A 54965-nucleotide genomic window follows, 5' to 3' on the forward strand; every position below is an offset into this window, starting at 1 on the left:
CGCGCGGTCTTCGAGGTCGACGATTTCGAAGTCTATGTGCGCATCCAAGCCGAAGCGGCCATCCGCCATCTGGCGGCGCAATTCGCCTACGACGAGGGCGACGACATCCACTCCGGCGAGATCACCTTGCGCGCCGGCCAGGACGAGGTGGCTGCCGCCCTGGTCAAGCAATTGCAGGAACGCTTCGGTGATGCCGGCGTCGAAGTGCAGGACGCCAAGATCACCCACCTGGCCTACGCACCCGAGATCGCCCAGGTGATGCTGCGCCGCCAGCAGGCCGAGGCCATCATCAGCGCCCGCAAGAAGATCGTCATCGGCGCGGTCAGCATGGTGGAAGAGGCGCTCAAGGGTTTGAGCGAGCGTGCCATCGTCGAGCTCGACGACGAGCGCAAGGCCGCCATGGTCTCCAACCTGCTGGTCGTGCTGTGCTCGGACAAGGAGACGCAGCCCATCATCAACACCGGCACCTTGTACAACTGACAGGCCGCGCCGAGGGAGGAACGCCATGAACCCGAGCCTGAACGAGCGGCACGCCTCGAAGCATGAGGAATGGATCTGGCGCGAAAGCCAGCCCATGTGGCTTTTGTTCGCCCTGCTGCTGCCCATCGCATTGGGCGGCCTGACCCTGAGCTGGAGTGGTACGGGCGACCGGCCCCTGCCGGTCGCCGCCGCCGCTTGGATCTGCGCCGCCCATCTGTTGGCCCTGTTGCTGCTGGGCCGCCTGGTGACCGAGGTGCGCAGCGACCGCCTGGTCTGGCATTTCGGCTGGCTGGGCTGGCCGCGCTGGCAGTTGCGTTTCGAGGAGATCGAGCGCGTCGAGCTGACGCGCAACCGCGCGCTCGAGGGCCTGGGCATTCGCTTCACCAGCAGTGGCCGGCTTTACAACGCCCACGGGCTCTCGGCGCTGCGCTTGAAGCTGCGCGATGGCCGCCAACTGCGCCTGGGAACCCAGCAAGGCCAGCGCCTGCTGCAAGCCCTGGAGCCACGGCTGCAACGGCCGCCGCAACGGCGCTGAGCCCATGGCCAGCCCCGACAAAAAGAGCTTCGCCCTGCGCCTGGACCCGGCGCTCTGGGCGGAGATCGAGCGCCTGGCAGCGCAGGAGCTGCGCTCGGCCAATGCGCAGATCGAGTATTTGCTGCGCGAGGCCCTGGCGCGGCGCGGCATCAAGCCGGCGGTGAACCGCAGCCCGCGCGGCCGGCCGCCCAAAGAAGGCGGCAGCGGCGGCGAGGACACAGACGCCGGCGAGCCTTGATCGATCAGCCGCCCGGTTTCTCGACCTGTGCCGCCTGCGCAGCATTGGACGCGGCGCCCTTGGCAGCGAAGGTCTCGCGCAGTCGCTTGAGCTTCTCGCGCGGGTCTTCCTTGCCCGAGCCTTCGTTCAAGCGCATCTCGGTGATGAAGCGGCTGGGCACGCCCATCACCAGCTCACGGTTCTTCTTGCGCCGCCGCAAAGTGCTGACGGCCAAGGTGGTGCGCGCCCGCGTGATGCCCACATACATCAGGCGCCGCTCTTCTTCCAGGCGCTGGGCGGTCATGTCCTCGTCATCGGCCTTGAAGGGCAGCAGGCCTTCGTTGACGCTGGCCAGAAACACATGCGGCCACTCCAGGCCCTTGGACGCATGCAGCGTCGTCAGAGTGACCTGGTCCTGTTCTTCATTGCGCTCGGACAGGGAGATGATGACGCTGATGGTCTGCGCCACCTGCAGCACCGACTCCTTCTGCGCCTCGATGGTTGTGCCGCCGTCATTGGTGACCTGGCCGCCGCAGCGCTTGGCCACCCAATCGACAAAGTCGAGCACATTGTTCCAGCGCGCCATACCGACCTTCTCGTTCTCCTCGCTCTCGATCAGGTGCTGCTCGTAGCCGATGTCCTTGAGCCACTCCAGCAGCAGCGCCTTGGCCGGCTCGGCGCCCTCGGTGTGGCGGGCCCGGTATTCCAGCTCGTTGACATAACGGCCAAATTCGTGGAGCGAGCCGATCGCCTTCTTGCTCAGCACCGCCGCCAGGCTCTCGGCGAACAAGGCCTCGTACATGCTGCATTTCCACTGCCCAGCAAACTGACTCAGCGCGCCCAGGGTCTGGTGGCCGATGCCGCGCTTAGGGGTGGTGATGGCGCGCAGGAATGCCGGGTCATCGTCCTGGTTGACCAGCAGGCGCAGCCAGGCACACAAGTCCTTGATCTCGCTCTTGTCGAAAAAGCTCTGGCCGCCCGAGACCTTGTAGGGGATGTTGGCGCGGCGCAGGGCCTGTTCGAAGATGCGCGCCTGGTGGTTGGCGCGGTAAAGGATGGCGAACTCCTTGAAGTCCTTGGCCTTGCCATCGCCGCGCAAGGCCTGGATGCGCGCCACGGCGCGCTCGGCCTCATGTTCCTCGCCGTCCGACTCGATCAGGCTGACCGGCTCGCCATCGCCGAAATCGCTCCACAGCTTCTTTTCGAACAGCTTGGGGTTGGTGGCGATGACATTGTTGGCCGCGCGCAAGATGGCGCCGGTGGAGCGGTAGTTCTGCTCCAGCGGAATCACCTTCAGGTGCGGATAGTCGACCGGCAGGCGTTTGAGGTTTTCAATGGTGGCGCCGCGCCAGCCGTAGATGCTCTGGTCGTCATCGCCCACGGCGGTGAACATGGCGCGCGGACCGACCAGCACCTTGAGCAGGTCGTACTGCACGGCATTGGTGTCCTGGTACTCGTCCACCAGCACATAGCGCAGCTGGTCCTGCCAACGGCCGCGCGCCTCGGCGTCCTCGCTGAGCAGACGCAGCGGCAGGCTGATCAGGTCATCGAAGTCCACCGCCTGGTAAGCAGCCAGGCGCTCCTGGTAGCGCTCCATGACGACGGCCGCGGCGCGTTCGTTGTCGTCGCGGGCCATGGCCATGGCCTGCTTGGGCGTCAGGCCCTGGTTCTTCCACATCGAGATGGTCCACTGCCAGGATTTCGCCTGGTTGGCGTCGACCGTGCCGCCGGCGTCGCGCAAAAGACCCAGCACATCGTCGCTGTCGAGAATGGAGAACTGCTCCTTCAGACCGACACGCGTGCCCTCCTGGCGCAAGATGCGCACGCCCAGCGAGTGGAAGGTGGAAATCACAAGATCCTTGGCCGCGCGCGGGCCGATCAGGCTCTTGGCACGCTCACGCATCTCCTGCGATGCCTTGTTCGTGAAGGTGATGGCGCCGATGTGCTTGGCCGCATAGCCGGCTTGCAGCAGGCGCGCAATCTTTTGCGTGATGACGCTGGTCTTGCCCGAGCCGGCGCCCGCAATCACCAGGCAAGGACCATCCAAATGGTGGACGGCCTGGAGCTGGGCGGGGTTGAGCTTGGAGGCGGGCTTGGCGGACATGGCGAGCGGAGGGGAGAACGGGCGATGATAGCCATTCGTGGCCGCTGCCCGGCCCGCCGCCCATAAACTGCCCCGCATGCCGATGACCGCGCGCCTCCGCTCCACCGTCCTGCTGCTCTGCGGCCTGCTTTGCGGGGCGCTCGGCAGTGCAGTCCAAGCCCGGGACCTGCTGGCCGTGGGCACACAGTTCCCACGTGTCCTGGAGCTGGACTCCAAAGGGCAGGCGCGCGGCATGGCCGTGGACCTGTTGAACAGGGCCGCGGCGCAGCAAGGTCACAGCCTGCGTTTCGAGATCCTGCCCTGGGCGCGGGCCCAGCTGATGGTGGAGCAAGGCCAGGCCGACGTCTTGATCGGCCCCTACCGCAGCCCGGAACGCCTGGGCCGTTTCCTGTTCTCGCAGCTGGCTTTCTATGAGGATGCCCTGGTCTTCTACGCCAGCCCGGCCAAGGCCGAGCTGTGGCGCGGTGACTGGAACAGCTTGTCCGGGCGCTCGGTCGGCCTGGTCCTGGGCTGGGCCTATGGCGAAGCCGTCGAGCATGCCCGCAGCAAGCTGCAGATCAGCAACCCCGGCGACGTCGCCACTGGTCTGCGCATGCTGCAACGCGGTCGCATCGAACTGCTGGCCAGCAACGAGCGCAACACCACGCCAGTGCTGGAGGCCCTGGGCCTGACGCAGCAGTTTGTGCCCTTGCAGCCGCCGATCGCCGTGCAGGCCGGCCACTTCGCCTACCCTCGCAACGCCCAAGGCGAAGCGCTGCGACTGGACCTGGACCACAGCCTGGAGACACTGCGCAGCTCGGGCGTGCTGCGTGAGTTGGGGCGGCAATGGGGGGTAAGAGTTCCAGACTGAGCTCGAGCCACAAGGCATGAGCCGGGTGGAAGGCTGGCTGAAGCTGCGAACGTACGCCAATCGAAAAGCTGCAGGCATAGGCGTCACGGAAACTGAGCCTATCCAGCTTTATGCTGCGTTCATGAACACCCCAACGCCCTCCCCTCAGCGCCGTCGATTGCTGCTGAGTGCTCTGGCCGGCTCGACCGGCCCCCTCTTCATCCGCCACGCGCGGGCCGACTCGGTGGAGCGCTTCGCGCTCGGCATCGCCTCGGGCTGCCCGCGCCCGAGCACTTTGGTGCTGTGGACACGGTTGAGCGGGAGCGAGCTGCCGGCCCAGGTGAAGGTCGACTGGGAGTTGGCCGAGGACGAGGGCTTCACCAAGCCCGTGGCCAAGGGACAGGAGCTGGCTTTCGCGGCAGACGGCCACAGCGTCCATGCCGAGCCAGCTGGCCTCAAGCCAGACCGCTGGTACTGGTACCGCTTCACGGCCCTGGGCGCCCGCAGCATGACTGGGCGCACCCGCACGGCGCCGGCCCCAGATGCCAAGGTCAGCGAGCTGCGCTTCGCGATTGCCTCCTGCCAGCGCTGGGACCATGGCCGTTATGCCGCCTGGGCCGATATGGCGCGCCAGGACCTGGATCTGGTGCTGTTCCTGGGCGACTACATCTACGAGTACGCCGCGGTCTCCAATGCCTCGGCCAGCGGCCCGGCGCCGCGCGTGCATCTGGGCGGTTTGTGCCGCAGCCTGGACGACTACCGACAGCGCTACGCCCAGTACAAGAGCGACCCGGCGCTGCAGGCCATGCATGCCCGCGCCCCCTGGATCGTCACCTGGGACGACCACGAGGTCGACAACGACTGGGCCGGCGACAGCTCACAAGGCCTGGAGGCCGATTTTCCGCAGCGCCGCGTGGCGGCCGCGCAGGCGTATTGGGAACACATGCCTTTTCCCAAAGCCTTGCGACCGCGCGGCCACGAAATCCGCATCCATGAGCGCTACGACTGGGGCCAATTGGCCCGCATCATCAGCGTCGACGGCCGGCAATGGCGCGACCCCCAGGTCTGCCCCAAGCCCGGGCGCGGCGGCTCCAACACCTTGTCCATCAAGGACTGCCCCGACTTTCTCGACCCGCGCCGCAGCCTGTTGGGCGCCGCGCAGGAGCAATGGCTGGCGCAGAGCTGGGACGCTTCCCGTCCCTGGAATCTGCTCGCTCAGCAAACCTTGATGGCACGCATGAACTGGCAGGAGAACCCCGAGCGCCCGGGCGTCTACTGGACCGATGGCTGGGACGGCTACCCGCTGGCCCGGCGGCGCCTGCTCAGCGAGATGGCGGCGCGCAAGCCACGCAATGCCGTGGTGCTGGGCGGTGATGTGCATGCCAACTATGTGGCCGATCTGCGCGCTGATTTCGATCTGCCCGTCGGCGCCGGCAACCCGGTGCTGGCGACGGAGTTCTGCGGCACCTCGATCAGCAGCCAGGGTCTGGATCAGAGCCGCATCGACCGGGCGCTGCCACACAACCCACATCTGCGCTATGGGCGAGGCGACCAGCACGGCTATATGCGCTTCCAGCTCAGCCAAGCCAAGCTGGAGGTTGAATTGCGCAGCGTCAAGGAACTCTGGGATGCGGGCAGCGCGCTTGAAGTGTCGGCGCGCTTCGCGGTCGAATCAGGCCGGGCAGGCGCTCACTCGTTGAGCGACACCTGACGCAGCTCGGCGCTGTCGGCCATCGGCGTAGCGAGCAAGGCACTGGCGCCTGTGGCCAGCTGTTGGCGCCCGCGAGCCTCCAGCGGCGCTATGGGCGTCTGCCGGGGTGCTGACAAGGCCGCTTGGGTTTTGGCCAAGGAGGTGGTGGCCGGGATGCTTTGTGCGGTCGCAGGCCCCTGCAGATACTGGCGCCCCAGCCAACCGCCGACCAAGAGGCTGACCGCAATCACGCTGACCAGGGCCAATCGCTTGCTGCGCCGTGGCGCCTCATGCAGACCTTCAGCTCCTGCTTCCACAGTTTCTGTCACGACGTCAGCCGCGGCGGCGTTCATGCCTGGCATCGGTGTCAGACTCAGAGCGGAGTGATTTTCGCCCGCCAGCCAGGCCCGCAAATCGTCGGCCAGGGCCTCGGCGCTGACATAGCGGCGATCGGCACGGGGCGCCACCGCTTTGTGCAGCAAAGCGTCCAGACTGAACTGCTCCGCGCCACTGAGATTGGACCAGCTGGCTGAAGGCGAGGCCTCATCGACATCACCACCAAAAGCCGAAGGCAGACGGCCATCGACCAGCATATAGAGCAAAGCGCCGAGGCCGTAGACCTCGCTGCCCAGGCTGGGCGGCTCGCCGGCCAAAGCTTCGGGGCTGGCATAGCCAGGAACCGAACCCAGGCCCATGCCGCGCTCGAATGGATCTTCCGGGTCGGGCATGCGCATCAAGCCCATGCCCATCAGGGTCAGTCGCTGGTCGGGCGTGACCCAGATCATGCCGGGGTCCACCTCAGCCAGCAGCCAGCTTTGCTGGTGGGCATAGCGCAGCACCTCGCAGAGCTGCACCACCAGGCTCAAGCGAGCTCGCAAAGGCATGTGTGAACAGGCCCGGATGATGGGCTGCCCTTCGGCCCAGCCAAGGATCATGTATGGCTGGCCCAGCGGCGTCACGCCGCTGTCGCTGGGCACGGAAATCTTGGCATGCGAGAGCTTGCCCAGGTCATGCGCCTGGTCGGCAAAACGCAGCATCACACCCGCGGCGCGTTCGCTGCGCGGCAGCACTAGCACAGCACTGGACTGTCCCGTGGCCAGCGCATGCTGGGCGCGGTACCACTGGCCGCCGGGTCCGCCGTCGACGCCATGCACGGCAGCCGCGAGACGCCAGACGCCCAGGGCTGTGCCTTCGCGCAGCGTGGTCGGTGCGGCCGGGGGGGGGAGGGCAAGTTCAGGCATTCGCATAGGGTTTGTGCTGACATGCTAGGGGATTGCGACCGGCTTGGGGAAGAGGTGTGGCCCTCGAACCGGGGGTCCCTGAGCATTTGCTCACGCGATTTAGGGCTTATTCACTCCCTCGGCGAGGCATGACAAGCCCTGCGACTCTGACCTGGGTCGGAAGGCTGGTCGAATGCGCCCCGCCGGAGCGGCCTGGCCCTTGCGATACTGAAGCTTCATATGAGTGCCATTCTCGCCGTCACGCTGCCCTTTTTCGCCCTGGTTCTTTGCGGTTATGCGTCGGCTCGCCAAGGCCTGCTGGCGGAGAGCGCAATTCCGGGGCTCAACAGCTTTGTACTGTTCTTCGCCCTGCCCTGCCTGCTGTTCCGTTTCGGCATGAACACGCCGGTGCTGCAACTGCTGAACCCGACGGTACTGGGCGTCTACCTGAGTGCCGCCCTGCTGGTCGTGGGTTTGTGCATTGCCCTGACCCTCTCGGCCCGGGTGCAGCTCAAGGATGCAGCCTTCGGCGCCCTCGTGGCCGCCTTTCCCAACACCGGCTTCATGGGCGTGCCCCTGCTGGTGGCCCTGCTCGGGCCGGCGGCGGCGGGGCCGGTGATCTGCACCATCCTGGCCGATCTGTTCTTCACCAGCTCGCTCTGCATCGCCCTGGCGCGCGCCCATGACGCGGTGGTCGGCGCTGATGGGCGCAGCGCCGCCGGCGCGGCAGCACGGCAAGCGCTGCGCGGCGCGCTGTCCAACCCCCTGCCTTGGGCCATCGCCCTGGGCGCTCTGGCCAGTGCCAGCGGCCTGCGCCCGCCCGGCCCCGTGGACAGCGTGATCCGCATGCTGGCCGATGCCGCCACACCCGTGGCCTTGTTCACCATCGGCGCTGTGCTCTGGCGTGCAGGCCGGCATGCGCACAGCCGCACGCCGCCGGAACTCTACCTGCCGGTGGCCGCGATCAAGCTGCTGTTGCATCCGGCCCTGGTGCTGGGCCTGGGCCTGGGCGCGCGCCGTCTGGGCCTGCCGCTGGGTGGCTTCGAACTGACCGTGCTGACCTTGGCGGCCGCCTTGCCCAGCGCCAGCAATGTTTCGCTCCTGGCCGAGCGTTTTGGCGCCGACAACGGCCGCATCGCCCGCATCATCCTGGCCAGCACCAGCCTGGCCTTCCTGAGCTTCAGCGGTCTGGCCTGGTGGCTACAAAGTCACCCGCTCTGAGCAAGCTTGTGAAGCCCTGCGCCCTCCGAAACGGCTTCTTGAGCTGCGTCAAGGCAGACCGGCCGCAGGGGTGAGAATGTGACGAATTCATGACAAACCGAATCACGCCATGAGCACAGCCGCACGCAAGACCGCACCCGCCGCCCCCAAGAGCCGCAGCAGCGCCGCCAAGCCGGCGCCCCGCCGCAGTCGTAGCGGCGACACCGCCGGCCGCCAGGACCCGGCCGGCATCGCCCGCCATGTCGTCAAGGAGGCCGTCGCCGCGGCCCAGGCGCGCGAGCTGGAGGCCTTGAAGGACATCGTCGCCCGCCAAGGCCCGGCGGCGCTGGCGTCCTCGGTGCGCGCCATCGTGGCCGGCTGCGCACCCGACGATGCCCAGGCCCTGCGCCAAGCCCTGCTGCAGGAATTGCAGACGCCCGAAGGCAACGAAGCCGGAGTCGACCCCGACCAGGCCCTGTCCAGCCACTGGCGCCACGGCGCCTACCCCTACAAGAACCTGCTCTCGCGCAAGAGCTACGAGAAGCAAAAGTACCAGCTGCAGGTCGAGCTGCTCAAGCTGCAAGCCTGGGTCAAGAACAGTGGCCAGCGTCTGGTCATCCTGTTCGAGGGCCGCGATGCGGCCGGCAAGGGGGGCACGATCAAACGCTTCATGGAACACGTCAACCCGCGCGGCGCTCGCGTCGTGGCGCTAGAGAAGCCCAGCGAGGTTGAACGCGGCCAGTGGTATTTCCAGCGCTATGTGCAGCACCTGCCCACAGCCGGCGAGATCGTGCTGTTCGACCGCAGCTGGTACAACCGCGCCGGAGTCGAACGCGTCATGGGCTTCTGCAGCAACGACGAGTACACCGAGTTCATGCGCCAGGCGCCTGAGTTCGAACGCAATCTGGCCCGCAGCGGCACGCATCTGGTCAAGCTCTGGTTCTCGGTCAGCCGCGAGGAGCAACGCCGTCGCTTCCAGGAGCGCGAGGCCCATCCGCTCAAGCAATGGAAACTCTCGCCGATCGACCTGGCCTCGCTGGACAAATGGGACAGCTACACCAAGGCCAAGGAGGCGATGTTCTTTCACACCGACATCGCCGAGGCGCCCTGGACCGTGGTCAAGTCGGACTGCAAAAAGCGCGCGCGTCTGAACGCCCTGCGCCATGTCCTGCACCAACTGCCCTACACCAACAAGGACATCGACAAGATTGGCCCGCTGGACCCGCTGCTGGTTGGTCGGGCCAATGTGGTCTACGAGCGAGGTGAAGGCCAGGGCGGCTGAGCCGCTTCGCTCACACCCGCTCCAGGGCGCGGTGCGGCAGCGGCGGCAGCTGCACCTGGACGGCATCGCCGGGACGCACCCAACCGCCCTGAAGCACCACGGCCATGATGCCGGCCTTGCGGATCAGCTGCCCCTCGGGGCCGCGGTCCAGTACAGCGGCCAGCAGGCCCGGCATGAAGTTCTCAATCTGGGCGCAGGGATTGCGCAAGCCGGTGATGCGCAGCCGCACCTCGACGCCCATCTGCAGTTCCGTGTCGGTCGGCAGCGCCAGCAGATCCAGGCCTGTGGTGCAAAAGTTCTCGCCCATCTGACCCGACGCCAGCACCAGGCCTCGCCCGGCCAGCTCTTCAAACAGCTCGCGCTGAATCAAGTGCACCTGGCGCAGGTTCGGCTGGCTGGGATCTTGCGCCACGCGCGAACGGTGTTGAACGGTCAGGCCGAAATGGGCATCACCGCACACGCCCAGGCCGGCTTCCAGCTCGATGGCCTCCACGACCTGCTTGGAAAACTCATGCACGGCACTGCAGCTGACGCTGAACACCCGGGGCAGGACCTTGGAACTGGGCTCACTCGTCATGGGAAGGCCGACCTCTGCTTCGCGTGGGGAAGAAAACGCGCCGCAGTATGCCTGCCCAGGACTCAATCGAGGCTGCCCATCAACTGCGAATCGCCCGCCTGACGCAGGGGCAGGTAGATGTGGAAGATGGCGCCGGGCTTGTCGCTGCCGTCGTCGACGCGGTTCTCTGCGTAGATGCGCCCCCCGTGGATTTCGATGATCTTGCGGCAGATCGCCAAGCCCAGCCCGGTGCCGCCGGAGCCGTCCTTGGTCTGGCTCGACTGCACAAAGGCATCGAAGATTTTTTCCAACTCCTTCGGCGGGATACCCGGCCCCTGATCGGCCACGGAGATGTGAACCTCGCCCTGCGGCGTCAGAGCGGCGCGCACATCGAGTGCGCCACCTTCGGGCGAGAACTTGATGGCGTTCGCCATGACGTTACGGATCACTTGCTGAAACCGGAGCGGATCCACCTTGGCCGCCAGCGGCGTGGCCGGCTGGCGCAGGGACAGACGCAAGGTGCGCCTCGCCATCAATGGTTCGAGTTCACGCATCACGCCCTGGATCAAGCCACGCAAATCGCAACGCTCCAAATCAAAGGTGCCGACGGAGCTTTCGATCTTGGAGACATCGAGCAAGTCGTTGACCAGGGCCAGCATGCGCTGCCCGGCCTGCTGAATGTCCTGGAACATGCCACCGAGCTTGGGCTGCTCGCGCGAGCGCGCCAGGCCAAGCTCGGAAAAACCGAGGATGGATTGCAGCGGCGTGCGCAGCTCATGGCTGATGTTGGCGACGAACTCACTCTTGGCGCGTGAGGCTTCCTGAGCGACATCGCGGGCCTCGCGGGTGGCCCGCTCGGCGGCACGGAATTCGCTGACATCTTCCAGCGTGCACAGGATGCCTGCGACCCCGCCGTTCTGATCGGGCACGCGCACCTTGGTGATCAGCATGTCTCGCAGACTCCCGTCGCGGTGCTTGATCTGCGTCTCGTAGCGGATGCGGCCGCCGTCGCGCAGCAGGCGCGCATCCTGCGCATCATGCTCTGCGCGTTCAGCCTTGGGCATGAAGCCGCCGACCTCCTGGCCGATGGTGGCGTAGCGGCTACGGCCGGTGAAGTCTTCCCAGGCCTGGTTGACGGTCACATAGCGCCCGGCCGCATCGAACATGGACACCGGCAAGGGACTCATCTCCTGCAGCAGCGCACTGAAGGCCAGCTGGTGCTGCAGACTTTGCTGCGCTTCGCAGCGCTCGGTCACATCAACCGCGCTGCCGGCGAAGCCGGTCAGGCCCTGACCGCGGACCTCCTGCAAGGGCAGGACGGACATTTCAAAGCGGCGCAAGCGGCCGTCAGGCGCCACCAGGGCGAACTGGGCCGTACGGGCCTCCTCCAGCGGGCCGCGCGGGTCGAACAAGGCCTGCACTCGCGCGCGGTGTTCGGGCACCACCAGGTCGGCCAAATGCAGGCCCTGGGCTTCCCGGCTCGGCAAGGCGCTGAGGCTGGCCCATCGGGCATTGACAAAGCTGATGGCGCCGCTGGCATCGGTGCGGAACACAAACTCCTGCAGGCTGCGCAGCAGCACGCGCAATTCGTGCTCACGCGCCGCTACCCGTTCATGTGCCCGGCTCAGTGCAGCCCGCCCGCGTGCACTGTTGCTCAAGCTGCGCAAGACCACCCAGGTCGCTCCGGCGATCAACAAGGTGCCAGCCGCTGCAATGCCAAGCAAGACGTAGAGCATCTCACGCCAGCTTTGCAGGGCCAGTTCCATGGGCTGCTCGACCAGCAGCACCAGCGGGCGGGTGCGCGAGGCACGGAAGGCCACCACCTGGGTTCCTGCGACCGCACCGGCACCCACATAACTGCCAAATTCACGGGCCGGCAGCCAGTCGCTGAAAACCGGATGGGCACTCAAGCGGCTGCCGGGTGCCTGGGGCACGCTCTCGCTGCTGGCCAGCAGCTGGCCGTCGAAGCTGCTCAGCAAGGCAGCGCCCTGCAGATCGGCCAGGGCCTGGCTCTGGTAATTGGCCAAGGTGTCGGGGTTGATCAAGGCCAGCAGCAACAAGCGCCGGCCGCCACCCAGATTCAGCTGGCGCAGCAAGGGCAGCATGCTGACCGGCGACGCGACCGGGCCGGCACGCAGATCGCGCACGCCGCGACCGGGCAGCATCCGGCCCAAGCGGTCGCCGCCGTCGCTGGGCCAGGTGCCCAGCAAGCTCAGCTCGACCTGCAGACCGGCCTCGCCCGCCTCCGAGCTGGCCAGCACATGGCCCTCGGGGCTCAACAAAGCGACACTGCGCAGCACCGTCTGCCCCTGCAAGGCCTGGCGCAGCCCGGCCTGGGTCGTGGCGGCATCGGCGCTACTGGCTGCAGCATCGGCGGCCAGCCAGGCAGGCAGAGCGGGGCTCTCGGCCAACACTCGCAAACTCAGCGAAGCAGCCTCGACGGCACGGGTGATCTGATCCTCAAGCACCCGGCTCATCAGTTCGGCCCGCGCCCGCGCTGCATTCAGCGCTTCGTTGCGCTCGTACCAAGCGAGCACAGCCAGGGCCAGCAGCAAGGCCAGGCTCAACAGACCGGCAGCCAGATAGACCCGCAAACGCTGAGACAGAGCCGGCGTGTCGGTGGAATGAAGCATGGCCGAAGAGGAGCTGGGGCCCATCGTGCTCAACCTTGGTCCATCAAGGATTCAAAACTGGGCGGATCCTGGTTGATCCGCTCGCGCAGCGCGATCATCTCACTGGCGTTGGCCAACAGCAGATCCACCAACATAGGGTCAAACGCCAGGCCGCGTTGCTCGGCCAGCATCTGCAGTGCGGTGGCATCGTCAAACGCCGGCCGGTAGCAGCGATCCATGGTCAGGGCATCGAAGAAGTCGACCACGGCGACGATACGGCCAGAGAGGGGAATTGCCGCGCCAGCCAGGCCCAGAGGGTAGCCGGCGCCATCCCAGCGCTCATGGTGGTTCAAAGCCACCTCAGCGGCCAGCTGGAACAAGGGGATGCGGGAACGACCGAGGATCTGTGCGCCCATCAGCGGGTGGCTGTTCATCACGCGCCGTTCCTCGGCGCTGTAGGCGCCTGGCTTTTTCAGCACATCATCGGGCACACCGATCTTGCCGATGTCATGCATGGGCGCAGCCCAGCGCAACATTCGCGCGGCCTCCGCCGTTTGGCCGGCCAGCAGAGCCAGGGCTTCGGCCAGGAAGCCGATGCGCAGGATGTGCACGCCAGTGTCGTCGTCACGGAAGTCGGCGGCGCGCGCCAGGCGCAGCAGTGCCTCGTGATGGGCGCGGGCCACCTCGCGCAGCGCCTCGTTGCGCTCGTGGTACATGCGGCCCAAGTCGGAGATGATGCATTCCATCTGGGCCGCAGCTGCAGCGTCGAACTGCAGACTGGGAGCTTGAAGAAACTCGGGGGCCGCCAGCAGATCGGCCGGATGCGCTGAAGTGGTCATGGGCATGATTGCAAAGCCTTCGCCGTGTACGTCAAGGCGGTGTTCAGTCGATCAGCCAGAGGGCGGCCAGGCTGTCGATCAGCCGCAGCGGGCTGAAGGGCTTGACCAGATAGTCATGGGCGCCGGCCTTCAGGCCTGCTTCTTTGTCGCGCGCCTGGCCACGGGCACTGAGCAAAATGACATGGGTGTTGCGCAATGCCGGGTCGGCGCGCATCTGGCGGCAGGCCTCCAAGCCATCGATGCCGCCGGGCATCATCACGTCCATGAGCACGTAGTCCGGCTGCAGCTTGCGGGCCTGATCCATGGCGGCATCGCCATTGGCTGCTTCGTGGATCTCGTAGTCTTCGAATTCCAGCGTCATGCGGATCAGCCGGCGGATGTCCGCATGGTCATCGACGATCAGGATCTTTTTCATGGCGGTGGCTCCTGTCAGATTTCATTTCAGTGCGGCTAATTTATCATTTATATCAATTGAGAGTCGGGAAAAAATGCGTGTGCTTCCGTATAAATTCGGCAAAATCACACAATGACTGAATCAAACAAGCGCAGTGACGAGGACGGTGCCGATTTCAGCACCATGGAAGTGGCGCGCATGCTGGGCTTGGCGGTGCGCTCGGTCCAGCTGATGGTGGACCGCGGAGAACTGACTGCCTGGAAGACGCCTGGCGGGCACCGCCGGATTTCCAGCGAATCGGTACGTGCCTGGCAGCTGCAGCGCCAAGGTCCTGGCGCCCTGGCCCGGAGTGCCGCGCGGGTTGCCCTGCCGGCCGACAGCGGGCTCGCGGACAAAGCCAAGCCCCGACGCATCCTGGTGATCGAAGACTCGGTGCACTACCAGAACCTGATCGGCATGCTGCTCAAGCAACAGTTCCCCGAACTCGAGCTGCACAGTGCGCACGACGGCATCGTCGGCCTGGCCATGGTCGGCCAGCTGCAGCCCGAGGTGCTGATCGTCGACATCCTGCTGCCTGGCATCGACGGCGCCACCTTGATCACCAGCTTGCGCTCCCATGTGCAGTTTGCGCACAGCCGCCTGATCGTCGTCACCTCGCTGGACGAGGACCAGCGCCAGCCCTTTGCCTTTGCCCTGAGTGGCGTGCCGGTGGTGCACAAACCGCGCCTGGTGCTGGACCTGCCCGGCGCCTTGCAAGCGGCACTGGCTGCGGGAGCCGCCGAGTGAACACCCCGACCGACATCACCGGGCCGCGACGCGTGCTGCTGGTCGAGGACGACCCCTCGCTGCAGCGTTTCGTCAGCATGGTGCTGGAGGACCTGGCGGTCGAGCTCACCGTCTGCGGCGATGTCGGCTCGGCCTTGCTGGCCCTGCAGCGCAACGCCTTCGAGCTGCTCATCACCGACTTGATGCTGCCCGACCGCTCGGGCCTGGACCTGCTGGCCGAGCTGCAGGCCCTGCCGGCGCTGCGAGGCAGCGCCCGCCTGGTGGCTTTCAGTGCCGGCCTGCAACCTGAGGTGCGCAGCCGCCTGCAGACCCTGGACGTCGAACGCATGCTGTTCAAGCCCTGCAGCGTCGGCGAGCTGGAAGCCTGCGTGCTCGAGATCCTGGGCCCGGTGCCGGCGGCCAGCGATGCGCCCGCGCCGCCGCCGCCGCCGCCGCCGCAGCAGCCCGCGCTGCAGGCCGACCAGGAGGCCATCTTGCGCAATTTCGGCGGTGACGCGGCGCTCTACCGCGGCTTCCGCGCCGCCAGCCTGGAGCAGTTCGGCCAAGACCTGCAGGAAGGCGAACGCGCCTGCACGACTCGCGACACCCCAGCGCTGCGGCGCCTGGCCCACAGCCTCAAGAGCGTGCTCCTGATCCTCGGCCTGGACAGCAGCAGCGACCTGGCCAACCGCCTGGAACGGCAGCTCGAGCAGTCGCTGAACGCGGGCGCCGCCTGGCCGGCCGAGGCCGACGGCTTGTGGCAAGAGCTCAGCCTGCAGCTGCGCGCCATCCGGGCCGAAACGCCCGAGCCATGAGTCCACGGCGTCCGGCGGCCAATGCCCTCGAGCCCGGCGCGGCCGAGCCTCAATTCGCAGAGCTGTACGAAGAGCTCAAGCAGATCGCCCGCGCGCGGCTGCGCCGCGCCGGCCCGACACGCCTGCACCTGAACACGACCGCGCTGGTGCACGAGAGCTTTCTACGCCTGAACCGCAGCGATGCCGGGCCCGAGCCCGGGCCCAGGTCCGGCCCCCGCTTTGCCAGCTCCGGCCATTTCCTGGCCTACGCTGCCCGGGTCATGCGCTCGGTGATCGTCGACCTGGCGCGCGAACAAGCGGCCGAGCAACGCGGCGGCGGCCAGGCGGATCTGAGCTTGGACACCGAAGGCCTGGCCGCCCTGCCCGGCGCGAGTCCGGAGCCGGCCGTGCTGGCGGTGCATGAGGCCTTGCTGGCTTTGCAAGAGCTGGAGCCGCGCCTGGCCCAGGTGGTGGAGCTGCGCTATTTCGGCGGGCTCAGCGAGGGCGAAATCGCCAGCAACCTGGGCCTGACCGAACGCACCGTCCGGCGCGACTGGCAAAAAGCCCGCGCCTTGCTGCTGAGCATGCTCACGGCTTGAACGGCGGCACGGCCGCAGCGCTCCATGCACAAGCAGCCACCGCGCTGCGCAGCAAGGCGGCACGCCCATCCATGGGCCCGTGCGGCAGGTGCGGCCCCGACGCGACGCCGCTCAGCGCCGGCTCCGGCCAGGCTTCACGCCACAGGCGCTCGGCCTGCGCCCAGGCTTGGGCCTGCAGCGGGCCGGCCGGTGTGGCGCAGCCCAGCTGCAGTCGCTGCGCGAGCACAGCCCAGGCCAGCGGGTTGCGCAGGCCGATGCTGCCGCGCAGCAAGACCACGGCTTGATCCAAGTCCTCTCTAGGCCCGCTGCTGGCCTGAGGCAGGGCCGAGCGGACCTGTGCGCGCAGCGCCAGCAAGCGGGCGTGGTCCAAGGCGATATAGGGCTCGGCTTTGGACAGCAAGGCCAAGGCCTGATCCACGGTGAGCAGCGCCGCATTTGCATCGCCTGCCTGAAGCTGCAAGGCGGCCCAGTGGCTGAGCGCGGCGATGCGGCCACTGTCCTGCGGCGCCGCCTCGGCATACAGGCGCAGCGCTTGTTGCAGCACGGCACTGCGCTCGCTGATGGCGGCACCGCGCTCGACCAGCACATCATGGCGCGCCAGGGTCCACTCGGCGCGCAAGAGGCCGGTGGCGGGCAGCTGCGTGTCCAGCTCGCCCAGCACCCGAGCCGCGGCCTCGCGCTGATCCGCCGACCACAAGGCCCAGAACAAGGAGAGGCCGGCCTCCGTGCTGCGCGCATGACCCGCCCCGAGGCGCTGCTTGAGCAGGCGCCAGCGCAAGCCCGCAAGCTCCAAGCTGCGCACCTCATCGCTGAGATAAACCGCCACCGTGGCGCTGAGCCGCAAGAGCTCCTCGGCCAGCTCGGGGTCGCTGGGCAGGCGTTGCTCGATCTGCGCCATCTGCTGCTGCAGCAGGCGGCGCATGCCGGCGGCGGGATCCTGGGCATCGGCCTGGCGCGGATCCAGGGTCTTGAAAAGTTCCAGCAAATAGGTCTTGATGGCCTCGGCGCGCCGCGCCTGTTCGGCCGCCTCGCGCGCCTGCCACCAGCTGCTCGCCAGCCCAAGACCGAGGCTGAGGCTGACCGCCCCCGCCGCCGTCAGCAGCAGCCAATGCCGGCGCGCCGCCTTGAGCTGGCGCGCCAGCCAGGAGATGCGGCGCGCCTGCAGCGGCAGGCCGGCCAGGTGGCGACCGATGTCATCGCTGAAGGCCTGGACCGAGCCATAGCGCTGGGCCGGTTCGCGCGCCAGGGCCTTGGCCAGCAAGGCATCGATATCGCCGCGCAGCCAGCGCTGCAGGCGCCGCCGGCTCAAGCCGCAGTGCTCGGCATGACCGGGCTGCACCGACTCGGAGGCCAGCAAGGGGCCGGCGCTGTCTGGCACGGGCGGGCGGCCACAAAGCAGTTCCTGCAGCACCGCCCCCAGTGCGTAGACATCGGTGGCCACGCTGATAGGGCCGCCCTGGACCTGTTCGGGCGCGGCATAGGCAGGCGTCGCCAGCAGCAATCGGCTCGGCTCGCCCAGCGCGGGCTCGGGCCGCAGCAGCTTGGCAATGCCGAAGTCCAGCAGCTTGACCTCGCCATGCTCAGTCACCATCAAATTCGACGGTTTCAGGTCCCGATGCACCAGCAAGCAACCATGGGCATGCTGCACCGCCGCCATCACCTGCTGCATCAGGCGCAAGCGCTCCCGTGGCGCCAGCGCCCGGGCTTGGCAGTGGGCGCTGAGGCTCAGGCCCGGCACATATTCCAGCGCCAACCAGGGCTGCAGCTCGCCACCAGGCAGCTCGGCCGTGCCGGCGTCATAGAACTGGGCGATATGGGGGTGCTGCAAGGCCGCGAGGATGTCGCGCTCCTGGGCAAAGCGCCGCCGCCCCTGGCCCAGCAAAGCCAGGGCAAGGGGCAGCTTGAGCGCCACCTGACGCTGGTATGCGCCGTCACAGCGCTCGGCCAGCCAGACCTCGCCCATGCCGCCCTGTCCCAGTCGGCGCACAAGGCGCCAAGGCCCCAGCACCTGCTCCGGGCTGAACTCAGGCTCGCCCCCCGTCTCGCTGCCCAGCAGCGTGGCGGGCAGCTCCAGGCGCGGCTTCGTCGGCCCGTCCTGCGCCAGCACCCGAGCCAGGGCTGGGCGCAAATGCAGCGCAGCGGGCGGCAGCGCCTGCAACCAAGCGGCGCGCTCAGCCTCCGGCAGATCCAGGGCCGCATCCAGCAGGGCCGAGAACTCGGGCCAATCCACAGCGGCGCAGGGCAAGCTCGTCATGGGCAGCCATGATGCCAGTGCGGCCGAACAGAACGTCAGGACTGCGGGCCGCGCCGTTGCTGAAGCCTCAGGCCCAGGCCCAGCAGGCCGAGCGCCAGCAGCGCCGCGCTGGAGGGCTCGGGCACGGCGCTGACCGTGAAGTCATGCCCGCTGGCGCCGACCGTGTTGAGCGCCGCCACAGAAGGGCGCAGATAGAAATTCGCCGTGTGGCTGAAGTCGGACTGAGCCCAGCGCGCCAGAGTGGCACTGGAGTCGACCGAGGCGCTCGCGTACAACATGCCCGAGACCATCAAAGAATGGCCCACCTCGGTGTCCAGAGCCAGGCTGTACCAGCCCGTGCTCTGCGTCTTGGCGTTCCAGCTGAAGATCTTCTGGGTGTTGCTGGTCCGGTCGGTGAGGCGAATTTCGGCCACGCCGTCGACGGCCAAGTGCCCACCCACCTCGAAAGAGGGCTGACTGATCTGCCCCTCGATCCACAGCAGCAATTCATAGCGCACCGGCGCACCCGGCGCCAGGCCCGCGCCCTGAACCTGCACGGTGTCGGCAAAGGTGGCCTGGGCTGTGCCGAAAGAGTAGCCGTAGTAATACGGCGCCGGGATGCCGCTCGGGTAGGCCGATTCGGCAAAAGCCTTGAGCCGGCCCATCGAGGCCTCCAGGGTGGCCCAGCCATAGCCGCCATTGCTGCCATCGACCCGGGCCGCCAGGCTCTGCGGCACTTGCGCCTCGGGCTGGTCCATCCAGTTGAAGTGCTCGGTGCGCTGGAGGTCCTCGCGCGGCCCCGGCGCAAAGGTCGAGGCCAGGGTGTTGACATGGCCGGTGATCTGGTAGTTCTGGGCCTGCGCCCCGGCCGCCGCCAACAGCAAACCCAGCGTCAGGCACAAGCCCGCGCCGCTGCGTGTCATCGAATTCTGGGTCTTCATCTTCCGCTCCTTGAATGTCGAACGCGCACCATGCGCACTCGCTTCAAGCCAACGGAAACCGGGCGCTGAACCCGGACATGAGGAACTAGGGGGGCAGACCTTCAGACGCCGCTGTGCAGCATGCCCAGGGTGCGTGCACGTGTCACCGCATGGCGGCGCGAACCGGCGGCCAGCTTGCCGTACAGGCCCTTGAGGTGCCATTTCACCGTCTCGGTGCTGACCCCCAGGGACTGGGCAATTTCCTTGTTCGAGTAGTTGCGCGCCAGCAGTTGCAGGATCTGGCTTTCCTTGGGCGTCAGCGCCTCGCTCGACGCCGCGGGGCTGAGCAAGCGCGGTGCCAGGCTCGGCTCCGCTGGCGTGGCTTGCGGGCTCAGGCTGCGGTAGCCGAGCAGGTGCAGCATGGTGCGCGGGTTCTTCAGCTTCATGGCGTCGCCCTGCTCATGGGCCAGGCGCGCCATGCGCGAGTAGGAATAGGCTTGCGCCATTTCGTCGGCCTCGGCCCAGGCATCGGCCAGATAGTCCAGCAAGGCCGGCGGAGGCTTCCAACCGGCGATGTTCAAGCCCCGGTTGAGCGCGGTCTGGGCGTAATGGATGGGCGCGCTGGGCGCCGTCATGCCCGGCGGGGGCGGCAGGCGGGCGCCGCTGTGGCGGTGCACCTCGGCCAGGGCCTCGGCGAGATCCACCGCCAGGGCCGAATAACCGAAGCGCTCGATCAGCTCCTGGGCCTCGGCAATGGCGGCCAAGGCCGCCTCGGTGCCGCCCAGCTGCGCCAAGGCGCGGGCCTGACGCACCAGATTGAGGGCCAGATTGACATTGGACTGGGCCGCACGGTAGAGCGCGATGCCCTCTTTCATCACCTCGATGGCTGCCGGCGCCTGGCCCTGAGCCAGCAGGGTCAGGGCCAGCTCGCTGCAGGCGAAGGCCTTGGCTGTGCCGGGCGGCGCCACCCGCAGCAAGGCCAGCGCTTCGTTGAGCACGGACTGACTTTCCTCAAAGCGACCCAGGTGGCGCAAGACGCGGCCGATCTGGGTCTGGCTGGTGCCCATCAGCACCGGCCACCCGGTGCGCGCGGCCAGCTCGGCCGCCTGCTCGAAGCAGCTGCCGGCATTGTTGAGGTCGCCCAACTCGAGCCAGGCATTGCCGGCATTCATGGTGATGATGCAAACGAAACGGCGCATGCCCATGCTGCGGGCCAACTCGGCGGCGCGCAGAAACAGGCCGGCAGCCGTGGCGGGCTCGCGCAGGCAGAGCGGAAAAGCCTGGGCCGCCAGTTGCCAGGCTTCGCTGGCCGGGCCGCCGCTCGCAACGGCGGAACCCAGGCCTAGGTCTTGCTGGCGCGCCAGGTCCTGGTGGGTCTGGCTGAGGCTGAACTCGCTGCAGGCAACTCCGCGCGCGATGCCGGCTCGTTGGGGGTCGCCACTGGCCGCGGACTGGATCTCGGCCTCGCGCAAGGCCTGCAGCTCGCGGCTGCGTTCGCCAGTGGCTTTCGCCAAGGCCGCTTCGACCAGGCAGGCGTCACAGGCGGCGGCCGGGTCCGGCGCCAGCCGCAGCTGGGCACGAGCACGCGCGAGTTGAGCCTCGGCCTCGTCCAAGCGGCAGAAATGCACGGCGATTTCACCGGCCGCCAGCGCCAACCTCAAGGCCAGGCCGGCCGCCTCTTGTGCGCTCAAGGGCCGGCCCGCGGCCTCGAAGATGGCCTGACGACGCTCACATTCAGCAATCAGCTTGAGCGCACGCAGGCTGTCGCGCTGGCGCAAATGCCAAGCCAGGGCGGCCACCAGCTGCAGGCGCTCCACCCCGGTGGCTTCTTCGAGCGCCAGTTCCAGCCGCGCCAGTTCGTCGTCGCACAGCTCGTACTTCATGCCGCGAGTCTAGAGGCTGAGCAAGGCCGTCCGACTCAGGCAAAGCCCATGGCCCCTCGAAACACGGGGGTCCCAATGGCGCGGAAACACCCCATTCACGCACCAGCCTGGTGCCTGCGGCCACAGGTTTTCCCGGGGGGGTGGCCGCGCCACCTCCACCCGCGGCGGGGGGGGTGATGGCGCGAGGGGCTGGCTAAGGTGAAGGCCATGTTCTGAGAGGTGCCCGCCGCCGGCTCAGAACGCCACGAAATTCAGACCCATCAAGGAGTGTTGACCCATGAAACATGAACACCTGGCCGGGAGTGCGCGCATCGGCGCTGGCCTGGCCCTGCTGAGCGCCCTGCTGGCGCCCCAGGCACAAGCCACCCAGCTGCCGCCGCAGAACCTGGCCCAACTGATCGCCCGCGCCGATGTCATCGTCAGCGGCCAGGTCACGGCGCTGAAGGACGGCATCCAAGACGGCCTGCCCTACACCGAGATCACGCTCAAGGTCAGCAGCAGCGCCAAGAAATCGCTGGAGGCCAAGAGCAACTACACGATCCGCCAGTACGGCCTGCTGCGCGCGCGCAAGCTCGACGACGGCCGCTACCTGCTGCCCGCCAAGATCGAGGGCATGCCCAACTGGCAGGTCGGCGAACGGGTGATGGCCTTCATGAACAAGCCGGCGGCCCGCTCGGGCTTCAGCACCCCCGTGGGCCTGGCCCAGGGCAAGCTGACCATCACCGGCAACAAGGTCAGCAACGGCTTCAACAACGTCGGCCTGTTCGAGGGCATGGTGGTGACACCGGGCCTGCTGCGCCGCAATGAAGCCCGCATGCTGGAAAACCGCGCCGGTGGTGTGGACCTGAACACCTTGCAAGGGCTGGTGCAACGCAGCCTCAAGAACAACTGGCTGGCCACGGGAGCAATGCGCTGATGAACACCCACTTCAAGACCACGCTGCTGGCCGGCCTGCTGCTGGCCGCCGCCAGCGCCCAGGCCGCCGGCCCGCTCTACCTGAACGACAAGCCGGGCAACCCTCAGCCCTTGCGCTGGGACACCACCCAAGGTCCGATCAAGGTCTACACCGATGTCGGCGTGTTCACCCGCAAGAACGACGGCAGCGTGTTCCTCAGCGCCGAGCAGGCCAACGCCATCACCGCGTTCGCGCTCAAGCAATGGAGCTCGGTCGCCACCTCGACTTGGCGCGCCCAGACCGACCCGGCGCAGTTCACCCCCTTCACCGCCGTGCCCAGCATCGGTCGCGACGTCAATGACGCCGCCAGCGCCCAGTTGGTCTATGGCCAGTACAACCAGGGCGGCTTCTACGTCATCTACGACGAAGACGGCCGCGTGCTGGAGGAATTCTTCGGTGTGCCGCGTGACCAGGTGCTGGGCATCGCCATGCCCGAGTTCGCCGAGGACCGCGACGGCGACGGCTACCCCGAGACCATCGTCAAGGCCACCGCCCTGATGAATGGCTGGATGGTCGGCCACGAAAGCCCGCCCGTCGGCCAACGCTCGGCACCGCCGGCTGACGTCAACGGGGCGCGTTATGCCGGCGTCTTCACACACGAGTTTGGCCACGCCATCAACCTGTCGCACTCGCAGGTCAACGGTCAGCTGGCTTTCATGAGCCAGCCCGGCTACGGCCGCGACCTCTACCCCGGCGTGCCCGGCTGTGTGGCACCGGTGCACCATTGGCTCTACGGCCCGGCCGCCAGCCATATCGACCCCAAGCAGGTCGAGACCATGTTCCCCTTCATCGACCCGCAAAGCGTGGCCAAGGGCCGCTCGATCGGCCAGGAGATGAGCACGGTGGACCGCGCGGACGACATTGCCGGCATCTCCAACCTCTACCCCACAGCCGACTATCAGGCCCGCACCGGCTCCATCGCCGGCAGCTTGCTGCTCAAGGACGGCAAGACCGGCTTCAGCGGCATCAACGTCGTCGCCCGCAATGTGCGCGACCCGCTCGGTGACGCGGTCTCGGCCATGTCGGGCGACCAGAGCCAGGGCAAGCTGGGCCCGGACGGACGCTTCCGCATCAACAACCTGAAACCGGGCGAGCGCTACCAGCTCTACATTGAGGAAATCAGCGGCGGCGGCTACCCGACCCGCCCGGCCATGCTCTTGTCCCAGGCCGAATACTGGAACAGCGGCGAGAGCCATGACCCGAAGCTGGACTCGCCCTGCCTGGCCGGCGCTATTGAGGTGCAGGCCGGCACGGTCAGCCCGGCCGACATCGTCTTCAACGGCCACCGCGACGGCGTGCAGTACGACTTCATCGGCGGTGTCTTCCTGAGCAGCATGTCGGCCGACGGCCAGCGCGCCGGTGGCGCCTACGGCTTCGGCTACCCGCTGTACTGGGACGCCAAAGAGGGCATTCAGCTGTTCCCGGAGAGCCTGGACCTGCTGTCTTCTTCGAGCAGCAATATGTCCAGCGATGGCCGCAAGATGCTGGTGGAGGCCAATTTCGACGGCATCGTTCACACCGACCCCGATGGCTACAGCTACACCATCAAGCAGATGGCGCTCTGGGACTTCGACACCGGCCAGGCCAGCCCCATGGGCGCACTCAGCGATGAGTGCGGCCTGGGCGGCGCCGCCGGCGTGACCAGCAGCTATGGCTTCGGCATGAACGCCAACGGCACCGCCGCCGTGGGCTACAGCGGCCATAAGAATGCCGATGGCAGCTGCGTCATGCACGACTGGGACACCGACCTGGGTTTGCAGGTCGTGCCCTACCGTTGGACGGCCGCAGGTGGCGGCAAGGCCCTGAAACTGGACGGCCTGGACCTGCGCGGCCTGCCCTGGATGCGCGCCAACGCCGTCTCCGGCGACGGCCTCGTGGTGGTGGGCACGGCCAACTACACCCGCGCCATTGGCTGGGTGGGCGACGCCAATCCGGTGGACCTGAGCGCCCTGACCGGCGCGATCAGCGCCGATGCGGTCAACTTCGACGGCAGCCGCGTGCCCCTGGCCACGGCCCAGGGCATGCTGATGTGGAACGCCCTCAAGGGCACCGGCCCAGATGCCTTCACGCCGCGCAGCAGCCCCAAGTACTGCATCGACATGCCCTTCATCAGCTGGGACGGCATCGACCACTGCGCGGTCGACGGCGCGGCCTGGGTGGAAGCCAATGCCGGCACACCGCAGCTCAACATCAGTGCCATCAGCGCCGACGGCCGCGTGGTGCTGGCCCGGGCCGGTGACTTCTTCACCATGTTCGCCGGCTTCATGTGGGTGGAGGACATCGGCTGGATCGGCCTGAACGACTTCCTGAAGAAGCAGGGCGTGGTCGAAGCAGACAAATACGGCCTGGAAAACCCGATCGCCCTCAGCGGCGGCGGGCAGGTGCTGATGGGCGGACTGACCGGCGCGCAAGCAACCTGGCGCGTCGATCTGAGCACCGTCTATGTTTGCAAGAACGGCCAGTCAAGCGCCGTCGCTTTCCCGGCCGGATTGAGCGACCCCATCAAAGCCGGCGCCAAGCTCGGCCGCTGCGAGAACCTCTGACCCTGTGACGAGGCGCTGCCTCGTCCCTACCGGAAACCCCTATGAAACTGCGCAATTCCTTCCCCCTCCACGCCCTGGCCCTGGCGGCCTTGCTGGGCAGTGCCGCTGCAGCGCACGCCGAGATGACCTTCTACAGCTCGCAAGCCTCATTCCAGGCCGCCATCTCGGCGCCGGTGGTGGACCGCTTCGACGACCTCTTCTGGGCCCAGGGCCCGGGCTCGCTGTACCGCGAGCCGGGCGCCGGCTACGGCTATGTGGTCAATGCGCTGAAGTTCGACGGCAGCGACTACTCGAGCTTCTACAACGCCGGCAGCGATGCCGATGTCTGGCTGTCCACCGACCAGGCCACCGACGTCATCAGCTTTGACTTCAACTACACGGACAAGGTCTACGGCGTCGGCGGCTTTTTCTTCGGCACCGACGCCCTGGGCGTCTTTCAGCCGGGCCAGAGCATCAAGCTGAACGCCCTGGACGCCGACGGCGTCGAACAGGTGGTCTTCATCGAAAACGCCCAACCGGGCACCTTCTACGGCTTTGCCTCGACCAGCCAGATTCGCTACTTCGAGATCAGCGCCGTGCAGCCGGCCGGTGGCCTGACCTGGGTGGCGGCCAATGACCTGGTGCTGGGCACGGTGGCGGCGGTGCCGGAGCCCAGCAGCGGCGCCCTGCTGCTGGGCGGGCTTGGGCTGCTGGGCTGCGGCGCCGCCCGGCGTTCGACAAAGGCGAAACCCAGGGCTGAGAACCCGAGAAATCCGCAAAACTGACAAACCGCTGCCAAGGGGCTGCGCCAGCGCAGCCCCCCTTGGAATGAGCACTTCGAGGCCGCCTGAACCTGCGTGAACAAGCGCACGGCAGGCGGCCTTTTCAATTGATAAAGCTAGTTTTTATCATTTCTATTATTTAAAGTGGAGTCCTGTACCGCAAACCGAGGACGTCGACATGAGCGCGCTCCAAGTGATACCCGATCCCAGCGACCACGCGCTGTCCCCCGTGCGTGAGCGCCTCGACACGGGTCGCAGCCAGGAGTTCTTGAGCTGCCAGTTGGGCGGCGTGTCCTACGGCATCCCGCTGCGCTGCGTGCAGGAAATCCGCTCCTACGAAGCCCCCACGCAGATCGCCAACGCGCCGGCCTGGGTCAAGGGCATCGTCGATCTGCGCGGCGTGATCGTGCCCATCGTCGATCTGCGCATGAGCTTCGGCCTGCCCCAGGTGAACTACGACGCGCTGACCGTGACCGTGGTGCTGCACATGCGCGAGCGGGTGATCGGCGTGGTGGTCGACTCGGTCAGCGATGTGCTGGCCCTGAGCGGCCCACAGATCAAGCCCGCGCCCAGCTTCAGCCACGCACTGGACGCCAGCTACATCGCCGGCATCGGCACGCCAGACGCCGAGGACACACAGCGCATGCTGATCTTGCTGGACATCGAACGCCTGCTCGGTGGCGCCGCCATGGGCCTGCTGCCCGCCGACCTGCTGCCGCTGAACTGAGCCATGCCTCACGCCAAACACCCACTGCATCGCGCCTTCAACCCCATCTGCCACCATCAAGCCTGAATCACACCATGAAGCTGATTGCCTCGCTGGGCATCACCCAGCGCCTCTACCTTGTATCCGCCGTGGTGTGCAGCAGCCTGGCCGCGGTGACGATTTACGCCTGGTCCAACTTGGGCTCGGTCACCGCCACCGCCCTGCAGACCGAGACCGTGCGCGTGCCACAGCTCTCGCGCATGAGCCAGATGGAGCTCAACTTGACGCACGCCTCGCTGGAGCTGCGCCACGCCATCCTGGCGCCCACGCCCGCGGAGCAGGCCAAGGCCTTGACCGAAATCCAAGCCCGTCGCCAGCTGATCCAGGAAGAGCTGGATGGCTTTGAGCAGCACCTGAGCACCGAGAAGGGGCGACAGATGTTTGCCGGCCTGCCCACCAAGCTGCAAAGCTTCTGGCAAACCGCCGAACAAGACATTCGCATGCTTGAAGAGGGCCGCAAGGCCGATGCCTACGTGCATCTGACGGACCAAACCGTGCCCAAACGCAATGAAGTGCTGGCCGTGCTGGAGCCCTTGGTCAACTACCAGACCGAATTGCTGGTGCGCGATCTGCAAAGCGTGGAGACACGCACCGTGCAGATCGAGCGAGGGCTGGAGCTGCTGGTCGTCGGCAGCATTCTGCTGCTGCTGAGCTCCACCTTCCTGATCGGCCGGGCTTTGCGTCACCGACTTGGTCTGGCGCGGGCCGTGGCGGAACGCGTGCGCGACGGCGACCTGACGCCACTCGGCGAAGACCCACGCCGCGATGAGTTCAGCCCCTTGCTGGCTGCGCTGCGGCAGATGCAGTCCGGCCTGTCAGACCTGGTCACTCAGGTGCGGGGCAGCTCGGAGAGCGTGGCCACAGCCAGCAGCGAGATTGCGCAGGGCAGTTTGGAACTGTCCAGCCGCACTGAAGAGCAAGCCAGCGCCCTGCAGCAAACGGCGGCCTCGATGGAGCAGTTGGGCGCCACCGTGCGCCAGAGCAGCGAGAGCGCCCAGCAAGCCAACCAACTGGCTCAAGGCGCCAGTCAGGTGGCCATCCAAGGCGGATATGTGGTGGGCCAGGTGGTCAGCACCATGAAGGACATCAACGAAGCCTCACAGCGCATCGCCGACATCATCGGTGTGATCGATGGCATTGCCTTCCAGACCAACATCCTGGCGCTGAACGCCGCCGTGGAATCGGCACGGGCCGGTGAACAGGGGCGAGGCTTTGCCGTGGTGGCCAGCGAAGTGCGCCATCTGGCACAGCGCAGCGCCGCGGCGGCCAAGGAAATCAAGAGCTTGATCACCGCCAGCGTCGAACGGGTGGAAAAGGGCTCGCAGCTGGTGGACGAAGCCGGTGCCACGATGGACGAAGTGGTGCGCGCCATCCAGCGCGTGACCAACATCATGGGCGAAATCAGCGCCGCCAGCGTCGAGCAAAACGCTGGCATGAGCCAGATCAGCGACGCCGTCACACAAATGGACCTCACCACACAGCAGAACGCGGCCTTGGTGGAAGAAAGCGCAGCCGCAGCGGACAGCCTGCGCTCGCAAGCGGCTGGCCTGGTGCGGGCTGTGGGGGTGTTCCATCTGAGCGAGCAGGACTCGCCGAAGCCGGCGCTGGAGCAGGTGCGCAGGCTCAAGCCGGTGGCACAGCCCCCGGCTTTTGCGCCCAGCCCCGCCTCGAACGCCGCCTGGGCTGGACAAGAGCGTCGCGGCGCCGATCGCGCAAAGAATGTGGTTCGACCCAACTTCAAGGCCGCGCCGACGACGGCGTCGCGTGCCAGCACGCGCGTCGCCACCGCCACTGGCACGGACACCGATCAATGGCAGAGCTTCTGATGCACGCCGCAGGCGCGCCAACAAGCCTGACCGAGCGATAGCGCACAGACCCACGCCGGCTGCCGCGCCAGCATTCGGGCTTCTTGAGGAGCTCGATGATGAATGTGTCCAAACGCTTGGCTCTGGGCTTTGCTGCCGTGTTGATGATTCTGGTGATCGTGGCCGGCATCGCCATGGTGAAGGTGTACGCCATCGAAGGCGCACTCCAGGCCAACAGCCAGGAGCACACACAAATTCAGCGTTACGCCATCAACTTTCGCGGTTCGGCGCATGACCGCGCCATTGCCAGCCGGGACTATGTGCTGGCCAGCACAGCCGAGCAGCGCAGCAAGGAGGCCAGCACCATTGCCAGCTTGGCCAAGTTCTATGCGGATTCGGCGGCACCGCTCGAAGAAAAGATCGGCCGGTCCGCGGACGCGCGCGAGCTGAAGCGCTTGTATGGCGCGATCCAGGCGATCGAAGCCGAATCCGTCGCTTCAAGCCAGGCCGTGATGAGCGCCATGGATCAGGGCGATACCGCGACAGCCGGCGCCGCGCTGTGGACGCGGGTGAAGCCGCAGTACGTGCGCTGGCTGGGCGCGATCAACGCGCTGATCGATTTCGAGGAGGCTCGGGTCCAGGCGCTCAACAAGGTGGCGATGGATGAGGCTGAGGGCTTTCGCGCCGTGATGTTGACGGCGCTCGCCTTGGGTCTGATCTGCGGCAGCGCCCTGGCCTGGTCCATCTCCGGCAAGATCTTGGGGCAGTTGGGGGCCGAACCGGCCCGCCTGAGCGAGGTGGCGCAGCGTGTGGCCGGGGGTGATTTGAGTGAGGTCGAGGGTGCGGCGCAGGCCACGCCGGGCAGCGTGCTGGCCTCCCTGGCCGCCATGCAACAGGCCCTGGCACGCGTGGTCGGCCAGGTGCGGCAGGCCTCGGACTCGATCGCCACCGGCTCGGCAGAAATCGCCAAAGGCAATCTGGACCTGTCGCAGCGCACCGAAATGCAAGCGAGCAGCCTGCAAGTGACCGCGGCCACCATGGACGAACTGGGCAGCACGGTGCGCAACAACAGCGACAGCGCCAAACAGGCCGATCAGCTCGCCAAGCAGGCCTCCGCGGTGGCCGGACAAGGCGGCGAGGTCGTGGGCAAAGTGGTCGCCACCATGCAGGACATCAATGAAAGCAGCCGCAAGATCGGCGACATCATCAGCGTCATCGACGGCATTGCCTTCCAGACCAATATCCTGGCGCTCAATGCGGCAGTGGAAGCGGCGCGCGCGGGCGAACAGGGGCGCGGCTTTGCCGTCGTCGCCTCGGAAGTCCGCAGCCTGGCCCAGCGAAGCGCCGAGGCGGCCAAGGAGATCAAGTCCCTGATCGGCCGCAGCGTTGAGCAGGTGGAGCAAGGCAGTGCCCTGGTCGGACAAGCCGGCCAGACCATGGGCGAGATCGTGCAGTCGATCCAGCGCGTGAGCGACATCGTGGCCGAGATCACCGTGGCCACCCTGGAGCAAGGCAGGGGCATCGCGCAAGTGGGTCAGTCCGTCAGCCAGATGGACCGCTCCACCCAGCAGAACGCCGCCCTGGTGGAAGAAAGCGCCGCGGCGGCGGAGAGCCTGCGGGTTCAGGCCCAGGATCTGGTGCAAGCGGTCGCGGTGTTCCGCCTGCGCGACGCGGCCCGGCGAAGCTGAGCCCGCTCAGATCGCCAGCGGGTCCACGTCCACCGCCCAGCGCAGCACGCCCTTGTGCTCGCGCTTGAGCAGGTGCAGCTCAGGCATCCAATGCCAGAGCAGGCGCTGCAGATCGCCGCGGCTGCCGGCCTCGACCAGCATCTGCAAGCGCTCGACATTGGCCACCCGGGCCACGCTCATGGGGATGGCCGGGTAGATCAACGTGCCGCGCGCCTCGGGCAGGGCCTGGGCAAAGGCGGACGCCGCTTTCAGAAAGCCCAGGGCCGCTTCGGCCGTGCGCCCCTCGGCGCGCAGCAAAGCCAGATGGGCAAACGGCGGCAGGCCGGCCGATTCGCGCTCGGCCAGCTGGCTCTTGGCAAAGGCCTCGAAGTCATGGCTTTGCAGTGATTTGTAGAGCGCATGCTCGGGGTGCCAGGTCTGCACCCACATCTCGCTGCGTGCCGCCGCTTCGGCGTCACGCCCGGCCCGGCCGCCGGCCTGCATCAACAGGGCAAAGAGCCGCTCGGGGGCGCGGAAGTCACTGCTGAACAAGGCACCGTCGGGGTTGACCGCCGCGACCAGGGTGATGCGACGGAAGTCGTGGCCTTTGGTCACCATCTGGGTGCCGACCAGGATGTCGACCTCGCCGCTGTGGACCGCCGCCAACTGCGCCTCCAGCTCGCCTTTGTGCTTGCTGCTGTCGGCATCGATGCGCAGCACGCGGGCGCCGGGCAGCTGTTCCTGCAACTGCTCTTCCAGGCGCTCGGTGCCGCGGCCCAGGGGTGCGATGTCCTGGTTGCCGCAAGTCGGGCAGGCGCTGGGCACCCGCTCGGTGAACCCGCAGTGGTGGCAGCGCAGGGTGCGGTCGCCCTTGTGGAACACGCGCCAGGCGCTGCAATGCGGGCAGTCGCTTTTCCAGTTGCATTCGGCGCAGTGCAAGACCGGGGCATAGCCGCGCCGATTCAGGAAGATCAGGCTTTGCTCGCCGCGCGCCAGACGCAGGCGCAGGGCCTCCAGCAGCGGTGCGGTCAGCGCCGTCGTGACGCCTTTGCTCAGCGGCAAGCGCTTCATGTCAAAGAGGCGCACACGCGGCAAGGCGCCGCCACCGATGCGGCCCGGCAGCAGCAGGCGCTTGTAGCGCCCTTCATTGGCCTTTTGCCAGCTCTCCAGCGAGGGCGTGGCCGAGCCCAGGATGACCGGGATCTTTTCCTGATGGGCGCGGTAGATGGCCAGATCGCGGGCCGAGTAGCGGGCGCCGTCCTGCTGCTTGTAGGATGGGTCGTGTTCCTCGTCGACGACGATCAGGCCCAGGCGCGGCATGGAGGCAAACACGGCCAGGCGCGTGCCCAGCACCAGATCGGCCTCGCCCATGTGCGCGGCCAGCCAGTTGCGCAGGCGCTGAGCCGGGGTCAAGGCGCTGTGCAGGGAGACGATGCGATGGCAGGCGGCACCATCGGCTTGCAGGCCGCCGAAGCGCTCGGCAAAACGCGCTTCCAGCTGCGGCGTCAGATTGATCTCGGGCACCAGCACCAGGACCTGGCGGCCTTGCGCCAAGGCGTGCTCAGCGGCGCGCAAATAGACCTCGGTCTTGCCACTGCCGGTGATGCCGTAGAGCAGCACGGGTGCGGGGGCACGGTCGCGGGCGGCGCTCAGCAAGGCATCAAGCTCGTCCAGCACCTGCTGCTGGGCCGGGTTCAATGTCGGCCGTGCCGGCGCTGGCGCCGACGCGTCGGCCGGCGTGGCCAGAAACTTGTCGAGCTTCTTGAGCCGCGCACGGAGCTGGGCACTGTCCAGCTCGCGCAGCTGCGGCGGCAGCACGGCCAGGGCCAGCTCGCCAATGCTGCGCTGGTAATAGCTGGCGGCAAACTCCAGCAGCTGGCACCAGGCCGCGCTCAAGGGCGGCAAACCCTCCAACTCGGCCAGGATGGGGCGCAGCATGGAGGCCTCGACCTGCCCCTCGGGTTCACCGGGCCAAACGATGCCCATCAGCTCGCGCCGACCCAAGGGCACACGCACCAGGCTGCCCGGTGCGAGCGCCCGCTCACTGAGATAGTCCAGCGGGCCGCTGAGGCCGCTGTGCTGCGGCGCCTCGACCGCGACGCGGATGCGCAGCAAGCCGGCCAGCTCAGTCATGCGCGCAGCTCAGGCCGGGCTCGACACCAGTCGCTTGAGAGTTTGAATGAGCTTTGCGAGCTAAGTGCATGATTTAAAAGGGCCCGAAAAACAATGCACCAAATCTGTGGATAACTTTGTGGGGAAAGTTCGAAGAATGCACGCCGGCACGATGTGTCACAGCACTTACCAATGCCAGACCATTCTCCTCCGTGCCGAGTCGCCGTCTTATAAATCAAGCACTTAGCGAGCAATCGGGAAAACACCAAGCTGCAGTGCAGCACAGGCCCCGGGTCTGTCTCGCTTCGAGAAAATTGGGGATAAGTCTCTACCCTGAGTGCTTACTTCACGTTTTGTGGCCGTGTTTTTTGGCCCGGCCGCAGCGGCCGCCGGGCCCGGGCCGCGCTCAGACGCCGGCGCGCAGGCGACGTGAGTGGGCGTGCACCTCGTCCACCAGGGCCGTGACATGCTCAGGCGGGGTGAACTGGCTGATGCCATGTCCCAAATTGAACACATGACCGTCCCAGCCACCATCGGCACGCTGCGGATTGCCAAAGCTGTCCAGCACCGAGCGCACCTGCTCGCGAATGGCGTCCGGCGGCGCGAACAAGACATTCGGGTCGAGATTGCCTTGCAGGGCGACCCGGCTGCCGACCTGAGCGCGAGCGCGGCCGAGGTTGGCTGTCCAGTCCAGGCCCACCACATCGGCGCCGGCATCGGCGATTTCGTCCAGCCAGAGCGCACCGCCCTTGGTGAACAGGATGCGCGGGATGCGCTGGCCTTCATGCTCGGTCTTGACCTGGGCCAGCACGCGGCGCGAGTAGTCGAGGCTGAAGCGCTGGAACATGCCGTCGGCCAGCACACCACCCCAGCTGTCGAACAGCATCACGGCCTGGGCGCCGGCTTCGATCTGGGCGTTCAGATACTGAGCCACGGCGTCGGCATTGACCTGCAGGATGCGGTGCATCAGGTCGGGGCGGGCGTACATCAGGCTCTTGACCTGGCGGTAGTCGTCCGAGCCGCCGCCTTCGACCATATAGCAGGCCAGGGTCCAGGGGCTGCCGGAGAAGCCGATCAGGGGCACGCGTCCGTTCAAGGCCTTGCGGATGGAGCTGACGGCGTCGAAGACGTAGCGCAGCTTGTCCATATCAGGCACGGCCAGCGCCGCCACGGCGGCCTCATCACGCACGACCTTGGCGAACTTGGGACCCTCTCCGATGGCGAAGGACAGGCCCAGGCCCATGGCATCGGGCACGGTCAGGATGTCGCTGAACAGGATGGCTGCATCGAGCTTGTAGCGCTCCAGCGGCTGCAAGGTCACCTCGGTCGCGTAGTCGCGGTTGGTGGCCAGACCCATGAAGCTGCCGGCCTTGGCCCGCGTGTCGCGGTACTCGGGCAGGTAGCGGCCGGCCTGGCGCATCAGCCAGACGGGGGTGTAGTCGGTAGGCTGGCGCAGACAGGCGCGCAGGAAGGTGTCGTTTTGCAGAGGTGCATTCATGCGCGGATTATCCGATGCCGCGATAGGCTGAGCTTGCTGCAGAGCAAGCAGCGCGCCTGGGACCTGTCATCAGTTACCGTCATCAAGCGCTGCGATACTCGGCCGGCACTTGATTTCGCACGGCGGGCCGCCACATGGCGCTCTACCCTCGAACGATTCCATCACGGAGGATTTCCATGTCGGCCATCTCGATGACCAAGCGCGGCGCCACCACGACGGCGGCCGCCCTCGCCCTGACCCTCTCGCTCAGCGGCTGCGGCTACAACGAATTCCAGACCCTGGATGAACAAGTCAATGCCAACTGGGCCGAGGTGCTGAGCCAATACCAACGCCGCGCCGACCTGATCCCCAATATCGTCAACACGGTCAAGGGCGAGGCCAATTTCGAGCAAGAAACCCTGACCAAGGTGATCGAGGCTCGCGCCAAGGCCACCAGCATCCAGGTCACGCCCGAGCTGGCCAAGGACCCGGAAGCCTTGAAGAAATTCCAGGCCGCCCAGGGCGAGGTGTCGAGCGCCCTCTCGCGCCTGCTGGTGGTCAGCGAGAACTACCCCAACCTCAAGGCCAACCAAGGCTTTCAGGACCTGCGCGTGCAGCTCGAAGGCACGGAGAACCGCATCACCGTGGCGCGCAACCGCTACATCAAATCGGTGGCCGACTACAACGTGCACACCCGCCAGTTCCCCAGCAACCTGACCGCCAAGGTGATGGGTTATGAGGTCAAACCCAATTTCACGGTTCAGAACGAGGCGGCGATCAGCAACGCCCCGGCCGTGAGCTTCGACAAGCCGGCTTCCAAATAAGCAAGCCATGAGCAAGGCGCTTCGCCTGCTGTTTCCGCTTTGGCTGTTTGCCCTGCTGAGCGGCGGCGTCGGCATGCCGGCCTGGGCCCAGGACGTGCGCCCGGTGCCGGTGCTCAGCCACCAGGTCATGGACCAGACCGGCACGCTCAGCACGGCGCAGCGCGAAGCGCTGGAAAGCAAACTCGCGCGCCTCGAGCGCGAGACCGGCACGCAGCTGGTGATCCTGATGGTGGCCAGCAGCCAACCCGAGGACATCGCGGCCTATGCGCAACGCGTGGGCGATGCCTGGAAGATCGGCCGCAAGGACGTGGGCGACGGCGTGTTGATCGTGGTCGCCAAGGACGACCGCAAGGTGCGCATCGAGGTGGCCAAGGCGCTGGAAGGTGCTGTGCCCGACCTTGCGGCTCGACTGATCATCCAAAGCGCCATCACGCCGGCCTTCAAGGCAGGTGACTATGCCGGTGGCTTGAATCTGGCCATCGACCAGTTGGACGCGCGCATCCGCGGTGAGGCATTGCCGCCGCCTACTGCGGCCACCCGCCCCGGCGCCGGCGATAGTGGCTTTGATTTCGAATCGCTGGCGGCGCTGTTCTTCATCGGCGTGCCCATGCTCGGTGCCGTGCTGACCGCTGTCTTCGGCCGCAAGCTGGGCAGTGTGGCGACGGGCGGCATCGCCGGTTCGGCCGCTGGCTGGCTGGCCTCCAGCCTGTTGATTGGCAGCCTGGCCGGCTTCGCATCCCTGGTGCTGGTGGGCTTGATGGGTGTGGGCGCCTCACGCGGCCGCAGTGGCCGCAGTGGCCGTGGCGGAAACCACGATCTTCCCATCATCTGGGGTGGAGGTGGAGGCGGCAGCTGGGGTGGCGGCAGTAGCGACAGCGGCGGAGGGTTCTCCTCCGGCGGCGGGGGCGACTTTGGCGGCGGCGGCGCCTCGGGGGATTGGTGATGGGAGGCAGCAAGAAGCAAGGCTGGCTGCGTTGGCTACGCCACCGCTGGACGGACAGCGGCGATGTGCGACGAGCGCTGCCGGACAGCGCCATGGCGCGAATCGAAGCGCTGGTCAGAGCCAGTGAATCGATGCACAGCGGCGAGATCTGCGTCTGCGTGGAAGCCGGTTTGCCCTTGTCCTATTTGTGGAAGGGCTTGCGGGCACGTCAACGCGCCTTGACCCTGTTCGGCAAGCTCAGGGTCTGGGACACCGAAGCCAACAACGGCGTGCTGATTTACCTCTTGCTGGCGGACCAGGCGGTGGAGGTGGTGACCGACCGCGGTCTCAATGCCGTGGTCACCGCTCAGCAATGGCAAGCCTTGATTGCAGCACTGGGCGAACATCTGCGAGCCGGGCAGTTTGAAACCGGACTTTGCGAAGCGGTCGAGGGCGTGAGCCAACTGCTGACTCAGCACTTCCCTCTGGCACCGGGCCAGATCAACCCGAACGAACTGGCCGATGCCGTCGTGCGCCTGTAGGCAGTTGCGCCGATTCAGCGCCCCTTGATCGGCTTCAAGCTGCCGCTGAAGCTTTCCGTCAGGGGCTTGCTGCCCAGGGCGGGAAACTTGAGTTTGGCTTGTGGCACGCGCACATCGGGCAGATGGTCGAGCAGATGGCGGATCAGGGTCAAGCGGCCCAAGCGCTGGTCATTGAAATCCACCAGGGTCCAGGGCGCGCATTTCTTGTGCGTCGCCTTGAGCATGCGTTCGCGAGCCAGGCCGTAGTCGGCGTAGCGGGCGCGCGCTTCCAGGTCGATCGGCGAGAGCTTCCAGCGTTTCAGCGGATCACCCAGACGCTCGGCAAAGCGCTGCTCCTGCTGGGCCTGATCGACGCACAACCAGTACTTGAACAAGAGAACGCCGTCGTCCACCAGCATTCGTTCGAACACTGGCGCCTGCTTCAGGAAGGCCTCGGTCTGAGCTGGCGTGCAAAAACCCATGACGGTCTCGACGCCCGCGCGGTTGTACCAGCTGCGGTCGAACAAGGCGATTTCGCCCGCGGCCGGCAGATGCGGCACATAGCGCTGGAAGTACCACTGTCCGAGCTCGCGCTCGCTGGGCTTACCCAGTGCGACGGTGTGGCACTGGCGCGGATTCAGCGTTTCCGAAATGGCCGCAATCGTGCCGCCTTTGCCGGCCGTGTCCCGGCCTTCGACCAGCACGACGAGGCGTTTGCCGGTGTGCTGTAACCACTGCGCCATGGCGCTGAGCTCCAGCTGCATGGGCGCCATGCGCTCCAGGTACTCGGACTTGCTGAGCTTGCTGCCGTTGCCGTTGCCGTTGGCAACACCGGACTTGGGTTTCTTGCTGGCCATCGTCGCTCCCGATCAGAAGCGAAGCAGCATACGACCAAAGCGATCAGGCCAGCAGCAGCGTCTGCATGCCCACCCAGCTCTCGCCCGGCGCTAGCTGCACCGGCTGGCGGATCTGGGCCGCCTCGATGCAGAGCATTTGCTGGTAGCCCTCGGCCGGCATATCGGCCAGGGCCGCGCACTTCTCGGCGCCCGGGTTCCAGACCACCGTGTCTTCGAAACCTTGCTGGCGGATCAGCAGCTGGCGGCTGCGGTTGATCAGCTGTTCCTTGAGGGCCAGGTCTTGCTTGAGCCCATGGTAGATGCGGTCCAGATCGCCGCCCGGCAGCAGCAGCTCGACGCGCTGACGCTTGAGCTCGCCACCGGCGGCGCTGTCCTCGTACTGCAGACCGCTCAGGCCCTCGACGCTGCTCGAGTCCAGATCGTTCAGGCGCAGATAGGTGTGCAGGGCGCTGGTGAAATCAAAGCTCGACTCGCCGGTGTTTTCGCAGGCCAGCTCGATCTGCAACTCGCGGCCGCTGATGCGCACGCTGAGTTCCAACTCAAACGCGTGTGGCCAGAACATGCGGCTTGCAGCATCGTCGCTCAGGCGCAGCACGGCCAGGGCATCGTCGGCGCCCTGCTCGGCCGAGACCAGCTGCCAGGGCTTGCTGCGGGCAAAGCCATGGCGCTTGAGCGGGCCGCGCGTGGCGAACTGCGGAAAGATCACAGGCACGCCGCCACGGATCGCCTCACCGTTGGCATAGGCGGTCTTGGGCGAGACGTAGAGCTGTTCCTCGCCGCCGGCCGGCACCCAGGACAGAAGGTGAGCGCCATGCAGCAGAACGGTCGCACGAGCGCCGTCGGGCGACAGCAGTTCAATCGCATCGAGGCCCTGGTGGCGGGTGATGGCAATGGACTTGGGCGTGGCGGCGGTCATGGCGAGGCTCTCGGCGATGAAGGGGTTGTTCTTGAGGATTTCAAAAGGACAACGCCCGCCAGACTTGCGTCGGCGGGCGCTGGGTTCAGAGCCAGAAAAGCGGAGCTTCCCGACCCTGGAACTTGCGAATTACTTCTGACGGAACTTGCGCAGCGCCGCGATCTGAGCCGCCATGGCGGCGAATTCGCTTTGCGCAGCGGCAAAGTCAATGTCGCTCTTGGCGTTCTTCATCGCTTCCTCGGCCAACTTCTTGGCTTCGGTGGCCTTGGCTTCGTCGAGGTCCTTGCCGCGGATGGCGGTGTCGGCCAGCACAGTCACCGTGCCCGGCTGCACTTCCAGAATGCCACCGGCGACGAAGACGAACTCTTCGCTGCCGTCGGCCTTCTCGATGCGCACGGCACCCGGCTTGATGCGGGTGATCAGGGGCGTGTGCTTGGGCAAGATGCCCAGCTCGCCGCCTTCACCCGGCAGCGCGACGAACTTGGCTTCGCCGGAGAAGATCTGCTCTTCGGCGGAGACCACGTCAACATGAATGGTTGCCATGATTTGTATCGTCCTTAGCGTTGAAAAAGAGAGTTAGCAGGAGCTGCCGCCGAAGGTTTGAGGCCCGCGGCGGCGAGATTCCATCAACCCAGCTTCTTCGCCTTTTCGAACGCTTCGTCGATGGTGCCAACCATGTAGAACGCTTGTTCCGGCAGGTGGTCGCATTCGCCAGCCACGATCATCTTGAAACCGCGGATGGTTTCCTTCAGCGGCACGTACTTACCGGGCGAGCCGGTGAACACTTCGGCCACGTGGAAAGGCTGCGACAGGAAACGCTGGATCTTGCGAGCGCGGGACACGGCAAGCTTGTCTTCAGGAGACAGCTCGTCCATACCCAGAATCGCGATGATGTCGCGCAGTTCCTTGTAGCGCTGCAGCACTTGCTGAACGCCGCGGGCGGTCAGGTAATGCTCTTCGCCGACCACGTTCGGGTCCAGCTGACGCGAGGTCGAGTCCAGCGGGTCCACGGCGGGGTAGATACCCAGCGAAGCGATGTCACGCGACAGCACCACGGTGGAGTCCAAGTGGGCGAAGGTCGTGGCAGGCGACGGGTCGGTCAAGTCATCCGCAGGGACGTAAACGGCCTGGATGGAAGTGATCGAACCGATCTTGGTCGAGGTGATGCGCTCTTGCAGACGACCCATTTCCTCGGCCAGCGTCGGCTGGTAGCCCACGGCGGACGGCATACGGCCCAGCAGCGCGGACACTTCGGTACCGGCCAGGGTGTAGCGGTAGATGTTGTCCACGAAGAACAGCACGTCCTTGCCTTCGTCACGGAAGGACTCGGCGATGGTCAGACCGGTCAGGGCCACGCGCAGACGGTTGCCCGGAGGCTCGTTCATCTGACCGTAGACCATGGCGACCTTGGAGTCTTCGAGCTTCTCGAGGTTCACGACGCCCGAATCGGCCATCTCGTGATAGAAGTCGTTGCCCTCACGGGTACGCTCGCCCACACCAGCGAACACCGACAGACCGCTGTGGGCCTTGGCGATGTTGTTGATGAGTTCCATCATGTTCACGGTCTTGCCCACACCGGCGCCACCGAACAGACCCACCTTGCCGCCCTTGGCGAACGGGCAGATCAAGTCAATCACCTTGATGCCGGTTTCCAGCAGCTCTTGCGAGGGGCTGAGTTCGTCGTAAGCAGGAGCTTGGCGGTGGATCGAAGCGACTTGCGCCTGATCAACCGGGCCACGCTCGTCGATGGGCGAGCCCAGCACGTCCATGATGCGACCCAGGGTGGCCTTGCCGACCGGCACCTGGATGTTTTCGCCGGTGTTGTACACCTGCGAACCGCGGCGCAGACCGTCGGAAGAGCCCAGAGCAATGGTACGCACCACGCCGTCGCCCAGCTGCTGCTGAACTTCCAGCGTCAGGGCGGAGCCCTCCATCTTCAGCGCGTCATAGATCTTCGGCATCTGGTTGCGCGGGAACTCCACGTCCACCACGGCGCCAATGCACTGAACGATCTTGCCAACCGCGTTGGTTTGAGTGTTCGACATATCGATTCCTTCAATCAGTATTCGTTGCGTATGGTTTGGCGAGCAGCGGGATCAACCCACCGCGGCCGCGCCACTGACGATTTCGCTCAGTTCCTTGGTGATGGCGGCCTGGCGGGTCTTGTTGTAGACCAGCTTCAGCTCACCAATCAAGGTGCCGGCGTTGTCGGTTGCGGCCTTCATCGCCACCATGCGTGCCGATTGCTCGGACGCCATGTTTTCCGCCACAGCCTGATAAACCAGCGCTTCGGTGTAACGCACCAAGAGCTCGTCGATCACGGTCGCCGCGTCGGGTTCGTAGATGTAATCCCAGGCGTGCGAAGACTTGTCGGTGTTCGCGCTCTGCATACCTTCGGAGCTCAGGGGCAGCAGCTGCTGCACCACCGGCTCCTGCTTCATCGTGTTGATGAAGCGGGTGTAGCAGAGGTAGACGGCCGAGAGCTTGCCTTCCGCGTACGCGTCCAGCAAAACCTTGACCGGGCCGATGATCTTCTCGATATGCGGCTGGTCACCCATCTGCGTGACATGCGAGACCACCTTGGCGCCGATGCGGTTCATGAAGCCCAAGCCCTTGTTGCCGATGGCAACGACTTCAGCTTTTTGACCGCCCGCTTCCAAGTCTTTCAACTTGGCCGTGGCTGCGCGCAAGAGATTGGTGTTCAGACCACCGCACAGACCCTTGTCCGTCGTGACCACCACGAAACCGACCTGCTTGGCCGCATCGTTGGCAACCATGAAGGGGTGCTGGTACTCGGGGTTGGCCTTGGCGAGGTTGGCGGCGATATTGCCGATCTTCTCGCTGTAAGGACGGGCCGAGCGCATCCGTTCCTGCGCCTTGCGCATTTTGGATGCAGCGACCATTTCCATGGCCTTGGTGATCTTCTTGGTGTTCTCGACCGACTTGATCTTGCCGCGAATTTCCTTGCTTGATGCCATGATTTCTCCTGTTCAGATGGGGCGGTTCAGCGCTTGGTGCTTGTTCCGCCCCGTCATGGGCATTAAGCGAAAGACTTCTTGAACGTGGTGATCGCAGCGTTCAGCTCGGCTTCCGCATCCTTGTCCATGGCCTTGTCGGCTTCCAGCTTGGCCAGCAGAGCGGCGTGGCTGGTCTTCAGGAACTGGTGCAGGCCGTGCTCGAAAGCCAGAACCTTCTTCACGTCCAGGCTGTCCATGAAACCCTTGTTGACCGCGTACAGCGTCGAAGCCATCAAGCTGATGGGCAGCGGCGAGTACTGAGCCTGCTTCAGCAGTTCGGTCACGCGGGCACCGCGGTCCAACTGCTTGCGGGTGGACTCGTCCAGGTCGGAAGCGAACTGCGCGAAGGCAGCCAGTTCACGGTACTGGGCCAAGTCGGTACGGATACCACCGGACAGGTTCTTGATCAGCTTGGTCTGAGCAGCACCACCGACGCGCGACACCGAGATACCGGCGTTGATGGCGGGGCGGATACCGGCGTTGAACAGGCTGGTTTCCAAGAAGATCTGACCGTCGGTGATCGAGATCACGTTGGTCGGCACGAAGGCGGACACGTCACCGGCTTGGGTTTCGATGATGGGAAGCGCGGTCAGCGAACCGGTCTTGCCCTTCACTTCACCCTTGGTGAACGCTTCGACATAGTCGGCGTTCACGCGAGCGGCACGCTCCAGCAGACGGCTGTGGAGATAGAACACGTCGCCAGGGTAGGCTTCGCGGCCCGGCGGGCGACGCAGCAGCAGCGAAACTTGACGGTAAGCCACAGCCTGCTTGGACAGATCGTCATAGATGATCAGCGCGTCTTGACCGCGGTCGCGGAAGTACTCGCCCATCGTGCAGCCCGAGTAGGCCGAGACGTACTGCATGGCAGCCGACTCAGAGGCCGAAGCGGCCACGACGATGGTGTACTCCATCGCGCCGTTGGCTTCCAGAGCGCGCACCACGTTCTTGATCGACGAAGCCTTCTGGCCGATCGCAACGTAGATGCAGGTCATCTTCTGACCCTTCTGGCTGATGATGGCGTCGATGGCCACAGCGGTCTTGCCGGTCTGGCGGTCACCGATGATCAGCTCACGCTGGCCACGGCCGACGGGCACCATGGAGTCGATGGACTTCAGGCCGGTTTGCATCGGCTGGTCCACAGACTTACGGGCGATCACGCCGGGAGCGACCTTTTCGATCACGTCGGTCAGCTTGGCGTTGATCGGGCCCTTGCCATCGATCGGCTCGCCCAGGGCATTGACCACACGGCCGATCAGCTCGGGGCCGACGGGCACTTCCAGAATGCGACCCGTGCACTTGACGGTGTTGCCTTCGGAGATGTGCTCGTAAGCACCCAGAATCACGGCGCCGACGGAGTCGCGCTCGAGGTTCAGGGCCAGACCGTAGGTCGGCTTGCCATCGGCACCGGCCGGGAACTCCAGCATTTCGCCTTGCATCACGTCGGACAGACCGTGGATGCGGCAGATGCCGTCGGACACGGACACGACGGTGCCCTGGTTGCGGACGTCCGTCGATGCACCCAGACCCTCGATACGGGACTTGATGACTTCGGAAATTTCAGCAGGATTCAAATTCATTGCTATGGCTCCCATCTGGACTAACGTCTGTTGCCAGAGCGGTAGACACAGGGATGAACGAAAGGGGGTGGCGTCGCGCTCAATCGCCTTGATCAGGCGGTGAGCGCCACTTTCATGCGCTCCAGGCGGGACTTGACCGAGGTGTCGAGCACCTCATCGCCAACCACCACCCGGATGCCGCCAATCAATGCCGGCTCCAGCGTGACATGGGCTTGCAGCTTGCGAGCGAAACGCTTCTCCAACGCCGCCACGACCTCGGCCAACTGGGCCGGCTCGATCGGGTAGGCGCTGAAAATGGTCGCATCGGCCACGCCTTGAGCGGCATTGGCCAGCGCATGGAACTGCGCTGCCACCGCGGGCAAGGCTGCCAGGCGACCATTGGCGATCACTTCACGCAGAAAACTCTGCATGCCTTCGGCCAAGGGCTGAGCAGCGGCCGCCGTCATGATGGCAAGCACTTGCTCAGGCTGGGCCTTGGGGCTATCGGCAAACTGGCGCAGCTCGGCGTCTTGCGCCACCAGAGCCAGCGCAGAAATCTGCTGGCCCCAGGCCTTGACGTCAGCCTTCAGCGCGACTTGGTAGAGCGCTTCAGCGTAAGGACGGGCAATGGTTGCGAGCTCAGCCATGATTACAGCTCCGTCTTCAGACGGCCCAGCAACTCGGCGTGCACGCTGGCATTGACCTCGCGCTGCAGAATCTGCTCGGCACCCTTGACGGCCAGTGCGGCGACCTGCTCGCGCAGGGCCTCACGGGCACGCATGGCTTGCTGCTCGGCTTCAGCCTTGGCAGCGGCCACGATCTTGGCGCCTTCTTCTTCTGCACGCGTCTTGGCGGCGTCCACGATGGCGGCGGCACGCTTTTCAGCGTCGGCCAGCTGCTTGGTGGTTTCACCGCGCGCTTGGGCCAGTTGCTCGTCGACCTTCTTGTTGGCCGTGGCCAACTCGGACTTGGCCAGGTCAGCCGCCTTCAGACCGTCAGCGATCTTCTGGGCGCGCTCGTCCAGGGCCTTCATGACCGGAGGCCAGATGAAGCGCATGGTGAACCAGACAAGGATCGCAAAGACGATCGCCTGCAGGAACAGGGTTGCGTTGATATTCACAGCACGATCCTTTCAACCGTGAAAGGTTGGCCGTTCAATTAGATGGCGAAGGGCTTGGCGAATGCGAACAGCAGAGCGATAGCCACGCCGATCAGGAAAGCAGCGTCGATCAGACCAGCCAAGATGAACATCTTGGTTTGCAGTTCGTTCATCAGCTCAGGCTGGCGAGCCGAGGATTCCAGGAACTTGCCACCCATCAGAGCGATACCGATCGAAGCGCCCAGAGCGCCCAGACCAACGATGAGACCGCAAGCCAGCGCGACGAGACCGAGGATGTTTTCCATGATTAGCTCCAGAAGGGAAAGTAAAGAAAAAAGGAAAGGGACAAACGAACTTACAAACTTACAAACTCAACAGCAGGACAGCTGCAGCGATCAATGTTGATCGTGCGCCTGGCCGGTGTAGATCAAGGTCAGCATCATGAAGATGAAGGCCTGCAGGGTGATGATCAGGATGTGGAACAAGGTCCACACCGTGCCCGCCACCAAATGGCCCAGACCCAGCCAGAAGCCACCCGACAGGGGGTTCAACTCCCAGGCCCAGACGCCACCCATCAGCGCGATCAGCATGAACACCAGCTCACCCGCAAACATATTGCCGAACAACCGCATGCCGTGAGACACGGTCTTGGCCGCGAACTCGATCATCTGCATCAGGAAGTTGATCGGGTACAGGAACCACTTGTCGCCGAAAGGCGCTGCCAGCAGCTCATGCGTCCAGCCGCCGATGCCCTTGATCTTGATGCTGTAGAAGAAGCACATGATCAGGACGCTGGTCGACAGACCCAGCGTGGTGGACAGGTCGGCGGTCGGCACCACACGCATATAGGCGTGGTGGGCGTCATGGCCCATGGCGGCATAGGCATGCGTCCAAGCGGACGGCAGCAGATCGACCGGCAGCATGTCCATGAAGTTCATCAGGAAGATCCAGACAAACACGGTCAGCGCCAGAGGCGAGATCACCTTGCGGCTGGCGGCGTTGTGGATCACGCCCTTGGCCTGGTTCTCGACCATTTCAGCCAGGATTTCCACGGCAGCCTGGAAGCGGCCCGGCACACCCGAAGTGGCCTTGCGCGCAGCGCGCCACAGGAAGAAGCAACCGATCACGCCCAGCAACACCGAATAAATCAGTGAGTCGAGGTTGAACAGGCTGAAATCCACAATGCTGGTCTGCTTGACCGCTTCACCGGCAAAGTTCACTTGCATGTGCTGCAAGTGATGCTGGATGTATTCGCCCGCGTTCGGCGCGTGTCCTTCGGCTGCCATTGTCAGTTTCCGTCCCGCTTGGCGTGGCTTGCGGCCACGCGATTTTTGCTGAAACGACCCTGCAGAAGCAGGGCCACCCAATTAACTTTCAAACACCCGATCAGCCCAACCAGCAGTGCTGGCCAGTACAGCCCGGGCATCCATTTCGCAGCCGCGGCCAACATCGCCACGGCCAACATGATCTTGATCAGCTCCCAGAACATAAAGCCCAGCACCGCAGCGCCAGGAATCCCTCTGAAGAGCCCGGTCATACCCCATGCCATCAAGGCATTGGGCAGAACCACCGCCGCCACCCCACACAGGGCCGACCGCGCTTTTTCAAACCCACCCAGCACGCCGTCGCCGGCCAACCAGGCTCCCAACCACCACAGCACAATGATCAAACCACCGGCCACGGCCTGCGCCCCCACCACCCGCCAGGGTGACAAAGGCGGATGACGCGCCACCAAGGCTTGCGCTTCCTCCCGCGTGAGCGTCTTGAAAGCTGCCTCGTCGACCCCATCCTCTTCAGCATCACCGCGGCCGTCATCATCCCAATCGGCCGGACGGAACTTTCGCTCTGTCGTTGGCTTGGACTGCCCCACTGGCGCACTTGCGGGCTTGGCAAGCTTTGAACCCCTGGAATCGCTCCGGTGTTCGCCCTCAAATTCGCTCATGACTGGATGACGGCTGTCGGCAAAACCCAAAGATTATATGTGGAAACCCGTAGCCCTGGAAAGCCGGACTGTCGGGAGCACCCTCCAGACCTTCTTGCGTGGCCGGGCCATGGCTGCGCGCGCATGATCCGACTGGTCCATGACTTTTGCCTGACAGCCCGGGCTCCCGCCGGGGCAATCGACGCGAAATTGCTAGGCCCGGAGCCGATGCGGAGGCAGGCCCGGCACGGCCACACGCAGCTGCAACACACAGCCGGCCCAGGGCTGGGCGGCCAACTCTTCGGCCGGGCGCTTCTCGCGCGCCGTCGTCAGATAGAGCGTGCGCAGATCGGCCCCACCAAAGGTAGGCATGGTCGGGCAGCGCACCGGCAGCTTGACTTCCATCAAGAGCTGACCCTCGGGCGAAAGCCGCAGCAGACGCTGGCCCTCGAACATGGCGACCCAGTAGCAGCCCTCGGCATCGACCGCCGCTCCATCGGGGCGGCCGCCATAGGTATCTAGAGCCTGGCCGGCGGCACGCGGCTCGAAGCGAGCGAACAACTCGCGCTCACCCAAGTGGCCGGTGTCCGCACTGAATGGGAAACGATAGATTTCGTGCGCCTTGGTGTCGGACCAATAGAGCTGGGTCTGATCCGGGCTCCAGGCCAGACCATTGGAGGTGGTGATGCCAGCGGCCGCCTGACTGAAGCGACCTGACTCATAACGATACAGGGCAGCGTCAGGCGCGCGCGCGTCGTCGATGCTGCCAATCCAGAAGCGGCCCAACACATCCGGCTTGCCGTCATTGAAGCGCTGGCGCTCCGGCGCATAGGGAGGCGGAGCCAGCAAACTGCTGTCGCCACTGGCCAGGTCTAGGCGGAACAGACCTTGGCGCTGCGCCACCGCCAGACCGCCGCCCTCGATCAAGGCGATGCAACCAGGCTCGCTCGCGACCGCCCAGCGGCGCAGCTCGCCGTTTGAGGGGTCGAGACGCAGGATCTGGCGCTCGGCAATGTCCACGTAGTAAAGCGCCTGCTCCTCAACGCACCAGAGCGGTGACTCGCCCAGGGTGGCTGCAGCCGGACCGGCCGGTGTGACAAGGTACAAAGGGGCGGACTCGGAACTCATACAGGCCTGACGCAAGCGCAAAAGCGACATGCTACGGCCGTAACCCGATGAAACTGGGCAGGCCGGCGCTCAGTCCAGCTCGACGCGCAAATAGTGGGCGCCGGGAATGGGATTGAAGTAGTAGGGCGGCACCGCCGCAAAACCCAGGCTCTCGTACAAGCCGCGTGCCGCTTCCATATCGTCCAGCGTATCCAGCAACATGGATGAATAGCCGGCCTGGGAAGCCCGGTCGATCAGGCCCTGGGCCAGCAGACGTCCCAGCCCGAAACGGCGGAAGGCGGGGCGGACGAACAGGCGCTTCATCTCGCAGGCATTGGGATAGTCGACATCGGGCAGATTGCGAAAGCCTCCGCAGCCGGCCACCGCACCGTCCACCAAAGCCAGCAAGAGCAGACCTCCTGGCGCGGCGTACTGGCCGGGCAAGACGGCCAGCTCGGCCTCGAAGTCCTGGAAACAAAGATCCACCTGAAGGCTGGCGGCATAGTCACGCAGGATGTCGCGTGCCGCCGACCAGCTCGGGCCGTCGTCAGGCGTGATCAAGGTGATGTCGGGGCTTTCGTCCATGCAGCGCCGCAGTGTAGTGAATGAATGCTGGCGGGCTCAAACGACCGGGGCAGGCGTCACCAAGAGATAGACGCCGGCGGCGCAGGCCGCCAGCAGGGTCAGGGCAAACAAGCGGCTGGCCCAGGTGTCGCGAGCCGGCGGCACGGCCGCCTGCAAGCGCTTGTCACCCGAAAACATGGGGCCGATCAGATCCTTGCTCCGCCCGAGGCGGTAGTAGGCAATCGCGGCCACATGCAAGGCCACCAGGGCATAGAGGCCCCATTGCCCATAACTCTTGTGATAAGCGGTCCAGGCCAGGCTGATCTCCGAACTCACCTGACTCACCAGCGGGCCGCTGAAGGCGATCTCGTCATCGGCCACCAAGCCGGAAGCCACCTGCAGCAGAAGCCAGGCCAACATGGCCAGCACCGAATACGCACCCAGCGGGTTGTGACCGACCTCGAAATGGTCATCCGCCCGGGGCCGGCCGCGCAGGTAACGCAACAGCGCCGCCGGGCTGTAGAGAAAGCTGCGAAAGCGCGACCAGCGCCCGCCCACCACGCCCCAAAGCAGGCGAAAGCCCAGCAGCGCCAGCACGGCATAGCCCAGGCGCATATGCCAGACCATGGCATTGCCTCCGACCTTGGCACTGAGCACAGACCCCAGGACACAGAGCACCAGCGCCCAGTGAAACAAGCGGGTCGGCAGGTCCCAGATCCGCACCCGCGTCAACAAGCCCTCGGACATGTGCAGCCCTCCATTCAGCTGCGGCAACGATACCCCAGTCGCGCCCCGCCGACAGCTCGGAAAAACTGCCAGGTCTTCCGTACACTCAAGCCGGCCTTTGGCTGTATCGCCTGTTCAATCCACACCGAGGACGCAACGCATCATGACGACCCCGACCAAGCAACACCTGACCCTGGCCCTGCTCTGCCTGAGCGCATGGGCGACCAGCCTGCCGGCCCAGGCGCAATTCCAGAAACCGGAAGACGCCGTCAAGTACCGCAAGGCGGCCTTCACGCTGATGGGCAGCCATTTCGGGCGCATGGGCGCGATGGTGCAAGGGCGCGCGCCCTTTGATGCCGCCGCAGCGGCCAGCAATGCGGACATCGTCGCCAACCTCTCGCGCCTGCCTTTCCACGGCTTTGTCGAAGGCACGGCCAGCAAGGAAAAAGGCGGTGCCAAGGCCGAAATCTGGAGCGAGCGCGCCAAGTTCGACGAAGCCGCCAAGAAGATGCAGGACGAAGTGGCCAAGCTGGCTGCGGCCAAACCCGCGACCGTGGAACAGCTGAAAGCCAGCTTCGGCCCGGCCGCCAGCACCTGCAAGTCCTGCCACGACAGCTTCCGCAACGACTGAGCCCTCGACGCCGCGCCGCCCTGCGGCTGAAGCTCAGGGCTGGCCGTTGGCGCCGTGGTTCCGGAAACCGGCGCGCTGCTCCAGGCGCGCCAAATAGGCACGGGCGGCGGGCACATCCGGCCGCCCCGCATCCTCCAAGGGTGCCACACGCCAGCGCTGCAGCGAAAGACCCAACACCACGTCGGCCAATGTGAATTGCTCGCCACAGACAAAGGCGCCGGTCCGCGCCAACTGCGCATCGAGGATTCGGACATGGCGATGCCAGGCCGCCACGCCCTGGGCCAAAAGCTGCGGGTCTTGATGGGCCGGGCTGTGCCGCACCAGGCTCATGAAGGCGTAGCGCCAGGCGTTGTTGAACTCCCCGGCCTGCCAATCCATCCACTGCTCGACCTGCGCCCGAGCCTGCGGCGCCTGGGGCAGCAAGTCCAGGCGCTGCTCGCGTGCCGCCAAATAGCGGCAGATGCTGTTGCTCTCCCAGAGCACGAAGTCGCCATCGATCAGCACCGGCACCATCGCGTTGGGATTGAGGCGAGTGAATTCGGGCGTGTCGGTCGCGGCAAAGCCCGAACCCCAATCCTCTCGCTCGCAGTCGAGGCCCAACTCCTCCAGGGTCCAGAGGACTTTGCGAACGTTGATGGAGCTGGCTTTGCCCAGTAGTTTGAGTTTCATCGGAGTTTTGGAATGAGCGCCCAGTTGTCCGGGCGGAATCTGGCTCAGGGGAGCGCTGCGTGCACTGTCTGAGCGAAGCCCAGCACGACCCGCCGGGTCGAAGCCGACTTCTTTTCAATCTTGGTGACGGTCAAACCACCAATCTCAGCGGTATTCCCGACATGGGTGCCGCCACAGGGCTGCAGATCGACGCCCTCGATGCGGAGCACGCGCACGCGACCGGTTCCGCGCGGAGGCTGCACGCTCATGCTGCGAACCAGGCTCGGATTGGCGTCCAGCTCTTCGTCCGTGATCCAGCTGTGGCTGACGGCATGGGCCTCGGTCACCAGTCGATTCAGGCCCTCGGTCAGCGCCTCTTTGTCAAACGGCGCATCGGTATGGAAGTCGAGCCGCGCATAGCTCTCGGTGATGGAGCAGCCATCGACCGGATAGGGCAGCAGCGCGCAGAGCAAATGCGTGGCCGTGTGGAAGCGCATCAAGGCATGGCGGCGCGCCCAATTGAGGCGAGCCTGCACCTGCATACCCGGCAGCAAAGCCGCCAGCAGCTCCTCCTGGCCCGGGGCCGGCACGTGGAGAATCTCCCCCTCCGCCCCCGGCTCCTTGCTTTTTCGGGTGTCCGCAATGGCCAGCATCCGGCCATCTGGCAGCAGCAAGTCGCCCGCGTCACCCGCTTGCCCACCGCCCAGCGGGTAGAACACGGTGCGATCGAGCACCACGCCGCGTTCGTCGACGCGCAGCACAAGCGCCTGGCATTCCCGCAATGCCGAGTCCTCGCGGAACAAGGCTTCGGTTCCCTGATTCATCATCCCCAGCACTCCCTCGCGGCTTTGAGCCGCAACCCTCCGCTTACAAGCGGACTTCGCCTGTGATCAGGGGCACGACGTCACCGCCGATCCAGGTTCCCTCCGCATCTCGCTGGACATGGATGCGCCCCGCTCGACCCAACTTGGCTCCTTGCGCGGCGACATAGCGATCGGGCGCCAGGCCCGCTTCGATCAACCACAGGGCCAGGCCGGCATTGAAGCTGCCGGTGACCGGGTCTTCAGGCACGCCGATATCCGGCACGAAGGCGCGCACCTCAAATTGCTGCGGCGAGGCTGCCGGATAGGCACCCACCACGCCGAGCTTCAAACCCTGCATGGCCCCAAAATCGGGCAGCAAGGCCAGCACGGCCTCGGCCGAGCGCAGGCGAGCGGCGATCCAGCCCGGCCCGTTGTCCACCCAAACCACATCCAGCACGGCATCGGCAGGCAGCCTCAAAGAATGCAGGACTTGCGCATGCAGCTCGACCGAGACCGGGCCGGAACGCTTGAGCGGCGGCGCAGCGAAAGCCAGGCGCTCGCGCTTGCGATCGCCGCCACGTTGTATCGTCACCAGGCCGATCTCGCACTCCTGCACCACCCGGCCTTTTTGCTTGGGTACACCGCCGGCGCTCAGCCAGCAATGCGCCGAACCGAGTGTCGGGTGACCGGCAAAGGGCAGCTCACCGCCGGGCGTGAAGATGCGCACCCGGTAATCCGCCTCCGCCCGCGTGGGCGGCAGCAGAAAGGTGGTTTCGCTGAGGTTGGTCCAGCGGGCAAAGCTGGCCATGGCGGCGTCGCTGAGCCCCTCGCCGTCGATGACGACGGCCAGAGCATTGCCCAGCAAGGGCATGGCGGTGAAGACGTCGACTTGAGCGAAGCGGCGCGTCTGCAAGCTCATGGGGTGGGCTGAGCGCCGTTGTCCAGCGCCTCGCGCAAGACCTTGCCCAGGATGGCCACACCTTCTTCGATCTGCGGCGGCGTCAGGGTCACAAAGGACAGACGCAGGGTGCGCGGATCAGGGTTCTGGGCGTAGAAGGCGGCGCCGGGCACGAAAGCGATGCCGGCATCGACCGCCTTGGGCAACAACTCCATGGCATTCATGCCTTCGGGCAGGCGGATCCAGAAAAACATACCGCCCTTGGGGCTTTGCCAGACGCAACCCGGCGGCAGGTGCTTTTCCAGGCCGGCGGCCATGGCATCACGGTTGGCCTTGTAGCGGGCCCGGATCTTGGGCACATGCTCATCGAGGAAGCCGTTCTTGACCACCTCATAGACCACGCGCTGGTTGAAGCCGGGCGTGTGCAGGTCGGCTGCCTGCTTGGCCTGCAGCAGCTTGGGGTAGAGCTCGCTCGGGGCGATGATGAAGCCCAGGCGGAAGCCGGGCGTCAGCACCTTGGAGAAGCTACCCAGGTAGATGGTGCCTTCGGGCCAGAAGGAGGCCAGGGCCGGCAGCGGCGGCTCGTCGAACCAGAGGTCGCCGTAAGGGTTGTCCTCGATCACCGGCACGCCGGCGGCCTTGGCGGCGGCCATCACGGCCTGGCGGCGTTCCAGGCTCATCACCCGGCCGGTGGGGTTCTGGTAGTTGGGCAGCAGGTAGGCGAAGCGGGTGCCGGGCGCGTCATGCGGCAGGCGTGCGAACTCGGCCGGATCCACGCCTTGCTCGTCACTGGCCAAGCTCACGAAGTTGGGCTCGTAGGGCGTGAAGGCCTGCAGGGCACCGAGGTAGGTGGGTGTTTCCACAGCCACCGGCGCGCCAGCATCACAGAGGATCTTGCCGACCAGGTCCAGGCCTTGCTGGGAACCGCTGGTGATCAGCACCTGATCGGGGTTGACGGTCATACCCAAGCTGGCCATGCGGGCCGCCACCCATTCGCGCAGCGGCGCAAAGCCCTCGCTGGCCGCGTACTGCAGGGCTTCCTTGGCGTTGTGGCTGAGCACCTGGTCGCAAGCGGCTTTCAAGGCCTCGACCGGGAAGGTCTCGGCCGAAGGCAGGCCGCCGGCCATGGACAGGATGCCCGGTTTTTCGGTGACCTTGAGGATCTCGCGAATGATGGATGGGTTCATGCGCGCGGCGCGGCGTGCTTGGTTCCAGATGCTGCTCATGCTTCTTGTCTCCTGCTGATTCATTCAAGAAAGGCGATTCGTTCAATTCAAAAATTCTGGCCTGCCCAAGCCGGGCGCGGCGGCCTCACCCGGGCTTTTACCACCGAGCGGGGCCGAGTCGGCGCCGGCCAGCATCCAATCGACCGCCGCGCGTGCCTGCAGCACGGTTGAATCGAAAAAAGGCAGGGGGCTCAGACGCTGCGCCTCGGCGTCAAGCAAGAGCCCGACTTCGGTGCATCCCAGGATCACGCCTTGGGCGCCGCGCGAGGCCATCTCCTCGACACAGGCCAGATAGTGAGCGCGCGATTGCGGCCGCAGCTGGCCCCGGCACAGCTCTTCATAGATCACGCGGTTCACTTCTTCGGCGGCAGTGGCCGGCGGCGTCAGCAATTCCAAGCCGTGCCCGGCCATGCGCTCTTGGTAGAAGGAGTCTGAGGCCATGGTGTAACGGGTCGCCAGAAGGCCGACCCGACGCAAGCCCTGGGCCTGCAGCGCGGCGGCCGTGGCGTCGACGATGTGCAGCAGGGGCAGGCCGGCCTGCGCTTGCACCTCATCAGCCACCTTGTGCATGGTGTTGGTCGCCAGCAGCAGGGCTTGGGCGCCGGCGGCCTTGAGCCCAGCAGCGGCTTCACCCAGCAGGCGGGCGGCCGCAGCCCAGTCACCACGCTGCTGCATCGCTTCGACCTCGGCAAAGTCCACGCTGTGCATCAGCAGACGCGCGCTGTGCAGGCCGCCCATGCGCGCCGCCACTTCGCGGTTGAGCAAAGCATACAGATGCGCGCTCGACTCCCAACTCATGCCACCCAAGATGCCTAGCAATTTCATAGGCCCAGTCTAGCCGCCACAACCAATACAGAACCAATACACTTAGCCATACGTTTTGAGAATCTGTATCGGTATGAGCACCAGCACAGCCCTGTCCCGCAGCGCCAGCCTTTCGCTGGCCCAGCAATTGGCCCTGCGTTTTTCGGAACGCATCCAGCAGCGCCTGCTCCTGCCCGGCGCGCGCCTGCCCTCGGTGCGCGAATGCGCGCGCCACCATGGCGTCAGCCCCTACACCGTGGTGGCCGCCTACGACCAGCTGCTGGCGGCCGGCTTGCTGGAGGCGCGCAAGCAGCGCGGTTTTTTCGTTCGCGATATGCGCGATGCACGGGCCCCCAAGGCCAAGGCGGCCCCGGTCCAGGCCGTGCAAGCGCCGCCGACGCCGATCGACGCCAGCGCGCTGATCCGCGGCATGTTCCAGGCCGATGCGCGACACGCCCCCGGCCTGGGCACCTTGCCCGGCGAATGGCTGGACCTGCCGATGTTGCAAAGCGCCATGCGCCGCGTCGTCAGCCAGAGCGAGGAGCCGGACCAGTTGGCCTTGCAGTACGGCGAACCGGGCGGCGACCCGCGCCTGCGCAGCGCCCTGAGCCGGCGCCTGGAAGACATCGGCGTCCATGCAGCACCGGAGCAGATCATCAGCACCGTGGGCGCCACCCATGCGCTGGACCTGATCACCCGTTGCCTGCTGACACCGGGCGACGCGGTGCTGGTGGACGACCCGGGCTGGGCGATCGAGTACGCCCGTCTGTCCCAGGCCGGCATGCGCCTGCTGCCGGTGCCGCGCGGGCCACAGGGGCCGGACCTGGAGGTGATGGCCCGCCTGATCGCCGAGCACCGGCCGCGCATGTATGTGACCGTTTCGGTGCTGCACAACCCCACGGGCAACAGCCTCTCGCTGGCCAGCGCTCACCAGATCCTCAAGCTGGTCGAGGCGGCCGATATGTTGGTGGTCGAGGACGACACCTACGCCTTCCTGGCGCCCAACCATGCAGCACGGCTCTCGGCCCTGGACGGGCTCAAGCGCACGATTTATGTCTCGGGTTTTTCCAAGATCCTGACTCCGGCCTGGCGGGTCGGCTTTGTCGCCGCCAGCGCCCAGGTCGTGCACCAGCTGACCGAGCTCAAACTGCTCTCCACCCTGACCACCAGCCCGATGATGGACCGCGCCGTGGCCATCTGCCTGGAGCAAGGGCAGTTGCGTCGCCATGCCGAGCGGGTGATCTCGCGCCTGGATGCTGCGCGGCAACGCGTCGTGCACCTGGCCGAAGAGGCGGGCTGCCAATTCGTGACGCCGCCGCAAGGCCTGTTCGGTTGGCTGGAGGTAGGCGTGGACACCGAACGCCTGGCCCAGCGCATGCTGGACGCCGGCTGGCTGATCGCGCCGGGATTGCTGTTCAGCCCGACGCGCCGTGCCGGCACCCTGATGCGCATCAACTTCGCCACCTCGCAGGACGCACGCTTCTGGCGCCTGCTGCAAGAACTGCGCTGAGCCCTCGGCCTGCCTCAGGGCAGGCGGCGGAATTCCAGAGGCAGATCGCTGCGGTTCAGACGCACCCAATGGGCGGGCGAGGTCATCACCTGTGTGCAGATCTGACCATCGGTCGGCGTGGTGGCGCGGTACTCCAGCCTTAGGCGCGTCACCTCAGACCGCAAACCTTGCACCTCGACGCCATGGCAGCCGGTTGTCCCGGACAGACCGAGAAACACGGCGGCGACCATTTCCTTGTCGAAGTCGACCGCCGGCGCCGCGCTGGCATCGCCGCGATGCTCGGCCCACAAGCTCTGGAAAGCCTTGCGATCGCGAATCAGGACCTCTCGCGCAGTCACGACGCGCGAATGGGCTTGCTGCTCGAGTGAGAGGAAGTCGGCAACTTGGATCGCCACGCGAGCGGTCAGCGCCGGGAAATCATCTCTTTGCGCCTGCACATGAAAGACGCCCACGCGCCCCGGCGCTTGATAGCGACCACTGAAGGCATCGACCTTCCCGCCCTCGGGCTCCAAGACCTTCCAGCTGACCGGCTGACGGATGTAGCGCACATTGGGCGGGTAGTTGATGTCCGCCATCAATTGGCGACTGGCGCCGGTCAGCAGCTTGGCGTCATCGAGCTGAATACTCAGGCGCGGGACAAACGGCGCGGTCGGGTCATCCGGCTTGCCTGCCGCCAGCAAGGCCAGCAGCTCCGCCTGTCCTTGCTTGCTGAGCCGGCTACCCAGCTGGTCGAGAAGTTGGTCTTGCGCATCGCCCTGCTCGGGCGCGGTCGGCGTGGCCGCCTTCAAAGGTGTGGCCAACAGGTCCGCCAGAGGGCTGAGGTCAACGGTGCTGGCCAGCGCGCTGACCACATCGGCCTGCGCCGCCTTGATGCGGTCGACGCTCAAGCTTTGCGCCGTGCTGCGGTCAAACTGCTGGAAGAACTGCTCGGCGGGCGCCCGCGCCAGCCGCACCAGCACCATCTCCGTCAGCGGGGTCAAGTTGCTCAGCGGCGCAGCGCTGCCTGCCAGCGCCAATGAATGCAGCTTCAAGCCCTGAGCTTCAGCGTGCAGCTGCAAGACACAGGGCAGACGGCCGTTCTCGATCTTCACAAGATAGCTGCCGTCGGCCGCGGTGGTCGCCGTGCCCGTGCCCTGCTCGCACCGCGCCTGCACCTTGGCGGCCGGCAAAGCCAGGC

52 protein-coding genes (2 of these 52 only partly in view) are annotated in these 54965 nt (G+C 65.9%); 21 read left to right on the forward strand and 31 right to left on the reverse strand.

What is annotated here, in order from left to right:
- The 3 genes in view from LNV28_RS11885 to LNV28_RS11895 are tightly spaced (at most 25 nt apart) and all read left to right on the forward strand, a layout consistent with a single transcriptional unit that may run on beyond the window.
- Positions 1-480 carry the 3' portion of an SPFH domain-containing protein gene (locus LNV28_RS11885; RefSeq protein ID WP_263517763.1) on the forward strand. 414 nt of this gene lie to the left of the window's left edge, so the window shows 480 of its 894 coding nt (coding positions 415-894); its start codon lies beyond the left edge, outside the window; its stop codon occupies positions 478-480.
- Positions 481-505: 25 nt separating this feature from the next.
- Positions 506-1015, forward strand: coding sequence for a hypothetical protein (locus LNV28_RS11890; RefSeq protein WP_263517764.1), 510 nt, complete (start codon positions 506-508; stop codon positions 1013-1015).
- Between the two features lie 4 nt (positions 1016-1019).
- Positions 1020-1253: a type II toxin-antitoxin system antitoxin gene (locus LNV28_RS11895; protein ID WP_263517765.1), complete on the forward strand. Its 234-nt coding sequence runs from the start codon at positions 1020-1022 to the stop codon at positions 1251-1253.
- Between the two features lie 4 nt (positions 1254-1257).
- On the opposite strand, the gene LNV28_RS11900 is transcribed toward LNV28_RS11895, so the two are convergent.
- Entirely contained in the window at positions 1258-3336 is a 2079-nt protein-coding gene (locus tag LNV28_RS11900) for an ATP-dependent helicase (RefSeq protein ID WP_263517766.1), read from the reverse strand.
- Positions 3337-3418: 82 nt separating this feature from the next.
- On the opposite strand from LNV28_RS11900, the gene LNV28_RS11905 reads away from it, so the two are divergent.
- The gene (locus tag LNV28_RS11905; RefSeq protein ID WP_263517767.1) at positions 3419-4186 is read left to right on the forward strand and encodes a substrate-binding periplasmic protein; all 768 of its coding nucleotides are present in this window, start codon (positions 3419-3421) and stop codon (positions 4184-4186) included.
- Positions 4187-4307: 121 nt separating this feature from the next.
- Positions 4308-5876 carry an alkaline phosphatase D family protein gene (locus LNV28_RS11910; RefSeq protein WP_263517768.1) on the forward strand — a complete coding sequence of 523 codons (1569 nt, stop codon included), beginning with the start codon at positions 4308-4310 and terminating at the stop codon, positions 5874-5876.
- Here LNV28_RS11910 and LNV28_RS11915 read toward each other — a convergent pair.
- A complete protein-coding gene (locus LNV28_RS11915) occupies positions 5855-7096 on the reverse strand; it encodes a serine/threonine protein kinase (RefSeq protein ID WP_263517769.1) in 1242 nt (413 codons plus the stop codon). The two genes, LNV28_RS11910 and LNV28_RS11915, sit on opposite strands and share 22 nt — an antisense overlap.
- 219 nt (positions 7097-7315) lie before the next feature.
- Here LNV28_RS11915 and LNV28_RS11920 point away from each other — a divergent pair, with 219 nt between their 5' ends.
- Both LNV28_RS11920 and ppk2 (LNV28_RS11925) read left to right on the forward strand, forming a co-directional pair.
- Positions 7316-8296: an AEC family transporter gene (locus LNV28_RS11920; protein ID WP_263517770.1), complete on the forward strand. Its 981-nt coding sequence runs from the start codon at positions 7316-7318 to the stop codon at positions 8294-8296.
- A gap of 109 nt (positions 8297-8405) precedes the next feature.
- Entirely contained in the window at positions 8406-9557 is a 1152-nt protein-coding gene (ppk2, locus tag LNV28_RS11925; RefSeq protein ID WP_263517771.1) for a polyphosphate kinase 2, read from the forward strand.
- A gap of 10 nt (positions 9558-9567) precedes the next feature.
- Here ppk2 (LNV28_RS11925) and LNV28_RS11930 read toward each other — a convergent pair whose 3' ends face one another.
- The 4 genes from LNV28_RS11930 to LNV28_RS11945 form a co-directional block, all read right to left on the reverse strand.
- Positions 9568-10134 (reverse strand): MOSC domain-containing protein, encoded by a 567-nt coding sequence (locus LNV28_RS11930; protein WP_263517772.1) that lies wholly within the window; start codon positions 10132-10134, stop codon positions 9568-9570.
- 62 nt (positions 10135-10196) lie between these two features.
- A complete protein-coding gene (locus LNV28_RS11935; RefSeq protein ID WP_263517773.1) occupies positions 10197-12746 on the reverse strand; it encodes a PAS domain S-box protein in 2550 nt (849 codons plus the stop codon).
- Positions 12747-12775: 29 nt separating this feature from the next.
- Complete coding sequence (locus tag LNV28_RS11940) at positions 12776-13471, reverse strand: HD-GYP domain-containing protein (protein WP_411969971.1); 696 nt, start codon at positions 13469-13471, stop codon at positions 12776-12778.
- A gap of 136 nt (positions 13472-13607) precedes the next feature.
- Positions 13608-13979, reverse strand: coding sequence for a response regulator transcription factor (locus LNV28_RS11945; RefSeq protein ID WP_263517775.1), 372 nt, complete (start codon positions 13977-13979; stop codon positions 13608-13610).
- Positions 13980-14090: 111 nt separating this feature from the next.
- Between LNV28_RS11945 and LNV28_RS11950 the strand changes: the two genes are divergently transcribed.
- Genes LNV28_RS11950 through LNV28_RS11960 form a run of 3 tightly spaced genes read left to right on the forward strand, consistent with a single transcriptional unit; the run spans position 14091 to position 16116 of the window.
- On the forward strand, positions 14091-14744 hold the full coding sequence (locus LNV28_RS11950) for a response regulator (RefSeq protein ID WP_263517776.1): 654 nt from the start codon (positions 14091-14093) through the stop codon (positions 14742-14744).
- Positions 14741-15538 (forward strand): hybrid sensor histidine kinase/response regulator, encoded by a 798-nt coding sequence (locus LNV28_RS11955; RefSeq protein WP_263517777.1) that lies wholly within the window; start codon positions 14741-14743, stop codon positions 15536-15538. Before LNV28_RS11950 ends, LNV28_RS11955 begins: the two co-directional genes overlap by 4 nt.
- Positions 15535-16116 (forward strand): ECF-type sigma factor, encoded by a 582-nt coding sequence (locus LNV28_RS11960; RefSeq protein ID WP_263517778.1) that lies wholly within the window; start codon positions 15535-15537, stop codon positions 16114-16116. The genes LNV28_RS11955 and LNV28_RS11960 overlap by 4 nt, the downstream gene beginning before the upstream one ends.
- Here the strand turns inward: LNV28_RS11960 and LNV28_RS11965 are convergent.
- From LNV28_RS11965 to LNV28_RS11975, 3 genes are all read right to left on the reverse strand, one after another.
- Entirely contained in the window at positions 16106-18370 is a 2265-nt protein-coding gene (locus LNV28_RS11965) for a serine/threonine-protein kinase (protein ID WP_263517779.1), read from the reverse strand. The genes LNV28_RS11960 and LNV28_RS11965 overlap by 11 nt on opposite strands.
- Before the next feature lie 35 nt (positions 18371-18405).
- Entirely contained in the window at positions 18406-19290 is an 885-nt protein-coding gene (locus LNV28_RS11970; RefSeq protein WP_263517780.1) for a PEP-CTERM sorting domain-containing protein, read from the reverse strand.
- Between the two features lie 101 nt (positions 19291-19391).
- The gene (locus LNV28_RS11975) at positions 19392-21152 is read right to left on the reverse strand and encodes a LuxR C-terminal-related transcriptional regulator (RefSeq protein WP_263517781.1); all 1761 of its coding nucleotides are present in this window, start codon (positions 21150-21152) and stop codon (positions 19392-19394) included.
- A 277-nt stretch (positions 21153-21429) separates the two neighbouring features.
- Here LNV28_RS11975 and LNV28_RS11980 point away from each other — a divergent pair, with 277 nt between their 5' ends.
- The 6 genes from LNV28_RS11980 to LNV28_RS12010 all read left to right on the forward strand — a co-directional run bounded on the left by LNV28_RS11980 (position 21430) and on the right by LNV28_RS12010 (position 29670).
- Entirely contained in the window at positions 21430-22068 is a 639-nt protein-coding gene (locus LNV28_RS11980) for a hypothetical protein (protein WP_263517782.1), read from the forward strand.
- Positions 22068-24650, forward strand: coding sequence for a peptidase associated/transthyretin-like domain-containing protein (locus tag LNV28_RS11985; protein ID WP_263517783.1), 2583 nt, complete (start codon positions 22068-22070; stop codon positions 24648-24650). The genes LNV28_RS11980 and LNV28_RS11985 overlap by 1 nt, the downstream gene beginning before the upstream one ends.
- A gap of 41 nt (positions 24651-24691) precedes the next feature.
- Positions 24692-25414 carry a PEP-CTERM sorting domain-containing protein gene (locus tag LNV28_RS11990; RefSeq protein WP_263517784.1) on the forward strand — a complete coding sequence of 241 codons (723 nt, stop codon included), beginning with the start codon at positions 24692-24694 and terminating at the stop codon, positions 25412-25414.
- 175 nt (positions 25415-25589) lie between these two features.
- Positions 25590-26138 carry a chemotaxis protein CheW gene (locus LNV28_RS11995; RefSeq protein ID WP_263517785.1) on the forward strand — a complete coding sequence of 183 codons (549 nt, stop codon included), beginning with the start codon at positions 25590-25592 and terminating at the stop codon, positions 26136-26138.
- Between the two features lie 74 nt (positions 26139-26212).
- Positions 26213-28003, forward strand: a complete 1791-nt coding sequence (locus LNV28_RS25075) for a methyl-accepting chemotaxis protein (protein WP_318013852.1) — start codon at positions 26213-26215, stop codon at positions 28001-28003.
- 98 nt (positions 28004-28101) lie between these two features.
- The gene (locus tag LNV28_RS12010; RefSeq protein WP_263517786.1) at positions 28102-29670 is read left to right on the forward strand and encodes a methyl-accepting chemotaxis protein; all 1569 of its coding nucleotides are present in this window, start codon (positions 28102-28104) and stop codon (positions 29668-29670) included.
- Positions 29671-29676: 6 nt separating this feature from the next.
- On the opposite strand, the gene LNV28_RS12015 is transcribed toward LNV28_RS12010, so the two are convergent.
- The gene (locus LNV28_RS12015) at positions 29677-31782 is read right to left on the reverse strand and encodes a primosomal protein N' (RefSeq protein ID WP_263517787.1); all 2106 of its coding nucleotides are present in this window, start codon (positions 31780-31782) and stop codon (positions 29677-29679) included.
- Positions 31783-32167: 385 nt separating this feature from the next.
- A complete protein-coding gene (gene hemE, locus LNV28_RS12020) occupies positions 32168-33259 on the reverse strand; it encodes a uroporphyrinogen decarboxylase (protein WP_263517788.1) in 1092 nt (363 codons plus the stop codon).
- Positions 33260-33435: 176 nt separating this feature from the next.
- Here hemE and LNV28_RS12025 point away from each other — a divergent pair, with 176 nt between their 5' ends.
- From LNV28_RS12025 to LNV28_RS12035, 3 genes are read left to right on the forward strand one after another with little or no spacing between them, the layout of a single operon-like run.
- Complete coding sequence (locus LNV28_RS12025; RefSeq protein WP_411969966.1) at positions 33436-34062, forward strand: LemA family protein; 627 nt, start codon at positions 33436-33438, stop codon at positions 34060-34062.
- A 7-nt stretch (positions 34063-34069) separates the two neighbouring features.
- Positions 34070-35005 (forward strand): TPM domain-containing protein, encoded by a 936-nt coding sequence (locus LNV28_RS12030; RefSeq protein ID WP_263517789.1) that lies wholly within the window; start codon positions 34070-34072, stop codon positions 35003-35005.
- Positions 35005-35526, forward strand: a complete 522-nt coding sequence (locus LNV28_RS12035; protein WP_263517790.1) for a TPM domain-containing protein — start codon at positions 35005-35007, stop codon at positions 35524-35526. The genes LNV28_RS12030 and LNV28_RS12035 overlap by 1 nt, the downstream gene beginning before the upstream one ends.
- A gap of 14 nt (positions 35527-35540) precedes the next feature.
- Here the strand turns inward: LNV28_RS12035 and ppk2 (LNV28_RS12040) are convergent, their stop codons facing one another.
- The 14 genes from ppk2 (LNV28_RS12040) to LNV28_RS12105 all read right to left on the reverse strand — a co-directional run bounded on the left by ppk2 (LNV28_RS12040) (position 35541) and on the right by LNV28_RS12105 (position 47289).
- Complete coding sequence (ppk2, locus tag LNV28_RS12040; protein WP_263517791.1) at positions 35541-36362, reverse strand: polyphosphate kinase 2; 822 nt, start codon at positions 36360-36362, stop codon at positions 35541-35543.
- A 43-nt stretch (positions 36363-36405) separates the two neighbouring features.
- Positions 36406-37278, reverse strand: a complete 873-nt coding sequence (locus tag LNV28_RS12045) for a D-hexose-6-phosphate mutarotase (RefSeq protein ID WP_263517792.1) — start codon at positions 37276-37278, stop codon at positions 36406-36408.
- Positions 37279-37407: 129 nt separating this feature from the next.
- Positions 37408-37821 (reverse strand): F0F1 ATP synthase subunit epsilon, encoded by a 414-nt coding sequence (locus LNV28_RS12050; RefSeq protein ID WP_102769300.1) that lies wholly within the window; start codon positions 37819-37821, stop codon positions 37408-37410.
- A gap of 83 nt (positions 37822-37904) precedes the next feature.
- Positions 37905-39329 carry a F0F1 ATP synthase subunit beta gene (gene atpD / locus LNV28_RS12055; RefSeq protein WP_263518134.1) on the reverse strand — a complete coding sequence of 475 codons (1425 nt, stop codon included), beginning with the start codon at positions 39327-39329 and terminating at the stop codon, positions 37905-37907.
- Between the two features lie 45 nt (positions 39330-39374).
- Positions 39375-40256 carry a F0F1 ATP synthase subunit gamma gene (gene atpG, locus LNV28_RS12060; protein ID WP_263517793.1) on the reverse strand — a complete coding sequence of 294 codons (882 nt, stop codon included), beginning with the start codon at positions 40254-40256 and terminating at the stop codon, positions 39375-39377.
- 62 nt (positions 40257-40318) lie between these two features.
- A complete protein-coding gene (gene atpA / locus LNV28_RS12065) occupies positions 40319-41872 on the reverse strand; it encodes a F0F1 ATP synthase subunit alpha (RefSeq protein ID WP_263517794.1) in 1554 nt (517 codons plus the stop codon).
- A 92-nt stretch (positions 41873-41964) separates the two neighbouring features.
- Entirely contained in the window at positions 41965-42498 is a 534-nt protein-coding gene (locus LNV28_RS12070; protein WP_263517795.1) for a F0F1 ATP synthase subunit delta, read from the reverse strand.
- A 2-nt stretch (positions 42499-42500) separates the two neighbouring features.
- Positions 42501-42971 (reverse strand): F0F1 ATP synthase subunit B, encoded by a 471-nt coding sequence (locus LNV28_RS12075; RefSeq protein ID WP_263517796.1) that lies wholly within the window; start codon positions 42969-42971, stop codon positions 42501-42503.
- Between the two features lie 38 nt (positions 42972-43009).
- Positions 43010-43255: a F0F1 ATP synthase subunit C gene (gene atpE, locus LNV28_RS12080; RefSeq protein ID WP_058721792.1), complete on the reverse strand. Its 246-nt coding sequence runs from the start codon at positions 43253-43255 to the stop codon at positions 43010-43012.
- A gap of 90 nt (positions 43256-43345) precedes the next feature.
- Positions 43346-44236, reverse strand: coding sequence for a F0F1 ATP synthase subunit A (atpB, locus tag LNV28_RS12085; RefSeq protein WP_263517797.1), 891 nt, complete (start codon positions 44234-44236; stop codon positions 43346-43348).
- Between the two features lie 2 nt (positions 44237-44238).
- The gene (locus tag LNV28_RS12090) at positions 44239-44892 is read right to left on the reverse strand and encodes an ATP synthase subunit I (RefSeq protein ID WP_263517798.1); all 654 of its coding nucleotides are present in this window, start codon (positions 44890-44892) and stop codon (positions 44239-44241) included.
- Positions 44893-45084: 192 nt separating this feature from the next.
- Positions 45085-45999, reverse strand: a complete 915-nt coding sequence (locus tag LNV28_RS12095; RefSeq protein ID WP_263517799.1) for an SMP-30/gluconolactonase/LRE family protein — start codon at positions 45997-45999, stop codon at positions 45085-45087.
- Between the two features lie 69 nt (positions 46000-46068).
- Positions 46069-46563 (reverse strand): GNAT family N-acetyltransferase, encoded by a 495-nt coding sequence (locus LNV28_RS12100; protein WP_263517800.1) that lies wholly within the window; start codon positions 46561-46563, stop codon positions 46069-46071.
- Positions 46564-46599: 36 nt separating this feature from the next.
- Positions 46600-47289: a cytochrome b/b6 domain-containing protein gene (locus LNV28_RS12105; protein WP_263517801.1), complete on the reverse strand. Its 690-nt coding sequence runs from the start codon at positions 47287-47289 to the stop codon at positions 46600-46602.
- Positions 47290-47431: 142 nt separating this feature from the next.
- Between LNV28_RS12105 and LNV28_RS12110 the strand changes: the two genes are divergently transcribed.
- Positions 47432-47899 carry a c-type cytochrome gene (locus LNV28_RS12110; protein WP_263517802.1) on the forward strand — a complete coding sequence of 156 codons (468 nt, stop codon included), beginning with the start codon at positions 47432-47434 and terminating at the stop codon, positions 47897-47899.
- 33 nt (positions 47900-47932) lie between these two features.
- On the opposite strand, the gene LNV28_RS12115 is transcribed toward LNV28_RS12110, so the two are convergent.
- From LNV28_RS12115 to LNV28_RS12135, 5 genes are read right to left on the reverse strand one after another with little or no spacing between them, the layout of a single operon-like run.
- Positions 47933-48568 (reverse strand): glutathione S-transferase family protein, encoded by a 636-nt coding sequence (locus LNV28_RS12115; RefSeq protein WP_263517803.1) that lies wholly within the window; start codon positions 48566-48568, stop codon positions 47933-47935.
- 44 nt (positions 48569-48612) lie between these two features.
- Complete coding sequence (locus LNV28_RS12120; RefSeq protein ID WP_263517804.1) at positions 48613-49374, reverse strand: alanyl-tRNA editing protein; 762 nt, start codon at positions 49372-49374, stop codon at positions 48613-48615.
- A 40-nt stretch (positions 49375-49414) separates the two neighbouring features.
- Positions 49415-50263 carry a PhzF family protein gene (locus tag LNV28_RS12125; protein WP_263518136.1) on the reverse strand — a complete coding sequence of 283 codons (849 nt, stop codon included), beginning with the start codon at positions 50261-50263 and terminating at the stop codon, positions 49415-49417.
- 2 nt (positions 50264-50265) lie between these two features.
- Positions 50266-51474 (reverse strand): aminotransferase-like domain-containing protein, encoded by a 1209-nt coding sequence (locus LNV28_RS12130; protein ID WP_263517805.1) that lies wholly within the window; start codon positions 51472-51474, stop codon positions 50266-50268.
- Between the two features lie 42 nt (positions 51475-51516).
- Complete coding sequence (locus LNV28_RS12135; protein WP_263517806.1) at positions 51517-52299, reverse strand: aspartate/glutamate racemase family protein; 783 nt, start codon at positions 52297-52299, stop codon at positions 51517-51519.
- Between the two features lie 73 nt (positions 52300-52372).
- On the opposite strand from LNV28_RS12135, the gene LNV28_RS12140 reads away from it, so the two are divergent.
- Positions 52373-53788 carry an aminotransferase-like domain-containing protein gene (locus tag LNV28_RS12140; RefSeq protein ID WP_263517807.1) on the forward strand — a complete coding sequence of 472 codons (1416 nt, stop codon included), beginning with the start codon at positions 52373-52375 and terminating at the stop codon, positions 53786-53788.
- 14 nt (positions 53789-53802) lie between these two features.
- Here the strand turns inward: LNV28_RS12140 and LNV28_RS12145 are convergent, their stop codons facing one another.
- Positions 53803-54965 carry the 3' portion of a protease complex subunit PrcB family protein gene (locus LNV28_RS12145; RefSeq protein ID WP_263517808.1) on the reverse strand. The gene runs 175 nt beyond the window's last position, so the window shows 1163 of its 1338 coding nt (coding positions 176-1338); its start codon lies beyond the right edge, outside the window; it ends in the stop codon at positions 53803-53805.

This window comes from Paucibacter sp. DJ2R-2 (assembly GCF_025717675.1).
Taxonomy (GTDB): Bacteria; Pseudomonadota; Gammaproteobacteria; order Burkholderiales; family Burkholderiaceae_C; genus Paucibacter_A.

Excerpts from the sequence above, each read along its gene's own strand:
- LNV28_RS12135 (WP_263517806.1), bottom strand. The coding sequence starts at position 52,299 with ATGAAATTGCTAGGCATCTTGGGTGGCATGAGTTGGGAGTCGAGCGCG.
- LNV28_RS11975 (WP_263517781.1), bottom strand. The coding sequence starts at position 21,152 with ATGAAGTACGAGCTGTGCGACGACGAACTGGCGCGGCTGGAACTGGCG.
- LNV28_RS12120 (WP_263517804.1), bottom strand. The coding sequence starts at position 49,374 with ATGATGAATCAGGGAACCGAAGCCTTGTTCCGCGAGGACTCGGCATTG.
- LNV28_RS12015 (WP_263517787.1), bottom strand. The coding sequence starts at position 31,782 with ATGACTGAGCTGGCCGGCTTGCTGCGCATCCGCGTCGCGGTCGAGGCG.
- LNV28_RS11985 (WP_263517783.1), top strand. The coding sequence starts at position 22,068 with ATGAACACCCACTTCAAGACCACGCTGCTGGCCGGCCTGCTGCTGGCC.
- LNV28_RS11970 (WP_263517780.1), bottom strand. The coding sequence starts at position 19,290 with ATGAAGACCCAGAATTCGATGACACGCAGCGGCGCGGGCTTGTGCCTG.
- LNV28_RS12140 (WP_263517807.1), top strand. The coding sequence starts at position 52,373 with ATGAGCACCAGCACAGCCCTGTCCCGCAGCGCCAGCCTTTCGCTGGCC.
- LNV28_RS12090 (WP_263517798.1), bottom strand. The coding sequence starts at position 44,892 with ATGAGCGAATTTGAGGGCGAACACCGGAGCGATTCCAGGGGTTCAAAG.
- ppk2 (WP_263517791.1), bottom strand. The coding sequence starts at position 36,362 with ATGGCCAGCAAGAAACCCAAGTCCGGTGTTGCCAACGGCAACGGCAAC.
- LNV28_RS12110 (WP_263517802.1), top strand. The coding sequence starts at position 47,432 with ATGACGACCCCGACCAAGCAACACCTGACCCTGGCCCTGCTCTGCCTG.
- LNV28_RS11905 (WP_263517767.1), top strand. The coding sequence starts at position 3,419 with ATGACCGCGCGCCTCCGCTCCACCGTCCTGCTGCTCTGCGGCCTGCTT.
- LNV28_RS12035 (WP_263517790.1), top strand. The coding sequence starts at position 35,005 with ATGGGAGGCAGCAAGAAGCAAGGCTGGCTGCGTTGGCTACGCCACCGC.
- LNV28_RS12115 (WP_263517803.1), bottom strand. The coding sequence starts at position 48,568 with ATGAAACTCAAACTACTGGGCAAAGCCAGCTCCATCAACGTTCGCAAA.
- LNV28_RS12105 (WP_263517801.1), bottom strand. The coding sequence starts at position 47,289 with ATGTCCGAGGGCTTGTTGACGCGGGTGCGGATCTGGGACCTGCCGACC.
- LNV28_RS12095 (WP_263517799.1), bottom strand. The coding sequence starts at position 45,999 with ATGAGTTCCGAGTCCGCCCCTTTGTACCTTGTCACACCGGCCGGTCCG.
- LNV28_RS11900 (WP_263517766.1), bottom strand. The coding sequence starts at position 3,336 with ATGTCCGCCAAGCCCGCCTCCAAGCTCAACCCCGCCCAGCTCCAGGCC.
- LNV28_RS11995 (WP_263517785.1), top strand. The coding sequence starts at position 25,590 with ATGAGCGCGCTCCAAGTGATACCCGATCCCAGCGACCACGCGCTGTCC.
- LNV28_RS11890 (WP_263517764.1), top strand. The coding sequence starts at position 506 with ATGAACCCGAGCCTGAACGAGCGGCACGCCTCGAAGCATGAGGAATGG.
- LNV28_RS11915 (WP_263517769.1), bottom strand. The coding sequence starts at position 7,096 with ATGCCTGAACTTGCCCTCCCCCCCCCGGCCGCACCGACCACGCTGCGC.
- LNV28_RS11990 (WP_263517784.1), top strand. The coding sequence starts at position 24,692 with ATGAAACTGCGCAATTCCTTCCCCCTCCACGCCCTGGCCCTGGCGGCC.
- LNV28_RS12100 (WP_263517800.1), bottom strand. The coding sequence starts at position 46,563 with ATGGACGAAAGCCCCGACATCACCTTGATCACGCCTGACGACGGCCCG.
- LNV28_RS11980 (WP_263517782.1), top strand. The coding sequence starts at position 21,430 with ATGAAACATGAACACCTGGCCGGGAGTGCGCGCATCGGCGCTGGCCTG.
- atpG (WP_263517793.1), bottom strand. The coding sequence starts at position 40,256 with ATGGCATCAAGCAAGGAAATTCGCGGCAAGATCAAGTCGGTCGAGAAC.
- atpA (WP_263517794.1), bottom strand. The coding sequence starts at position 41,872 with ATGAATTTGAATCCTGCTGAAATTTCCGAAGTCATCAAGTCCCGTATC.
- LNV28_RS12070 (WP_263517795.1), bottom strand. The coding sequence starts at position 42,498 with ATGGCTGAGCTCGCAACCATTGCCCGTCCTTACGCTGAAGCGCTCTAC.
- LNV28_RS11935 (WP_263517773.1), bottom strand. The coding sequence starts at position 12,746 with ATGCTTCATTCCACCGACACGCCGGCTCTGTCTCAGCGTTTGCGGGTC.
- LNV28_RS11945 (WP_263517775.1), bottom strand. The coding sequence starts at position 13,979 with ATGAAAAAGATCCTGATCGTCGATGACCATGCGGACATCCGCCGGCTG.
- LNV28_RS25075 (WP_318013852.1), top strand. The coding sequence starts at position 26,213 with ATGAAGCTGATTGCCTCGCTGGGCATCACCCAGCGCCTCTACCTTGTA.
- LNV28_RS12130 (WP_263517805.1), bottom strand. The coding sequence starts at position 51,474 with ATGAGCAGCATCTGGAACCAAGCACGCCGCGCCGCGCGCATGAACCCA.
- LNV28_RS11920 (WP_263517770.1), top strand. The coding sequence starts at position 7,316 with ATGAGTGCCATTCTCGCCGTCACGCTGCCCTTTTTCGCCCTGGTTCTT.
- LNV28_RS11950 (WP_263517776.1), top strand. The coding sequence starts at position 14,091 with ATGACTGAATCAAACAAGCGCAGTGACGAGGACGGTGCCGATTTCAGC.
- hemE (WP_263517788.1), bottom strand. The coding sequence starts at position 33,259 with ATGAATGCACCTCTGCAAAACGACACCTTCCTGCGCGCCTGTCTGCGC.
- LNV28_RS12045 (WP_263517792.1), bottom strand. The coding sequence starts at position 37,278 with ATGACCGCCGCCACGCCCAAGTCCATTGCCATCACCCGCCACCAGGGC.
- LNV28_RS12050 (WP_102769300.1), bottom strand. The coding sequence starts at position 37,821 with ATGGCAACCATTCATGTTGACGTGGTCTCCGCCGAAGAGCAGATCTTC.
- LNV28_RS11960 (WP_263517778.1), top strand. The coding sequence starts at position 15,535 with ATGAGTCCACGGCGTCCGGCGGCCAATGCCCTCGAGCCCGGCGCGGCC.
- LNV28_RS11930 (WP_263517772.1), bottom strand. The coding sequence starts at position 10,134 with ATGACGAGTGAGCCCAGTTCCAAGGTCCTGCCCCGGGTGTTCAGCGTC.
- LNV28_RS12030 (WP_263517789.1), top strand. The coding sequence starts at position 34,070 with ATGAGCAAGGCGCTTCGCCTGCTGTTTCCGCTTTGGCTGTTTGCCCTG.
- LNV28_RS12025 (WP_411969966.1), top strand. The coding sequence starts at position 33,436 with ATGTCGGCCATCTCGATGACCAAGCGCGGCGCCACCACGACGGCGGCC.
- atpB (WP_263517797.1), bottom strand. The coding sequence starts at position 44,236 with ATGGCAGCCGAAGGACACGCGCCGAACGCGGGCGAATACATCCAGCAT.
- atpE (WP_058721792.1), bottom strand. The coding sequence starts at position 43,255 with ATGGAAAACATCCTCGGTCTCGTCGCGCTGGCTTGCGGTCTCATCGTT.
- LNV28_RS11895 (WP_263517765.1), top strand. The coding sequence starts at position 1,020 with ATGGCCAGCCCCGACAAAAAGAGCTTCGCCCTGCGCCTGGACCCGGCG.
- LNV28_RS11910 (WP_263517768.1), top strand. The coding sequence starts at position 4,308 with ATGAACACCCCAACGCCCTCCCCTCAGCGCCGTCGATTGCTGCTGAGT.
- LNV28_RS11940 (WP_411969971.1), bottom strand. The coding sequence starts at position 13,471 with ATGGAATGCATCATCTCCGACTTGGGCCGCATGTACCACGAGCGCAAC.
- LNV28_RS11965 (WP_263517779.1), bottom strand. The coding sequence starts at position 18,370 with ATGACGAGCTTGCCCTGCGCCGCTGTGGATTGGCCCGAGTTCTCGGCC.
- LNV28_RS12010 (WP_263517786.1), top strand. The coding sequence starts at position 28,102 with ATGAATGTGTCCAAACGCTTGGCTCTGGGCTTTGCTGCCGTGTTGATG.
- ppk2 (WP_263517771.1), top strand. The coding sequence starts at position 8,406 with ATGAGCACAGCCGCACGCAAGACCGCACCCGCCGCCCCCAAGAGCCGC.